This is a genomic window from Streptomyces sp. NPDC003027, assembly GCF_053591435.1.
In genome coordinates, this window is sequence record NZ_JBSFTU010000038.1 from 1 (window position 1) to 49,090 (window position 49,090).

Below are 49,090 nucleotides of genomic sequence, written 5' to 3' on the forward strand. Positions count from 1 at the left end.
AAGAGTAACGAGACACCTATGCAACGTCAACCCGACCTGCGAAAACGAAGAAGCCCCGGCCACCCTCCGCGGGGAGGAAGATGACCGGGGCGGTCGGTTGGCGCTGAACGTCAGGCGGACGGGCCGGGGTAGTCGGGGTCGTCAGCCTCCGTTGGAAGCTCCGTGTATCCCTCCGACCAGTGGTTGACCCATGCGCACGTGGGGCATGCGTAGCGCCCTGAGAGCCCATGGATTTCCGTTCCGCAGCGCGGACAGTCGGCCCGCGTGATCTCAGGAAGCCGATACGCGGGGGCTACGTCGGCCGGCCGCTCGTCGGGGTGACGGGTCATAGCCCGACGATACCCACGCGGGCGGCGGGGTGAAGTTCTGCCAGCCACAGTTTCCACAGGACCACCCTCCATCGCTTCGTTGTTGGGTGCTTGCTCCGCACCGGGGACATCCCATTTCGCCTCCTCGGTTGCTACGAGACTTGCACGGGCGGGGCGAGGAACCGACCTCACCGGACCCCGCTCCCGCCCGCTCTCCGCGCGCCGACTGTGTGACGAGGTAGCCGACACGCGGGCCTGATCCCGCTCTCCCGACCCAGGACCGTCCCCGCCGATGGGGTCGGAGCCGGGAGAGCGGAAGATTTGATCAGTCGTCTCGTACGACGACTGCTACGTCCTCGTACCGCCGGGCGAAAATGCCGTGGCCGGTGTCGCCCGTGTGCGCCATACAGTCCACATCCACGCCCGCTACGTCGGCCCGCGGATGCGCTTCCCAGCCGCATTCGTCGTGAAGGCAGCGTGCGGAAGCGGTGACTTCGGCGTCCGGGTGGCGCGTGATGCGGTGCGTCACGAACCGGAGAACAGTGCTCACGGCTTCACCTCCCGCACGGGAGTGGTGAAGATTTCGACGTCGCGCATTTCCAGGCGCGTCGGAGGCCGCAACTCCTCCGGCGCAACTGACCATTCCTTGCCCCCGCCAGGCGGGCGGAGGTACACGCTTCCTTCGTAGCGATCGACCACGCGACCCACGCGGCCGTCTCGGTCAACTGCGTACCGGCTTAACGTCGGCGTCCAGTCCTCTTCCGGCATGTCTCACCGTCCCCTCGCGTCGTATTCGGGGCGCAGAGGACACGACTGCGAGATCACCCCACGTGTGCGGCTCTGCACTCATAGTGTGTCTGGTAGAGCGTCAGGAATGCAACCACCACGCGAGAATATGCAAAATTGCATATCCCGAGTCTTGGGGGCCCTGCTGTGGAAAGCTGTGACCACGCCGCGCGACGGGGCGTCACATTGAGCGTGAACCGACCAGAGGGGGAGTGCATGGGAGAGCCCACCGTCCGGCGCAGGCGGCTCGGATCCGAACTGCGCCGGCTACGGGAAGCCGCAGGGTTGAAGCTGGACGACGTTCAGGAGCGCGTCCCGTCGATCAACGTGCCGAAGGTCTCGCGCATCGAGACTGCACGCATCGGCGTCAAGGCTGCCGACTTGGACGCACTCTTGGATCTGTACGGCGTCGACGACGTGGCAAAGCGGGCGCTCTTGCACAGCCTGGCCAAAGATGGGGCTCGCCGCGGGTGGTGGCAGACGTACCGGGACATCATCTCGCCGGCCTACGCGGATCTGATCAGCCTGGAGGCAGATGCGGCGTCGATGCGGTCGTATCAGACCGTTCTGATCCCGGGGCTCCTCCAGACGGCTGCCTACGCCCGCGCGACGATCTCAGCCATCAACATGACGTCGACCGCGGAGCACGTGAACGGACTGGTGGAGGTCCGCCAGGCACGTCAGGCCGTTCTCTCCCGCCCCAACCCGCTGGAGGTGTGGGCGATCATCCACGAGGCGGCACTCCGCCCAACGATGAAGGAGGGGCCGGCCGTCATGCGGGGGCAGCTTCAGCGGCTACTCGATTTGATGGAGCTTCCCCACGTCTCAATACAGGTGATCCCGCTCGATGCGTCGCCACACCCTGGACTTTCCGGGCCGTTCACTGTGGTGGGCTTCCCGGAGACAGCAGACCTTGACGTCGTGCTAGTAGAGCACCTGACCAGCGCTCTGTATGTTGAAGACACCGCCGAGGTGTCGATCTACGGCAGCGCCTTCGAGCGTCTACGCGCGCAGGCACTCCCCTTCGATGACTCGGCCGACCTCATTGCGAAACTGAAGGACACCCTATGACCATCATCCCTAACGCCTCCGCGTCCGCACTGACGTGGACGAAGAGCACGTACAGCGACGGAGGGAACAACTGCGTGGAGGTGGCTGCCGGGCAGATGGCTGGCGCCATGCCCGTGCGTGACTCGAAGGTTCCTGCCGGCCCCGCCATCGTCGTGCCTGCGGGCGCGTGGAGCGTCTTCGTCGACAGCCTGAAGGGCTGACGAGGCCCGAAACGCAAAGAGCCCCCTACCCGACGTGGGTAGGGGGCTCGTCATGTGGTCAGTTGTCGACGGAGTGGGTGTCCATGGCGTCAAGGATGGCGCCTACTCCGTCCTCCGTCAGGGTGCGCGTGAGGGTCACCTCCTCGCCCTCGTCGTTGACGTAGGTGACGGTTACTTCAGGGGTCCAGGGGTCGGGCATTGGTTCTCCTCGCCGTAGGAAGGTTCGATCTCTCCGTCGTCGCAGCACTCTGCGGTCTCGTCCTGGACCTCGTCCCCGCAGCCATTGCAGAACCAGTAGACCGGCTCGGGCTCGGGCTCGTGGAGGGTCACGTAGCCGCGTCTCGCGACGATTGTCACGCGCGTACTGGGGTGCTCCGGCCGGATCACTTTTGCGTCCGGGTCACGGGTGGAGGAAATGGTTACGTCGATGCTGTCGTCCCCGTAAGAGTCGACCCTCCGGGCGACCCTGTGCACCGTGAACCGGAGTCCGCCCTCCGTGATGATGTCCCCCTCCTTCAGCTCCCCATAAGTCGAAGGCACGATTTGTTGGGACGCCTCCGCCTCGTCCGCAGCGCGGAGGAGGGCATCAGCGAAGGCCCGTGCGTGCTCTGGCGTCAAGGGCTCCGGCATCCCTGAGGTGACATTAGACCCGACGTACACCGATTCAGCGGTCCATCCGGACTCCCCGGCGAACACCACGAAGGCGTTGTCCTTCCGGCTGCTGTCGACCGATTTATGCATCGCGTTCTCCTCCTCACACGCCGACGGGCTGTCGACGGGACTGCACTGCCTTGCACTCTTTCAGGTCAACCCGCACCGTGGACGGGGTCGGGCCGGGGTACTTCTTCACCTTGCCGTCGTTCGCCCATCCGCGGACCGTGGCCGGCGCCACGTCCAGCGCGCTCGCCACATCGTCGTAGGTTGCCAGGACGGGCGTGTACGGCGCTTCCGTGGGCACGACGGGGGCGAGCTCCGGCGCCTCCTGCGCGGGCTCCTGAGTGGCCTCCTGCGGCTCCGTGGGCGGGAGTTCAGGCGTCTCGTCCCGGCGTCGGTGGACGAGGAGCGTCCCGCCGATGAACGCAATCACCGGCCACCCCGCGACGACGACACGAACCCACGTCGGCGGGTTGGACAAATCCATCACGCCGGCAGTTGCGATGTTGGCGCCGAGTGACGCCGCCATGGCGACGAGGAACCAGAACCATGCAGCCGCTCCCCCGCGGGTGCGCATCATGCGCCAGGCGACGGCGAGGAGAACGTCGACGCTGATCGGGTACGCCCACGCCTTCCATCCTCCCTGGCCGGCCGCCTCTGCTACGTCGTGGATGTGGGCGAAGGAGAGGGCTGCCGCAATGACAGCTTGGATCAGGATCGGGTCGGTGTGGCGCAGTCGTCTCAACGCGGCTCGCATGGCTCCTCGTTCGCGTGCATGGTTCGTGTGTGACTGGTGCAGAGGAGCCCCTGCGTCCGCAATTCGCAGGGGCTCCAGGAGGTAAGACGTCAGGCGACGAACACAGGGCCGAAGTGCCTTTGCGCCGCCACCTTTGCGGAGACCTTGTTGTTCAGCCACGCCTTGATCGGCGCGCCGTCAACGGTGAAGAGCGTCCACGTGCCGTTCTCCTCCCGGCCGATGTACCCAATGTGGGCCCGCGCGTAGTACTCGCCGCGAACGACGTCGGTCAGCGTGCGGGTAGCGGGGTCGTAAGAGGAGCGGACCACGCTCCGGACGCACCGCTCAAAGACCATCTTGACGTTGGTGCGGGTGCCGATGATCTCGTCGATGGTGAGCTCGTTCATTTTTCGACCCTTCGTGAGTGCTTCGCGGTGTCACCACTATGACAGAGATGTGTGGGCCCACACAACATCTATGACCGATGAGTTCCGCCAATCGTTTAGCGGACCTCTTGCAGCGCCACCAGCCGGCCCGTCGGCATGGTCAGAACGTAGCCCCGCGGCACCCTTGTGCGGGACCACCCCCGGGCCCGCGCCTCCCGGATGACGTGCCGGTAGGTCACGACGTCGACGATGCCCCACCGGCCGTCCTCGTGGGTCACGCGGTAGCGCTCCACGTCGCACGCCTCCTCACGACGCGCGTGACGACGATCTCCGCGTTGATGGGGAGGTAGACCACTCCCCCACCCTCGAACTCCACGACGACGGAGAACTGTCCGTGGCGACAGGCGTCGTGGGTGGCCGTACGCTGCCGGCGATGGCGGGTGAAGACGTCGCCCCGACGGATGTTCAGAGCGGTGACGGTGACGTCCTGGACGATGCCGGTGGTGGGGTCCATGGCTACTCCTTCGCGAGTGCTTCGTGTTACTAGCGAACCGTTCGACGCCAGCTCTGGCGCTCACTGCGCTTCCTGGCCCGCCTCATGACGCGCCGAAACTTCCCGGGCGGCTGCCCGCAACAGTGGCAGTCACGTCCGCCGGGGCCGTCGGGGCACGAAGCGCCCACCATGCGGGCCGACGAGGACGTTTCGGGGTCATCTTCGCGCAGCGCCAGGAGGAGTGCGCGGGACAGCTCGTAGTAGGCCGTCGACGTGCCCCGTGTCGGCTCGATGTCCTCGTACACGTCGGCCGCCTCGTCGGCCGTCATGTCGACGACGATCCGCGGGCCGGCGGGGGTGGGTATGACGTTGGCGCGCATGGTGCCTCCATAGGCGTCGGGTTCGAACGCTGCTGGCTAGGGACGTTCAACCCCCACTACCGTGTCGGACGCGAAGTAGAACGGCATGGGCTGACCAGTGGGGTACTTGAACTTCGGCGAGTAGAGCCATACCTCCTCGCCCACCTGGCGAGTGCGGCTGACGGGCACCCGCAGGACGTTCCGCTCGTCGCCCTGGGCGTTCTCCGCCGCGAGTTCCACCGTGTCGCCCTCCTGCACGTCGGACACCGGCAGCATGTAGAAGTTCATTGCGTCCCCCTCAGAACTTCTGGCCGAAGCGACGGGCCGCCAGCGGGTCTTCGACCCGGATTCCCTGTGCCGCAGCGTCGAAGATGATGTCCGTGACTACCTCCTCACACGGGGCGCAGCGCGCCAGGGGGCTGTAAACCATCCTCGGCTTGTCGCACCGGGCGCACTGGTATGGCGGCTTCGGGGCGAGGGGTCGGCCGGGCTTCCCTGCGAAGTGGAGCACGGCCACGGTAACCGCCATGGGGGCGCTCGTGATGCTCGCCAGGACGAGGACGTCAGTCAGGGTCATGGTTCCTCCTCTGTCGTTCCTTGTGTGCCCCGGGCGGCCTACGACGGCCGTACCGCTGAACGGTCCCGGGGCTGGGGGTTAGCGCGGATAGACGGCCTGACACCCGCTGGCGGGGTACCGCACTTCCTCCCGTCCCGCGTAGAAGACCCATGGTTCTCGGTCACCCTTATGGCGAGGGCGGTAGCTAACGGGGGCGCCGTTGTGCAGGATCTTCGCGCCGACGCGCTGGGCTCGGATCAGCTCCTGAGACGTCACTCCTCCCCCTCACGGCGCAGGATGACGGAGAACGATGCACTCATCAGGGTTGCGAGTCGCTTGAACTCCGCAACGGCCTCGTCGACGTCGGTGAAGGTCTGTTCGTTCTCCTCGCCGTTGCTGTGGTCGTACGTCTCGACGGTGAACGTGTGCACACTGCCTCCTCAGTCAGGTTCTTTGCGTGCCCCGGGCGGCCTACGACGGCCGTACCGCTGAACGGTCCCGGGGCTCCTGTCAGTTGTGTCGCCGTGCCTCACGCTCAATACGCGCCAGTGCGCCGCGCTCAGTCCTGTAGCGGCGGACGAACCAGCCGGTTACGTACACGTCCCATCGAGGTTCGTTGACGTACGTGCGGAGCGTCACGTCCGGCGCCGGGTGGGTGTCGACGTAGCTGGGCGGATCCATGTCGGTCAGGTGGACCATGGCGTGTTCCTCCTCGTTGCTTCGAGTGCCCCCGCCGCGGATTCGAACCGCGCGCCCAACGGCACCCGGGAACGAGGTAAGGGGTGCCGGTGATGGGCTTGCCTATGCGGGGCGGGTGGATCAGTAGGGGTATGCCTTCAGCTCCCACACTGCAACGCCGCCCATGATCAGCAGCGGGACAGCGAACGTAGTCAGCACAGCGAGTGCAGACCCAAACCCCACCGTCAGCACCAGGATGGGGAACGGCATCGCGAGCAACGCATACTGCGCTATCCAAACTTGTTTGGTCTTCATCTCTCCTCCTACGGCCTGCCACCTCAGCGCGGGTAGGCCACCTCCCGCGGACGCCCCGGAGGGCGTTTCGGCTAGTTCGGGAAGTAGGCGAGCGGGCTGACGCCGTTTCCCTCGTCGTCGACGTCGATCAGCCACTCGTCGAACAGGTCGTCGCCGAGCCGGCGGTTCAGCTCGTTCATGAGCCATCCGCGGACCATGGCCACTTCCTCAGTGACGGGCTTGCCCTCCGTGCCCATCCACGCCAGGCAAAGTGCCTCGGTGGTGAGCTTGGCTGCCATCAAGGCAACCATCTCTTCGGCCTGCGTCCGCGCCATGGTCTCGCTCATCTCGTCCCCTCCCCTGGGGGCGCCCCTTTCGAGGCGCCCCGTTCCGTCAGTGCTTTGCGGTGCCATCACTATGACATGTTGTGCGGGCCCACACAACCCCGAGAGGTCCGCTGATCGATTGGCGGACCTTCAGTCGCCCTCGCCGGCCAGGAAGCGGGCCATGCGGATGACGTGGTGTTCACGGTCGGAAGCTGTGCTGTTGTCCGTGATGGGACGCACCTCAGTGGCCCAAGTCATGAACTCTCCGCGGGTGTTCATCACCCTGTAGGTGGCCGTGCCGTCGCCGTTGTGGATTTCGCCGACCACCCCAGTACGGTCCTGGCGAACCCTGTGGTTGCTAAAGCCCCACAGGGAAACGATCTCCACCCGGTCGCCGACCTTGATCTCAGCCATCGTCGTCACTCCCCCGCCAGGAAGCGGGCCATGCGGATGATGTCGTCGCCCGTGTGCATGGTGTCGGCCAGGAGCTCCTTCGCGCGGGTGACGTGGCGCTCACGACCGTCCGACGGAGCGTCGATGCGTCGGACCTCCATGACCCAACCCTCTCCGCCCTCGTCGTCAGTGAAGGACAGTAGGTACGGGATGCTGTCAGTGTCGATCTGCGTCACGACTCCAGGGCGACCCACCAACTCGTGGTCGTAGTCCCGGTCCTTCGTGACCTCTACGCGGTCGCCGACCTTGATGTCTGCCATCGTCGTCACTCCCCCGCCAGGAAGCGCGCGTACTGGAGGACAGCACCCGGGTCAGCGTGCGGGCCGGCGAGCTCCTTGGCTCGGATGAGAAGGGACTCACGGTAAGGCTCCGGGGTCTCCTTCGAGACGGCAGCATCCGGCGCCGCAGGCTCGTCGACGAGTTCCACGGCCGTCAGCGGGACGAACCACAGGTAGTCGTCTCCGTCGGCTCGGTACCGAATGTAATCGGCACCCTCACTGTCGTAGTCCACGGCCGCCACGGTGATCACGTCTCCGCTCAGTGCAGGGGCGTACTGCGGGTGGTCTTCCAGGACGCGCACCCTGTCGCCCACCTGCGGGCGTGTGTCATCTCCCCCGTCGGCCTCGTCGGCCAGGGCGAGGAGCCCGCGGGCGAAGGTACGGGCGACGCCGGGCGTCATAGCCGTGGATGCAGAGCCGGCGGTTTCCTCGCTGCTGACGAGCACCCAACGGCCGATCTTGAACGCCCTCGCGACGGAGCTACTTCCGCTGTGCGCGGAGTGGGCGGTGTACTCGTTCACGTTCTCTCCTCTTGTGGTCTTGGAAAGGTCCGCTAATCGATTAGCGGACCTCACTCGCAGTCGAGCGCGCAGCCGAAGGTGTCGGCCTCCTCCAGTGCCTCCACGCCGTAGCGGACGTCATCGCCCCACATGGCGGCCTCCGCGGAGCGAACGCCCTGCACGTCGTAGTCATCGAGTGAAGGAAGTCGGGACATGGTGGGTTCTCCTTAGTGGTCTGTAAGTGATTCATGCAGCAACGTCGTAGCGAGAAAGCAGTCGACGCGCGCTCTCGATACCCGCGTTGCGGAGGCGCCGGAGCGCCCCGGGCTTGACGCCCATCACGTGCGCCGTCTCCGCGTCCTCCTGGCGCATGACGCCGATGCCGTAGAACGAGCGCAGCGCGAATGCCTGACGCTGCGGGATCTCGCGGAGGACGTAACGGGCCAGCTCGCGCCGCTCCGTGGGGTCGGTGAAGTCGGCCGACGTGTCGGGGATGGTGTCGGCGAGAGTGCTGTCAGTCACCGAGCCCCCAAAGTTGGTTGTCTTGGAGTGGTTCTGCGGCATGTCCAGGGACGCCACGCCCTGGAGTGCCTCCACTGTCGAGATGAAGCGGTCGTAGGAGATGTGCCCCTTGCCCTCTCCGGTGGAGATGATCATCCACGCTTCCGCAATGTCGCCTCCGCAGGTCGCGAGTGCCTGGCGCACCCGGATCACAGTGGTCGGGTCGACCGTCGCAGCCGTTGACATCCGGATCCACTCCTCCGCCACGGCGCGACGAATGCCGTGGTGCGTGAACGTCTGGAGCTTCGCGCCACTCGTCTCGGTGTCGTAAGCGCGGATGTACTGGATCAGCACCATGCGCGCTTCCTGAAGGAGATCTTCCGCGTCCTCCTGGCCGGCTGCCGGAGCGACGGACCGAACCGCGTGGCGGATGACGCCCTCGTAGGCACTGACTATCTGCCACAGTGCGTCACTGTCTCCGCCCTGAGCCGCTGCGATCATCGCGTCCGTAACCTGAGAGGGGGCCATGGCGTTCTCCTTGTGTGAGTGCTTCGCGTGCCTTCGTTATGGGGCGCTGGAGGGAGTTTGTTACGCGGAACTTTTGTGACCTGGACCACACATGAATCTGTGAATCTTTGGCCTGTGCTTCAATACGTGCGCAAGATCCGCGCGCATCCGGGGACGACAAAGCCCCCGTCCCGTGCGGGAGCGGGGGCCGTCAGAGGTCCGCTAGTCGATTAGCGGATCAGGTATTGAGTTGCTCGATCGGGAGCCCAAAGGATCGAGCCGCCTGCACGTCGGCCGTCGCGATGGGGCACTTCTCCCAGCCAGGCAGGCAATGGAAGGCTTCGACTTCAGCCCAGTCGACGCCAGGGCTGTGCATGCGGACAGCGCCGTACAGGCCGGCTGCTTCCGCCAGGTCCCCCTCTTCTTCGTCCGTCGTCTGCGGCCCAATGAGAATGATCAAGGCGACACGCCCCCGATGCGTTCGCGGACCTCTCCCTCTCCTTCCCATCGCGAGAGGGCTCGGTCCATGGATGCGATGACGCCACGCACTACTGCTGCTGCGTAAGGCAAGTGCGTAGCGCCGCTGTTGAGTTCTCGCTGAAGCGCTTCACGCTGGTCGTCCAGCGCTATCCGCTCCGTCGGTCGGGAGGGGCCGTGCGTCGCCTGCCGGCCGGTACCGTCCACGTCCACGTCGGGCACCCGGCCCGGCATGGTCACTGCGTCCTCGTAGATGGACACCATCTGACGGAGCTCCGACACGTCGTGTTCGAGCGTGTCTAGGAGCTGGTTCATCCGATGCCCCGCTGCGATCTGGTCAGGACTGTAAGTCACTACGCCTCCCCGGGCAATTGCCATGCGGCTGAGAACTGCCGTCGATGTGTGCTGATTTGAGATGAATCACCGGCACCCGTGCGGGTGACCACACAGAGCGCATGTGCGGGCCATCCCACCCGACCTGCGGATATGTGGGCCCGCACATTGCAGCTCTCAACAAAATGCCGTGACCCAACTGTTACTTGTGATGGCGTGCCCTCGTGTGTGGAGAACCCGTGAAGTCGCGCTGTGTATCCGAAACGTCGCGCTCCGCTTGCTTCTGAGCTGCACAGACCGTCAGCCAATCCGACATGTCCAGATCACTCTTCGCCCGATTGCACTGCTGACAAGAGGGGTTGAGGTTCTCCCAGTCATCACATCCGCCCTTCGCAACCGGACGGATGTGATCCACCTCTGCTACAACCATTTCGCTGAACGAGGCGTCACAGTAGGCGCAGGACCACCATTCGAGCTCCTCCCACCGTTGCAGAACGTCACGGCGAGAGGGCCCTTCCGCCGACGAAACGAGGCGCGGGGGAGCTGTGTTGACGGAGAGACGCAATACCGAGCGGGTCACAGGGAGTCGACTTCCCGCCACGGGTCGGGCAACGCTCCGTGTGTGCTGGACCGTCACTTGCGCCGCTCCTCCGCCGCTCGTGCCTCCTCAGGATGCGCCGCGTACCACGGGTCGTGTTCGATCATCGTGTCCGCCTTCTTCATGTAGAGCGAGCCCCACGAGGCGCCTCCGACGTCCGGATCGGTGTCGAGCGGAATCCCGCGGAGGCTCATCGTCATGGCGTCACCGATCTCCCGCGCTACCTCCTCAGCCTGATTGTCAGTGGCGTCCGCAATGATTTCGTCATGGACCGGAAGCAGCACATGAGGAGTCAGCCCACGCGCGTGGATCTCCAACAGTCCCTGCGCGAAGATGTCCCGCGCGGTGCTCTGGATCTCTCCGTTGAACGACGCGTAGGCGGCGTCCCGGTCGAAGACAAGGCGCCGGCCGGAGGGGGTCCGCAGGGTGTAGCCGTCGCGGATTACCTGGCCCTGAAGGCTCCTGATGTACCGCGCGAGCCGTGGATAAGTGCGCTTGTAACCCCTCACGGCGTCCTGCGCGGCTGCGATGGAGAGGCCCGTCTGAGCCGCGATCGTCTTTGCGCCTCCGCCATAGGCAACGCCCAGCTGCACCACCTTGGCCACCTTCCGCTGTCCCGGCGTGAAGTCGGGCCCATAGACGCTCGCAGCCGTCAGGTTGTGGAGGTCGTCGCCACGGAGGATTGCGGCCGTCATCCGCTCGTCGCCGGACAGTGCCGCCATGACGCGCGGCTCCACCGACGAGTAGTCGACCGAGATCATCCGGTGTCCGTCGTCGGCTATGACTGCGTGCCGCACCTCCCACTTTCCCGAAGGGAGTTGCTGGAAGGGCGGGTCAGAGATCGACATGCGCGCCGTGCGGGCCGCGAGAGCACCGATTTTCGGGTGTACGCGGTCGCTCTCGTCGGCCGTCCGGAGCATCGCCTCCGCGTAGGACGTGCGCCACTTCGACGCCCGCTTGCTGCGCAGGACCGCCATCGCCAGAGGGTTGGGAGTACGGCTCTCGATCGGCTCCCAGTCCTTGTCGACGTCGGCCAGGCGCTTCAAAACCTTGCCGTCGACCTGGACCGCTCCGCCGTCGGTTCGCTCCGGGATGTGCTCCCCCATGCCCAACAGCGCTTCGGAGAGCTGCTTAGTCGAGTTGACATTGGCGACGCCATATTTCTTCGCCTCCTCCGCCCACTTGGCCGACTCCTCCAGCAGCTGCGCGGACAGCCGCGTCGTGTACTCGCGGTTGATGCGCATCCCGCGACGCTCAATGAGCGCGCAGACGAACCCAACCTCATGCTCAAAGGGGATGAGCGCCTGATTTACACCCAGCTCCCGGACCTTCGCCTCCACCTTCGGCAGAAGCCGAGACGTGAGGATGACGTCCCCGCCGGCGTAGCTCAGATACAACGGGTTATCGACGTCGATGTGACGCCAACCGGTGTCCTTCGTATGGCCGATCTTGTGGAACTCGTCGTACAGGCCGGCGGCGGTATCCGGGGCGGATGGGTCGACGTAGTGTGCGCTAGCGTCCTTCAGGCCGTTCCCTACTCCGCCCTGATCTCGCCGACGAGGGTCGGCCAGGTGGCTGAAGATGTAGGTGTCCAGCGTCTTCGGAGCCAGCTCCTCCAGCGTGATGCCGGGCAAGTGCCTATCGGAAGCCAGCATGTCGAAGTTGCGGTTCTGCATGCTGAGCGCCGGCAGCGTCCGCATCGCCCACGACGCCAGGCGCTGAAGATCGTCCCCCTTCTCCACCTGAAGGACCCATGCTTCGTCGGGGGTTCCGAACTGAGCCGTTCGGATGCGGAAGCCAGGGCTGAAGGTGTCGAGCCCTGTTGTCTCGGTGTCGTATGCGACCCGCTCCCCGGCATTGGCGCGGTCGACGATGTACCGCTGAAACTCCCGGAAGTCGTCGACGGTCTGCGGCACCTTCACAGGGACGAGCTGCCCCAGTACTGGGAAGCTGTGCTCAATCATGCGGCGTCCTCCTTCGTCTGCCCGAAGATGTCGGTCGGTCCGGTCTGGTCGTGCGGGTCCTCGCCCACATCCGCCAATCGACTAGCGGTCTCCCGCTCCGCGTCGGTGGCGAGCCGGATACCGTCGAAGCCCCAACGGCCGCTGACACGCCGCTTCGTGAATCCGCGGGACTCCAGCTCAACGCCCAGCGCCCAGCCACTGAGCACTTCCTTACGGCTCAGGCCGGCATCCTCCGCCCACTCCGCGTAAGCGCGACGGACTGCCATCGGGGCGACGCGTGCGCCGTCCTCCTGGACAAGGCGAGCCGCGATGAACTCGGCCAGACGGTCTTCCGATTCGCGGTAGTCCTGCGTGGCACCGCTGACGGAAGCAGGCTCCTGAAGGCCGGAGGCGTACCACTCCATGGCGCCGCGGACAGCCCACGCGAGGATGCCCTCCGCCTCGTCCCGGAGCTTCTGCGGGAGCGTCCGGTCCGCCTTCGCGCCGCGGAACGTGGCTTCAAAGGGGATGAGCTTGACCCTCCTCCAGACGCCCAAATCCTGGCTCAAGATTGCCGGCTTGTAGTTACCAGCCACCATCAAAAGAAATCGGGGGACGTAGGTGAACGGCGCTCCGTACAGCGCGCGGCACGTCACCGGGTCCCCGCCTGTGAGTTGCTTGACGAGCCCCTCCGCAAGGCGGCTGTACTTCTCCGTCTCGCTCGCCGTCACGAGCCGCGCCCCGCGCAGCGCCGCCAGCTCCGGCGACGCCTGGCCGGCGTTCACACGCTGCTCGAAGGTGGAGAACTCGGTGCTCTTCGTGATCCCCTTCAACACGTAGAGGATCGCGTCCAGGAGCGCCGACTTACCGTTCGCTCCTCCGCCGTGCATGAAGATGAAGCACTGTTCGGCCGTCGACCCAGTGATGCCGTAGCCCACGAGCCGGCGCATGTACGCGGGAAGTTCCGGATGGTTCGGAAAGATCTCGCTCAGAAACGCCATGAAGCGCGGCGCCTCTGCCTCAGGCCGGTAAGCGATGTCGAGCCGCTTCGTGATCATGTCCGCCGGGGTGTGCGGGTGGAGCGTCCCCATACGCAGGTTGATCGTCCCGTTGGCAACGGAGAGGAGCTCCGGGCGCGAGTCGAAGTCGTCCGCCTCCGCAGGCACACCGGGGACCGACGGAAGCTCCTTGATCACAGCGTCGATGGACCGGTTGCTGAGCGCCTTCAGCGCCAGCTTGCGGTTCGAGTCGTCTCCGGATGCGATGAGCTCCGCACCCATCAGGTGCAGCGCCTCCCGGACACGTGCCTCGCCCGGGACCCAAATCTTTCCGTCCCAGACGAGGAAACCCAGCCCGCGGGCGTAACGCACTCCCCCACCGTCGCGGTTCATGAAGTCGCGTAGGCGCACGGCGATGCCGACGTCAGTACCGTCAAACATCTGCCGCGCGGACTCCGACATGATGTCCAGTGCGCCGTCAGTAGCGGACATGGCTGCCTCCTTCGTCGGCTCCTCGGGCTTGGGACGATCCGGTTCGACGACTACGGCCACCCGCACGGCAGCGTGAAGCGCCGCCGGGAAGTGCTCCGGATCCCGTGCGCGCCAGTCGGTCAGGTCGTCTCCGTCATTCGGGATCTCCAGACGGCGCACCATGACGCCAGCGCGCACAAGAGCAACCGCGAGGGAGTCAGTGAAGCCAGCTCCAGCGCGGTCCCGGTCGCCAGCGATGACGACGTCCAGGTCCCGCAGACCCTCTGCCAGTTCGGCAACGAGAGCGGCGTTACGGGCCAGTCCGGCGCCGCGAATGGCTACCGAGTCGTACCCCGCACCAACAGCCGTCAGTGCGTCCCCCGGTCCCTCGCAAATCAGGACCGTGTCGAAGCCTGCACCGGACGTGAAGAAGCCGTACTTCGCCCAGGTCTTCCCGTCGACATTCGTCAGGCCGACCCAACGAGCCGGGCACTTGCCGGAAAGGTCTCGACCCTGGAGACCGCGGACCACGCCGTCGAATCCGGCGAGCGGGACCGTGATCCGCGGGTAGCGGGCGAAGCCGCGCGAGAGCCACGGCTGTGGACGTCGACCGGGCGCCGCGTAGCCGACTTCCAGATCCTCCGCCAGCTCCGGCGTAAGCCCGAAGCGGTCCGCCAGGTACTTAAGCGCAGCCTCCGCATCGTCGCCCTGGAGCGCGGCCGACGTCTCGTCAACGAACATCCTCAGTCCGGCGATCTCCCCCGGGCCGATCGACTCTGGCGCCTTCGCGCTGACGGTCTTCACGCCCTGGCCGTCGACGTCGAAGAGGTCGGCCACCGTCAGGTTGAGCTTCGACAGGATGTCGTCCCGGGCGCACCCGGTGCGGCAGACGACGAGGAGCTTCCCGTCCTCCTTCAGCGTCAGCTTCAGCGACGGGTGGTTCCGGTCGCGGTGGGCAGGGCACAGCGCAAGGTAGCCGTCGTGGTCCTCCTCTACTCCGTCGAGCCGCGACAGGATGTCGGTCAGCTTCAAGGCCGCTCTCCTCTCTGGTCTGTGGTGCTACGCCGAAAGCCCCCGGGACCGAAGTCACCGGGGGCTGAAGGGCTGTGCTAGTGGCTAGCGCTACTCGTTCTCGTCGTGCTCCTCGTATGCGATGGCGACCGGGCCGCCCCATGAGGAGTAGCCCGACGCGTGCTTATCCCCGCGAGCGAGCGCGTGCCAGACCCAGCCGCGCGCGTCGTCCATGGACATCGCCTCGCCGTCGTACTCGTCGCCGTCGGGGTAGACGGTCAACTGACCTGTGAACTCAATGACTGCCCGCTTCACGCTGCCTCCCGGATGACGACCACGGCCTCTCCTGGAGCGAGACTCTCCACGAGATCGCCCAACTGCTCCCAGACGCTCACCATGTCGGCGTCGGAGACGGATACGTCAGCCCCGCCCCGCTGAAGCGACCCGGCGTTGACCTCCAGACGACCGACGGCGCGCGCCACCTTCCACGCGTCGAACGTGCTCACGCTGCCTCCCGAAGCTCTTGGTCGATGTCGGACCAGCGGTCGAAGGATTCGTCTTGGAGCGCTTCCTCCATGATCTTCAGCCGGTTCACGAGCCGCACGTCCGTCGCCAGGTCCCGCACGACGTAGCCGTCCGCAACACCCTTCATCCGACGCTTCACCACGGCGCACCCGAACGGCATGCCGGCGTGAATCGCCTCCCGGTTCGCCTGCGCGATGTAGTCGGAGAGAGTGATCGACTTCTCCGCCTTCGCCTCCAAGGCATGGAGGTAGTAGCCGTCGATATCCCCTATATCTTTCGCGCCCATCTGAACGTTGCGCCGGGCGCCGGGGTTGTGGTGCTCGCGGAGGAAGGCGACGATGGCGGACTCCCACGCGGTGCCCTTGGCCTTCGAGGGGTTACTCATCGTCCTCCCCTGCCGGCCGTGATACCCACACCTTGTATCCGTAGTAGTCCTCGTCGACGTCTTCGAGGCTCGTCTCCACGACCTCATGTGCCGTGCCGCCGATCTGAAGGACGTCACCCGGAACGCTGCGGAGCCAGTAGGTACCGACCGAATCCGAAAGATCAGCCCTTGCCTCCAAGCCGTGCCCGACGGGCACCCACCCGCCACCCGGGCGGACCTGCGACCCGACGTTGGTGCGCACCTGCCTGGCCCGTTCGTCGTACTCGCGCTCTACCCGGCGCCGGACGGCCGCCTCCATCTCCGCAACGATGTACGCCTCTCGGTACGCCTTGTCGCGGTAGCGGGAGTAGATGTCCCACACTTCCGGGGAAATCTCGTACTCCTCGCCGTCTTCGACTGTGATCACTCGGCACCGCCCATCAGGCTCCGGTGGAAAGCCTCCGCAATCTGCGGGTAGTGGCTCTCCCCTGTCTCCTCGTCGTGCTCCAGCGCCTTGTGGTGGTCGTAGTCGTGGTGCGCCATGAAGTCCCGGAGGGCCTCCTCCACATCCGCCACGGTGGGCGGCGTGACGCCCACGTGAGCGGGAACGGTGCCGTCCGCCTTCCGGAGGACGAGGACGTTTGAACCGACTTCGCTGCGTCGTTGCGCGCGGTCCCAGTTGGAGCGGGTGACCTCCATCATCGCGCGGCCCGACGGTGCGAGGTAGACAACGCCCAGCTTGAAGAAGCTGGTTGACGAGGCCGCGGACAGTACGTAGTCCCCCTCGTCGATCTCGACTCCGAACGAGTCTTTCACCCCTCTACCCTCCAAGGAAGATCCTCCAGCGGCGTCCCGCGCTCGACGCGGAACAAGAGCTGCCAGCCGTCGGCCGTACGCTCGTAAATCTCTCCGCCCCGGGCGCCGTTGACGTGCCGTCCTAGGTCGGAATCCCAGTACCCGCCGGAGTACGAGACGGCGGACTTCGCCCGTCCCAGGCCGGCGTGATACTTAACCTCAGGCGTACGGGCGGGGATGATCGTGGCGTACGGCGCGGGATTGAGCTTCGCGCGGTAGGGGGCGCATCGATCGGACATGGTGCGGTCCGTCATCAGATCTCCTCCCACACTGTCGTTGCCCGTTCGACGTACTGTCGGACGCTGCGGTGTGTCCCCCAGAGCGATTCACGGCGCTGCCGGGCGAACTGACCACGCGCGGCACCCTCAGTGGTGTAGGGCCCGCGGAACCGTCGCGCCATGACCCACTCGTCCAGGAATTCAGGAACGTCCGGGTTGTCTCGCCAGTGGTGCTCAGGGTTGCGCCGGGGTTGCTCGAACTCCAGGACTGCGCGGAAGGTCTCCGCGGCGTCGCCCATGTGTCGTGCCATCAGGAACCCTCCCGCAGCTTCCGAGCGACGTCCTCCAGGGCTTCGGCCAGGAGGAGGCGGACGTCGGAGGTATCCGAAGCGGTCACCGGACCAAACTCACGCTCAATCTCGGCTCGGGTACGATCCGCCAGGCCCGGTGACGAATAGGACTCGTCATAGGCATTCCACGTCCACACGTCGCCGTCGCTGTCGACCAGCGTTGCAGGGTTAGACACTTGCGATCTCCTCTCTCCTCATCACGTACACGCCTGCGCCCCGCGCCAGCGCCACGCCGGCTGCCTCCCAGAGCTTCGGGAAGTCCTTCCGTGACGTCGCGGCGGGGCGGATGTAAATGTCGTCTCCTGGACCGGCTGCGCGGACGTCGCCCAGTGCCGGGGACATCGCGTCGTCGATGACGAGGGTGGTCACTCGTCCTCCCCGCGGGTCAGGGTCCGGCCCTCGTTCTCGGCCACCCACTTGAAGAACTCGTCCACGGCGTCCTGATCCCGGAACTTCGCCAGAGTGTGGAAGACGGGACCGTTCATGGTGCACAGCCACTTGCCTTTGCGACCGGGCACGGAGCTGACGACGAGCCGGCGACCGGGGAGTCCCTCGCGTCGGTCGGCGCTCACTGTGTGACCTTCGTCAGGGGGCCGAACGCGTCGATTACACGCTTCAGGTTGTAGTGGGTCTCGAAGTCCGCGCGGTTCCGGAATCTGCCGCGGGGAACTTCGTCCTCGTCCAGGTGCGACGGCGAGAACGCCCAGCTATCGCCGTCGCGGTCGGTGTAGGACGCCGTCAGGTCATAGGTGATGCCGCCGTAGTCGTAGGTGTCGGCCTTCGGCGTCGCCGGACGCTGGAGCGCCCGCATGATGCTGACCATCGTCCGCGTACCGTCGGCCTCTTCGACGACCTCCCGCAGCTCGTCCGCCTCGTCCTCCGTGAGCTTCAGGACGACGAGCGTCTCCGCCACCGTGCGCGTCGTGGTCTCGTACTCTGCGGTTGCCATGGGGTCTCCTCCATCGGGCCTGGCTTCTACGCACTCAGCCCCCGGGCCACGTGGGCGCCGGGGGCGGAGGGTGTTACGTCAGACCTTCGTCAACGGGCCGTACTCTCTGACGGCACTCTCCAGGGTGTCGGTCAAAGATGACGGCTGGTGTCCGTTGCAGCCTCCGCGCACGGACGACCCAAACCGCCTGAACGTCCACGGTTCGTTGTCGCGGTCGGTGTACGTCGCGTTCAGGTCGTACACCACGCCGTCATACTCGTAGGTGTCCGCGGCCGGCTCGTCGACGAGCTCGACCTCCGCGACGTAAACGCTGTCACTGTCGTCCAGCTCCACGCGGAAGGGGTGGCAGTCATCGTCTTCAGCACGCCAGTCAAGACCGACGTGGGTGACTCGCCCCAGCTTGCCGTGGGTTCTGCTCGCGTAGGTCGCACGCACGATTCGTACCCGGTCGCCGACCTTGATTTCGCGCATTTCCACCTTGCGGAGACTGTTCTCCGTCGGCGTCATGTGCGTGCCGTTGGGCTGCTCCACGACCCAGATGGGCTCGTCGTGGTACTCCGACTTGAACGGGCCGGCGACGAGCTTCCCGCCTCCGCCGTACTCATAGGCCACCCGGTCGCCGACGGCGAACTTCGGCGCCAGGTCGCTAACCTTGTACGCCCGGTCCTCGTCGCCATCCTGCTTCACTACATAGAGCTTGTACGTGTCGAAAGTGCTGTTCACCGGGCCGTAGGTGATGACGCCGTCGCCCCCGCTGAGGACCCGCACCCGGTCGCCTACCTTGAACTCCGTCACTTGCTCTCCTCCTGCATGCCGATGACGACGACGTGCTCCGCGGACACCTTTTGAACCGCCAATGTCTTGCGTGCAATAAAACCGCTGTCCCGCCCCGTCGGCCGGACCTTCAGCATCGGGACGACGCGCCCGGTGCTCTTGTCGCTCAGCGTCTCCAGGACGACGGCCTCCGAGTTACGGACAACGTTCCCCTGACGCGTCGGGTAGGCGATCAGTGCGCCGGGGCGGATCTCCGCGCCCGTGAAATCGGACAGTCGGGACTTAGCCATCTCAGCTCTCCTCCGTGAATGCTTCGTGGTCCATGAGCCACTTGAATGCGTGGTACGCCTGTTGTGGGACCACGCCGTTACCGATGCGGCCCAACTGCTCTTTGTGCGTCAGCCCCGGCACGTCGGTGACCCAGCCGGGCTCCAGCCCCATCAGCCATTCCGCAAACTTCGGCGCGAGCTTCAGCCCACCTCGCGGGCCGCGGACGATCGGCACTGGTGCGGCCGTTCCGCGGATGCATTCCCATCGATAGACGGCCGGAGCGAACTCGCCCCACCACTCGGCCGGCGAGTGCGGACCGTCGTCGGGAAGCTCGTCGTCCGGGTCGACGTTCAGAAGGAAGCAGACCTCGTCCTCCAGCGTCGGCCCATGGCCGCCAGCCTTGCGCTTGTCGGGGTGCTGCGCCGATCCGTTGTTGGCCAAGTTCGCCGTCGGTGTCTTGAAGAGCTTCTCTGCCTTCTCCCGCGGGAAGAGGCGACATACGGCCGTTACGAGGTCGTCACCGCCCGACCCCTTGCGCTCACGCTTCGCGTAGTCCGGTCCGCGGTAGGCGTCAGCTACCGTCGGTGTCGGAAGGTGTGGCAACGCAGAACCAGCGGTCGCGATGATGCGGAGCCCCGATGTCGGAAGCTCGTAGAGTCGTCCACCGCGCGTCATACCCGATGTCGTGAAGCGATGTGAGCACTGCGCCTTGTCCCCGATTTCGGAGTGCTCCGACGTTCTCCAGGAAGACGTGTCGCGGTCGAAGAACCCGTATGGCGTCGGCGATGTTGAACCAGATTCCGGAGCGCTCACCCTTGATTCCCTCCCGCTTCCCTGCGTTGCTGATGTCCTGGCAGGGGAATCCCGCCGTGATTGTGTCGATGCCCTCTTTCAGGAGCGCGCCCCACGTCTGGTACCGAACGTCGCCGATATTGGGGGCATCCGGGAATCGGTGCGCCATGACTGTGCACGCCGCTCCGTGAACTTCGGCCACCACGGTGACCTTGTCGCCCGTCAGGGCTTCAACCGCAAGTCCCAGTCCGCCGTATCCGGCGCAGAGCTCCAGAATCGGCATGGAGTCACCCCGCGTTGAAAGACTTGAGGACGACACGGTCCGTGCCGCTGTCGGCCACCCGCTCAACCGTCAGGTTTGAGCCGTCCCGCTCGAAGCCCCGGAAGTCCGGCTCCCAAAAGAATTCATCAGGCTCGTCGCCGTAGCGGTCCTCTTCACCGTTCGTCGCGATCTTCAGGGCCGTCGCTTCGTCGCCCGCGCGGACAACAATCGCGTCGTACTCGTCGTAGTTGGTGCGGTCCATACGGGACACCAGGAACAGCGCCATGTGCTCTCTCCTCGTCTGTGTGCGTAGACTCGTAAGTGACGCCCGCCCCTCCCGACCGCAATTCGGGAGGAGCGGGCGCGTGCACTACGTGGGTCAGGCAGCGTCGGCGAGCGGCTGCGCCGCCTCGTAGGCTCCGAGAACCTTTATGACCGGCTTGTTGTACGAGACGTCGCGGCCGGCCTTCGTGGTGTACGAGACGTTCTCGATCGCCAGTGTTGCGCGGACCGGACCGTCGTACTGGTCGACGTCCTCCAGGACCGTGTGGAGCACCTTCACGAGCTCCCACGAGCCACTGTTGAAGCGGAAGAGGCCGAGCTCCGGCGCCTCCGCCAGCTTGAACACGACGTCGATGCTGGGCTTCGGGCCGCGACCGGCCTTCGCCTTGTCCTTCCGCTCCTGGAGGAGCGCAGGGCAGCCGCACCGCTCTCCCTTGTCCTCCTCAGGGGAGAGGAATTCGACGCCGTCGCAGTGGTGGACGAGGCCCGACATACCGAAGAGCTTCATGGAGGCATCGATCTTGTCGGACGACTCGATGATGATCTCCACCGCCGGGGCGTCGGTGAGCACCTCAAGGTTGTCTTCCTTGTCGGTGTCCCACTCCTCAGCCTCACCGCCCATCAGGCGGGTGATCTCCTCGGCCACCACGGGATCACCCGTGGTGACGCGCCAGGCGTTGAGGCTCTCCGGCTGCTTCCCGACGAGCCGGCCGGACCGGAAGCGGCCTACGAAGTCCTCCGAGAACTTCCGCTCCCGCGGCTTGCTGTCAGGGTCGGTGTCCCAGATGCGCGAGATGTTGTTCGCCATGTGCGTGAGTGCCTCTCGTTTGTGTGTCGGACGATCGCGTCGTCCTGTGCTGCCTTAGTTATGGGGCGCTGGAGGGAGTTTGTTACGCGGGACTTTCAGCTCGTCTCGTGAGACAGGCGCCACACGGTCCCGCCCTCGCCGTCAGGGCCCGTCTCCTGAAGGCGAGGTCCGCTAATCGATTGGCGGATCTCCTGGAGCTCACGGGCATGCGCCTGACGCAGGTAGTCCAGCGCCTCCATGCCGAGGTTCGCTTCGTCCGCGGCACGCCGGCGAGCGGAGAGCCAGGCGGAGCGGTAACGGTCGCGCTGCGCCGTCGTGGCGTTCAGTCGGTGCCCGTTGAACGTGGCCCACTCCTCGAAGTAGGTGCTGTCTGCCTGCGCTTCCTCCGCACGATGCTCCCAGTAGCCGACCAGCGACGTCAGCCGCTCGACTTCCGCCTGGGCCTCCGCCACATCGGCGTGCATGCCGGTACAGAGACCGTCCTTCTCCTCCCCTAGCTCGTCCTCCAACTCGACGAGGCGTTCCGCCAGGTCTCGCGCGCTCCAGCCCTGGTAGTACGTCTCGATGCGCTCGTCCCGGTTGTACTCGTCGGAGCTGTCATAGACCACGCCACATCGATCACTCATTCGCCAGCCTCCACAGGTCCCGGTCCGTCGATGACACACGCTTTTGGTGCAGCAGCTTCCATAGATCCCCCGGTGTGACGTCGCCCGGAAGCCGGCCGTCGTCGAAGAGGTGCACGCCCGCGCGGAGGTAGACCTCGTCGACGAGCTGGGAACAGATCATGTGCCCCGTGTCCGCCACGAAGTCCCGCACCCACCGCGGACGGATCCGGTAGTGAGCGAGCGCAATGGAGGCGTAGTCCAGAAAGCTGTACGGAGTGCCGACGAGGTCTGTCGCTGCCTCCATTACCGACTGCCGCTCGTCGATGGTCAGCGGGATCTTCCCCGTCGACCACGCAACGGGGTCGCTCGCGTCTTCCAGCGGAATCATCTCCGCCCCGCCGGGCATGGCCTGAACGATGTAGCCGCCTCCGACGTACACGAACGCATGTTGCACCGGCGCAGCGTCGCCCACGAGCGCCTGACCGGCGGCGACGAACTCGCCTGTGATGCCGCCGATTTTGGTCAGGGCGAAGTCGCCCGGGAGTGGCTCGGTCATGAGCTCTCCTCGTCCGTGTGTGTCTCGTGGAGCGCCTGCGAGAGGATCCGACCCCACATCCTTCGGTACTGCTCTCGTCGGGCGCCGTGCGGCGCCATGGCGGCGCTGAACGCTTCCTCGGACGTGACCGTCGAACGGAAGATGCGCTCCAGCCGGAGCCGTTGGGCATACCGCTGGTACATCCGCAGCTTCTCCCGCGCTTGGACGAGCTCCCACTCTCGTCGCTCGTCATATTCGACGTGCCACAGCGACCGACCAGTCGGACCGGGAAACGTCTCGCAGCGTTTACAAGACGCCGCTCGTCCGTGCCACGGCGTCTCGCGGAACTCCTCGCGAGGCTTCCGGCGCCGGCACAGACCGACACACAGGAGGTGCGTGCGATCGTCCTCGCGGTATGACGCCAGGTAGGTGCCGAAGGTGGTCAACGTCGGACGCCCTTCGGGTCGTGGTCTCCGGTGTAGTCATGAGCGCTCTTGCGAATCGGGCGTGCCGCCTCTTCCTGTCGCCAGAGCTCCACAGCGCGAATACACGCCGCGACGATCGCGTCCAATCCACTGGGGAAGCCCGACGGATAGACAACGGTGCGCCCCAGCTCTTCCGAACCGACGAATCTGTTACGCCGTCGGACACTGACGAAGAGCCCTTCGGTGATGTACGACGGGCGCACCCTGTAGAACATTCCGTCCGGCAGCTCCGGGGCGCCGGCTGCGACAAGCTCAGCCATGCTCATTCGCCAGCCCTCCTAACGAATCGGACGAGCTGACCAAGGATGTAGAACGGCGCCACAAACGGACCCATGAGTACCGTCACGCACGCCAGCGCGTTTGGCGCCTCGTACTCGTCGAAGTCGGTCGGCCCCCACCGCGCGTAGGCGACGCCCACAGCCAGGTAGGTAACGACTGCCAGGATTCCGAGCGTCACGGCTGCACCTCCGTCAGGTCTACGCGCAGCTCGTCGGCCGCGTCCCAGTCGTTGAGCTCGCCGAAGTCCCGTACGAGCCCCAGCGCGCGGCGGACGAGCTCCAGCTCCGCGCGGGTGAACTCCACGGTGACGGTGCTCGGGGTCTTAATCTTGGCCATCAGTCCTCCATCTCCAGCGCCTCGCGCAACTGACTCGACTTCCGCTCCAGGACGGACCGCAGCTCCGACCGGATGTCCTCAGCCACACCGGAGTGCTCGTAGGGCGTGTACACCTCGTCCGCGAGCTCCGTCAGGACGATGGCCAGTTCGGCGCGGATTGCCTTCGACGTGACGAGGTCGCAGTAGGGGTTCACCTCAGTCAGTCGGTCGTAGTAGTCGAACTCCCACGAAGGCTTTGTGTCGCCGGCGTGCACAGCGTCCCGCCCACGTACACAGCGGTAGGTGTCCCGGCCAACGCGCTCCCAGACCACGCCGTCGGCGTCGCGGTAGTGCTTCTCCATCAGTCCTCGTCCTCCAGCTCCAGGAACCTCGCCACTTGCAGAACGTCGTAGACGCTGAACTTCTCGCCCCACTCCAGGCCCCTCACGAGCGCGTGTGCTGCGCGAAAGAGGTCGGACCGAGTGAGAAGGTGCTCGTTCACCTCCGCACCCTCTGAAAGGGCTCCAGGGTCGATGGTGGCCATCACTCCTCCCCCCGGTCGAGCTCGTACGTCAGCGTGATCTCTTCGCCTGGCTCCCAACGGCTGAGCGCGCGGAGCAACCAGTCCAGGAGCCGTCCCTCGTCAGCGATGTCTGCGCCGCTCCGCAACACGGAGGCGCCAACACCCGCGCGCGGAGGCAGTAGCCCGCCCATGTGAAGTGCCCGGACCCTCATGTCGTCACCTCCGGGTCGATCAGGTTGGCGGAGCCCCTCGCGGCGCCGCGCTCCAGCGGCATAAGCGTCCGTGCTCCGCGCTCCCAATCGCGGATCCTCTCCGCGGCTTCGTGCTCCACGGCCGCGCGGTACTCGTTGAGCGCGTCGTAGAGATCGCCGTCGTCGTTGTCTTCGGAGCGAGCCACGTCGAAGACCGTCAGCCACGCCGCCTCCGTCTTGCCAATGGCGCGCACCACGCCGGCGCCGTAGCCGGGGCAGTCGGCCGGCGCGTGACCGGACCGCATCGTCTTGCAGCGCTCCGGCGGATGCTGCATGCACGCGGGGTCCACAGCGTCACGGTCGACCATGCCGCACGGCGCCAGTGGGCACGGGCAGGAGGCTTCGAGGTGTCCCCCGCCGTCCCAGGAGCGGCTGATGTGGTGGCCCATTAGTCCTCCTCGTCGTCGGGGTCGTACTCAACGTCCGGATCGATCATGAAAGAGGCGTCGAGGATGCCGTCCCCGTAGCCGCCGAGCTCGCACTCCGGGTGACTGCGGATCTTCTGTGCCAAACGTCGTGCATGCTCCGTCTGAATCTCTACGAGAGCGGCGCTGCAAAGCTCCAGATGCTCGTCAGATCCGTTGGCATTGACGAGCTGTGCCCACGCGCTCATGCGGCAACCTCCGGAGCCTTGTAGCGGTACGGATTGGTTCGCACCCAGATACCTCCGTGCCCGACAGCCTCGAAGCACACGCGGTCGTTGACCCGGTGCGTTGCGTCGGGGCGCGTCAGCCACGTGCGTAGTCCCGCCATGTCTCGCTGGTAGATGTCGACGATGTGCTGCCGGTCCGGGATGATCCGGATCGTCGCTTCGCGGATGGCCTCTTCGACGAGCCGCTCCGCCTCCGCCCAGTGGGTTTCAGGGCGGCCCTGCCGATTGGCGGACATCAGGCTCGCAAGCGTTGTAATGAGTGCGCCACGGGCGTTCACTTCGTCACCTCCGGGTCAATGAGGTCGGCCGCCTGTCCCTGGCCCGTGCCGACGTAGTACGGGTCACCGAAGTCGGCGGCTCGGATCCGCTCCGCCAGCTCGTGAGCGTGCTCCCGAAGAAGCGCGTCGATAAGCTCGATCGCCTCCTCCGCGTCGCTCTCGGCGCAAGTGCACTGGCCGCAGCGCTCATTACAGATGGAGTAGTTCAGGCCGGCGATGTAGACAGCCAGGTCGTCTCGCGCGTTCACGCCGCCTCCTGCCCGTCGCGGTAGCCGTCCTGGTACGCCTCGTCGAAAGCGTCACTCTCGGCGTACTCAGCCATCTCGTCGAAGAGCGCGTCCAGGTCGTCTTGGTTCATGACGACGGTGGAGATCGTCTCCCCGCGGGCGTTCTTCGTCTCAAGGTCGTACTCGATGCCGCGCCGGCGGATGGTGACGCTGGAGCCGTCGGCCGTGTGGATGGTGCTGTGCGAGCGCTTCATGCTTCTGTCTCCTCGTTCTCCGCCGCCAGGCGGGCTGTCTCCTCGATGAACTCGATTGCTTCCGCGGCGCTGACCTTCGCCTCCCGCGCGCCGGCCCACGGAGGGCCGAGGGACGTCCAGTAGGAAGCGCGAGCCGCGGACGTAGCGCTGATCTTGAGAATCCGGTAGTCGCTGTACGTCGGCGCGGCCCACCACGCGGCGGGGATGTTGCCGGGTGTGCGACGGATGACGTCGACAGCAGGCGCGAACACCCCGCGGGCGGTCTGCCTCCAGCCGTGCTCCTTCAGCGCGTCGACAACGTCCGCCAGCGCGGGACCCTTCGGCTTCGCCATGAGCTCTCCTCTCTCCTACGCCGAAAGCCCCCGGCGCCGAAGCAACCGGGGGCTAGGTAGTGCGTTTATGGCTGGAGGTCCGCTAATCGATTAGCGGTCGTAGGGGCACGAAGACTGGCGGTAGATATCCAGCTCCTCGATGAAGCTGGGGAAGTCGGCCCAAGAGCCGTACTTAAAGGTCACCACACCGGCCGCCGTCCTGATCTTGGCCTCCATGACGAAGTCATCGTCACGAGTCCAGCTCGACCAGCAACCGCACTCCCACCCGGCGTCCGCAGTCTCCACAGACAGCAGCGACGCAGGGCCGTGCACCTCCACGTCAAAGGAAGTGTTGTCGCTGCGCTCCGCCCACCACTCCCACTGGCTCCGCTCTAGCCATTGGCTGATCAGCCATGAATTGACGAGCTCATTTACGTCGATGGTGCTCATGAGTTCTCCTCCTCAGTGCGGCTGCGGACAGGCGGAACGGTGGCAGCCGTGCGTCCAGCACCAGTCGGGAGAGCGCTGCGGATCGTCGGTCATCGCTTGCCCACCTTCGTCGGAGCCTTGAACGCAGGGGCCTTCGGCGTAGACGGCTTCTTCGGCTTCGCCTTCGGAGCGTCGATATCGATCTCGACACCCGTCGGCTGCGCCGCCTCATCCCCCACACAGCCAGCTACGAGGAACAGGGCCGCAACAAGCGCGGTCATCAGGAAGAGGAACGTAAAGAACTTCATGCTGCGGCCTCCCACTTCCCTGCGTCGTTGGCGTCGAGCGTGACCTTGAAGACGGAGCGGGTCTGCGTGTGATAGACGCAGATGCCTTCGGGGTTCATGAAGCCGGGGGCAGCGACGGATCCGCAGTCCTTCAGGTGGAGGAGAGCGTTCTCGATGGCCGACTCACTGAACGTGCCCTCGTACAGCACCGGAACGGCGCCGATCTGATCGGCGAGCGGCGACAGGCCGGCACGCGTCGACATTGAGTCAAGCCCGTCGTCCCCCGTCTTGAACCAGCGTTCCGTGTTGAAGACGCTGAACCTCTTCATCTCCAGCCCGTAGCGCCGCTGAATCCCCTGCCCCCACCACTCGCCGAAGTGGAGGCCCTCGCCCAGGATCCGGACGAGCTCCTCAGCGTTGTCGTAGACCCAACGGGCAAAGCCGTAGTTGTCGCTTTCCGGGGTGATGATGCGCTTCCGGGACTGTGCGCTGACGACGTAACGGATGCCGTCGACGACCATCGACGTCCAGTGCCCCGGCCATACGGTGATCACGCCAGGCTCGTCGTCGGGCACGGCCGTGATGTGGATCCCGGCGTTCGTACCGTCGAGCTTCTCCGTGATGACGATGTCCCGGAACAGGCGCGCGGTCTTCGGCCAGGGCGTGAACTCGTGGTGCATGCTCTCTCCTCTGTACGTCGAAGCGGGGCGCCCGTAGACGCCCCGCTCACGTCTGTGCTTCGCGTTACTTGCTGCGGCGGAAGCGGCCAGCCCACCAGCCAGCCAGGTCGACGCCGAGAAGGAACAGGAGCGCCGTCCCGTACCCGACGGCCGCCACAGGGGCGAACACACCGTGGATGGCGCCAAGTACGAGCATGAGAAGCCACGCCTCCAGAGGCGAGAACACGACGAAAATGACTGCCCATCCGCCGGCTTCCATCAGTGCGCGCCTCTGCTGTGCCTTCTCGGCTTCCTTCGCGCGGGCGGCTCGGTACTCCGTGGCAGTCTTGAATGGTTCGGTCATGCGCTCTCCCCCTTCAGTCGCGCGATCTCCCGCGCCTGGCTGATGATGACTGCCTCCAACTCGTCGACGTCGCCGTCCCCGGCACTCCCAGACAACGCCTCCACCTGATAGCGGAGGTATTCGACGTGTCGCTTCAACTCGTCGCGCTCCGCTTCCGCGATCCGCAGATCACGACGGATAGGCGCTGTGTTGTCCTGTCGTTCGGCGAGTGACTTCCAGAGCGTGGCCTGTGCGCGGGCCTCGGTGCACTCACGCTCCAGCTCCCGCGCCCGCTCCGTGGTCATCGCAGCCGCCAGGGAGTCGTAGTCGGCACGCGTCATTCCGACGATCACGCAGTCAAGCGCGTCTTCCGAGCCGCCACCGGACGCACCCAGGAGCGTGACTCCGTCTAGCGCCAGATCAACCGTCCCGTTGCCTTCGTGCCTGATCTCGAACCTCACGCCGCCCTCCGCTGCGTCCCCGTCTGGAACTCCCCGCCGCTCGCGATCGGCTTGCCGACCACGCGCTTCTTCCCCTCCGCCTCCCAGTCGAAGACGCCTCGAAGATGCAGGAATGTCTCATACACCTCGCGGTCGCACTTGATCGGATGGAACGCCCAGCCCTCCGGGCGGACATGGAGAACGGCGCCGCCGGCCATCTCAGGTACAGGGATAGACTCGCCCGTCTGCGCCAGGATGATGCGGTCCGCGTAGCGGTAGGCACTGAGCTGAAGCGCTACCGAGTCGTACACGGCCTTCGACGTCTTCCAGTCAATAACAACCGTTTCACCGTCGACGACGGCGATGGCATCGAAGCTGCCGGCGTAGCTGTGGGTGTCGCTCCAAACGGTCTCCTCCAGGTGAAGAAACTGCGGCTGAACCTCCTGGAGGAACTCCTCGAACCAGCGCACATGCGGCTTGATGTCGCTGTGCACGTGCCTCGGATTGATCCGCTCTCCGCGGGCCAGGCGCTCGAAGAGGTCATGCGCTGCCGAGCCCAGATCGGACGCAGCCGTCGTCTTCCGTCGATGCGCGCTCTTCAGGTAGTCGATGGCGCCCTTCGGGTCCCGCTTGCACAGCTCGGAGACGATGTCCCAGTTGTTGACGGCCGCCTCTGCGGCTTCCTTCGCTGCCCAGAACGTCAAAAAATCCTTCGGTAGCATGCCGCCCACGGACGTCACGCCCGGCACCTTGATGTGCGCGTCGTCCGGGTCTATGTAGAAGCGGCTCCCGCCGCGCTTGATCGTACTCACTCCGGCCATGTGGCCTCCGCCTCGTCGTCGCTTCCTGTGTACGACTTAGTTATGGGGCGCTGGAGGGAGTTTGTTACGCGGGACTTCCAAGATTTTTTCCGGCAGCCTCGTCCGTCCTACAGGTGCCGAAACTGCAAACTAACCCCCTTTTTCCAAAACCCTTAACACATGTCAAGGAAGTTATGAAAAAAGGGGGCTAGTTTGACGGTTTGCACACTGGGAGGAGGCGGCCGGCTGACGTCAGGCGGCGCCGATCATGCCTTTGAGCTGCGCTTACGGGTGTGCCGGCGCAGACGACGAAGGGTCTCCTGCATCGCTGCGAGCTCCTCGTCCAGTTTGGCGCGCTGCCCGTCGGTCATGTGCTCGTCGATGATCTCCGGGCGCAGCCCGTTCAGGATGCTGGCAGATGTGGACGCCAACCGCAGATGGTCGGCTGTGGCCTTGATCGCCTTTGCCGGTACTAGCTCACCGGTGGAGCCGTCGCCTAGGTTGACTACCTCCGCCGCGCTGGTCGCCAGCTTTGCGGCCTTGATGATCTTAGCGTCGACAGCGCGGCTGTCCTGCATGCGCTCCAGCGGCGTAGTGGTCAGCAGGCCGAGCTTTTCCAACTCGCGAGTCGTCAAGGTTCGGCGCAGAAGGTTCCCAATGTGGTACCTGACTGCGTTCTGAACCTCCTTCCTTACACCTGCGTTTGCGTAGATGTCACGCATGATCACGCGGTACTCGTAACTCTGTCCCTTCGGATCATCTAGCTTGATCCTCAAGGCCACCGCCACGGCTGCGATGTTCTTCAGCAGCGTCGTGGGATGGTCTTCGATGCGTACGTACTCTCGGGCGTACGCAGTAGCGCGTGCGACGAGCTGCGCCTCAGACTCCTGCGTCAGCTCTTCCACGTCCAGCGCCGGAAGCGTGCCCGGGTCGACGGAGATCACCTTTCCGTCGCGGAGCGTGCCTACGTCGCGTCCCATGGGGATGCCTCTCAGTACGTGGGGGGTGGCCAGGGTAGGCTACCGCAAGTTATTTGCTCTCGGTAGAGCCTACCCTGACCGGCAAGTGCGCTACTCGGCGGTGAACTCGGCTTTACAGACCCCACACACAATGGGTCCGCACGCTGCCTGTCGTTGGCTGATCCGGAAGGTTCGCGGACGCGGCCTGCACTTGCACCTCAGCGACAGCCGGTGATCCGGCCTGGAAGTGGCCTCTGGGACGGCGAGGTGCCGCAGCTCCAGGGGAATCACGTCGGAAAGATTGGCCAGGTTGACGGCGTACCGGGCCCGAATCTCGTCTGTGAGCTGAAGGTCTGCGTATCCGCGGCTCGCGGAGCGCTTTGCACCCTCTGGCCACGTCAGCCCTAGGTCTGTGGCTGCTTTGGCGTACCGCTGGTTGTGGTAGGCCCCGTGCATCGTCGTGTCCTTGACGTTCCTCCTCCAATTGATCACGTGCGCAGCTTCGTGCAATAGATGCGTCAGCACGGCTTCAGCCCCCTCGTCTAGGGTGGCCGTACTGACTATCAGTCCGGACACAACTTTGGTGGTGTCCTCCGTCCACCGTTCTGGACCGTGGTCAGCGGCCGGCGTGGAAGATGTGACTGCTATGCGCACGTCCGGCAGATCCGGGGTCGTGTGCTGAATACGGGCCCACAAGGCGTCCAGTGCGTGGACTAGTGGGCCGCCGGGTGAGGTCGGCATGGCGAAACCCTACCGCCGGGACGCTGCATCTACGACGGTCCGCTAGTCGCTTGACGGACCTCCCGTGCAGGCAAAAGTCGCTGCACCGCTGGTCACGGCACGTGCCGTAGTCGCCCACGCGGTGCACAACTTTGCCCTTAGCTAAGGCTCCCTTAACTTGCGTCAGGGGTGTGTTCTGTGTTTGGGGCTGTCGGTACGGGGCGTACTCATCAGTAACAAACGAAAAAAGCCCCCTGCCTCGGATGAGACAGGGGGCTCAGGGTCAGTCGACGTCGAACCACGCAAGGCAGGCTTCCAGGTCGACGCCACGGGCTGCGAGGGCGTCGCGCAGGAACTCCCACGGGTCGCTGTTGCTCTTGCTCAGGTTGCACTCGGCACACGCGGGGACGAGGTTGAAGACAGCGTGTGGTCCCGGCGCCTCCTCTTCGTCGGCCGGCCTCAGCGGGTAGAAGTGGTCGACGTGGAGGTCCGTCAGCGGGCCACCGCAGAAGAAGCAACCCCACAGGTCGTGCTCCTCCCAGTCGGCGCGGAGGTCGGCAGGGGTGAAGGGCTCGATGGTGGCGGCTGCCTTACGGGCACGACGTCTACGATTGTGTTCTTGGTACTGGTCCGGCTTCGTCTTCCTTGCCAGCGCCACTCGGCAGTTGCTGGAGCACGTACGGGCATGCTGACGTGATCGGATGGGCATTGGCCTGCCGCACACTATGCATGGTCTGCACTGCGGACGCCGCCTTCTCGACTGTGCACATCGTGTACACACCCCAGCACGTCTACCGGACTTGGGGTATAGCTCACGGTGCGGCGTGTACGCATTGCACACCCTGCACATCTCAGTTTCGTTGATGGTCATCTCTCCTCCTACGCCAAAAGCCCCCTGGCTCCGAAGAACCAGGGGGCTTGGGTGCTACTCGCTGACCGGCGTGACGCGCTTCCTCGTCGACTCCCCCACGAGAAGCGGGAGGGCGACGACGGCCACACCGATGACGCTGTCTGTGATCTCTGCGTCCGCCACAGCGGGGAAGAGGACGGCCACAGCTGCCACGAGTGACAGTAGTGCTGCGCGCAGCCTGACCGGCTCCTGCGCGGCGAAGACCTGAAGCGCGACGTAGATGCGGATACAGGCGTTGCGGAAGAAGTTCTGCATGGGGCCTCTCAGTAGATGCGGGCGTGATGACGACGGGACTCGAAGCGCTCCACCTTTACGGAGAAGTGCTCCACCTCCCTCAGGAAGTGGGCGCGGTCCCCGTCGTTGTGGATCAGGTAATCCGCGTCCTCAGCCGTCAGCGCTCCCTCCGACTCGTGGTCGAGCTGCGGCACGCCAGGGCGGTCGATGTAGACGAGATGGAAGCCAGCGCGACGCAGGGACTCCGCCTCGTTGGGATAGCGGACGTCAGTGATGACAGCCGGGACGCCGGCCTCGTTCGCCTCCTGGACCTTTGCCAGCGCCGCACGAAGCCAGAACTCCGGGTCGATGGCGCGGATGGCGGCGCCGAGCTCCTGGAGGATGCGGCGGACTTCGGGAACGTCGTCCTTCGCAGCCTCCCAACGGGAGTATTCCCCGACGACGTCAGACAGGCGGTAGTCGTCGGTACCTGCGCCGTCTTGCCGCACGACGGGATGCACGATCGGGTCCAGCTTCAGCGCCGCTTCCTTCAACGGGTCCGCGAACCCGATCCTGCGGTACCCGCGGTTATCCACGAGCCACGCGCCGGCCGTGTCCTTACCGACCCTGGCGCGTCCGATGATGCCGACGTTCCCCATGTGTCCTCCTCGATGTGTACGAGTGAGTTATGGGGCGCTGGAGCGAGAATGTTACGCGGACCCTGCTTGATCTTTTACAGCGGCAGGAGCGGCGCCAGGGCCCGCACCATCCACCGGGCGAGCTGCTCGTGCCCGACGTCGGTTGGGTGGACGCCGTCGCCACCGATGGCGGTTGCGACGTTGGCGGACGTGATGAACGGAGACTGCGTGCTGATGACAGCCCCGGCGCCGTTCCGCGTCTCACCCGTGATCAACGAGACGTATGGCAGCCCAGCCGTCTGCGCTTCCGTCTTCAACGTGTTGTCCGTGTTGACGAGGGACGCAGCTGACGATGCCGTTGGAGCAAGTGGGCCGACTACGACGATCTGCGTCGTCGGGAGCGCGGTCTTTGCTGCGGAGTAGAGCGACGCGGCAGCTGCCTGGATCGATGGCTGTGAACCACTGGCGTCGTTGTATCCGCCCTTGATGATCAGGACATCAGGGCTGTACGCGACGACGTCAGCCGTCAGTCGGTCGCCGAAGGTGGCGTACGAGCCCGGCGTGATGTATCCGGTGCCGCCTCGTGCCTGATCCCAGACGTCCGTGATCCCGAGCATCCGAGCTGCGCGGTAGAGCCACGTACCCACACCCTGGCCGCTATTCTGCGAGCTTCCGTCGGTGATGGAGTCACCCAGCGCCATGAAGCGTCCGCCTGCGGTCACGGGGCGCCAAAGCTGGTAGCTCGGACCGATGTAGATCCCGCCGAAGGGGACGCTGAAGAGGTCGATGCGGATGCGTCGCGTGGCAGCGCTGCTGAAGGCGACCTTCAGCATGTGCCCGGACCCCGCCGTCGTCCCTCCGACGCTCACCGGGTAGTTCGTGTTCGGTCGGCCGTCCACCGTCAGCTTGTACGTGGACGCGGCGCTGATGTACTTGAAGCGCATTTCGAAGACGTCAGCCGTGGTCACGAACTCGAAGGCCCACGCCGACTGCCCCGACGCGTAGGTGTGCGGAATCTTCGACGTCGGCAGTGCATAGTTCGTGTCCGGCGACGAGGCGCCGATCTGGAAGTCTGTGGCGCCGAGGAAGAGGAAGTCTCCGCGGACGTCGGATCCTGCAAGCGTCACGAGCGGCGGCGCATACTTCACGGCGCTGGTGATGCTGCTTGTCGTCGTCTGCGTCGTCGTGATCGTCGGCGCGCTACCGGAGTAGAGCGGATCGGCGAGCGCCAGGTCCGCTATGTCACCCCGGCGGACGGCGTGGCGCTGACGGGTCGCGAGCGCCGTCTCAGCGGTAGTCACTCGGCCTTCGAGGGTGCTCAGTCCCGACGCAGTGGCGGCGCCAATGGCTGCGGGAGTGACCTCGTCCACACCACCAGTCGCGTGCGCGGAGGCGTGTGCGCTCGGGTTGCGGTCGTCAGTCAGGCGCGGGTCTGTCGTTGCGACGTAGGCAGCGGTGGCGCGGGTGACCTCGTCGGTGATCTTGCCGTCCGTGTACGCCTGCGCAGCCGACTGTGCGGCAGCCGCCGATCCGGAAGCGTCGGCACCGACGTCTGCGGCGTTCAGTACGACGGCGCCCGTCTTGGTGTTGACCGAGGAGACTGCGCCGCCTCCTCCGCCGGCCAGTGCCGTGCCGGAGCCCCACGCGCCCGCAGCCTTGGGGCCGAAGATGAACCACGTCGACGTGTTGATGTAGAAGTCGCCGTTGTCCCCCGTGCCGGCCGCCGGGTCCGACGTTCCGGAGAGAATTGTCCGCCCGTCCGCACCCGCAGGGCCGGTAATGAGGACGTACTCTCCGTCGTCCGGGTTGGCCGGCGCAATGTCCGCCAGGTCTACGACGGGTGTCGCCTGCGGGAGCATGATGGCGTAGGAGCGCGGGGAGAACCCCTGCATCGTCTCAACGACGTTGTACGCCCAACCAGTCGGCGACATTGCGGTGTTGTCCGTGGCCACGAGCGTGACCGTGAAGGAGCCGCTTGCGTTCAGGGTCACCGTTACGGAGCCGTTCACAAGGGAATCGGCTCCGGACAGCGTGATCAGGGTTGGCGCTGCGATGCGTACTGTCCCCTGGAGCGGCGTTCCGTCGGGGTGGATGTAGCGGCCGGTCAGGGTGACGGTCGCGATTCCAGGTGGCATAGGCATTTACGCGTCTCCTCCAGAATGGGGGCGAGTGATCAAGAGGTGCTCTGCGTCGTGGCCCGCTTGCCACTCGCGGACGCGCGCGACCGACTCGCGGACGTCGTCGATGTCGTCGCGGACGTCGTCGATGCGCGCGTCGAAGCGAGCGGTTACGGCGTCTACGACGTCGGTCACGGCAGCCGTGACCGCATCCCGGGTCGTTACGCCCTCCGCCTCTACGGCCTCGCGCTGACGACGGATAAGAGGGATGTACGAGGCCAGGACCACAGCAGCGGCGCCGATAAGCGCGACGAGGATCTCTGCCACACCATCACGCCTTCACCGAGAAGCCGCGCTTGGCGCCCAGCTTCGTCAGGGACGCGAGACCCGGGATGCCGTCAGCCGCTTGACCTGGCTGACGTCCGCGGTACCCGCAGCGCTCCTGCCACGCGCTCATTGCGTTCTTCGTGAGCGTGCCGTAAGAGCCGTCGGCCGCATACGCCGCCGGAAGGAGGCCCTCTGCCTTCAGCGCCGCTTCCACGATGCGGACGTCCGCCGGGTGCGTCGTCCCGCCCTGCTTTAGGCCGGGGTCCCGACGAGCCGCAGCGATCAAGTTCGAGAGATCGACGACAGGCTTCGTCACTGGCTTGGCCGGCGTAGACGGCTTCGGTGCCGGGGCAGGTGCGGGCGTGTTCTTGGGCGCTGCGCGGAAGATTGCTGCCTTGTCGATGTTGCCCGGGTCCCAGTGATCGTTACCCGGAATGTTGCAGTGTCCGTAATGCCCGCCCTTCATCGCCCAGGTGCTTCGGGGACGGGGCGAGTTGGAGCTGTACGACGTCGCGAGGGCGCCGGCGGGCCAGGTGTCTGGGATGCCCCATGAGCGGATTGCGCGCATGAGCGCCCGGAAGTTCGGGCCGGGCTTCCAGTAGCCCGTGAACGGCTTACCGGCCTTTGCCAGGACTTCGATCTGTATGCAGACGCGCCCAGTTCGGTTCGTCCGCGTCCCACCATCGTTGCGCAAGGCACGTGCGGACTCATTCAGCGGCCCGTACTGACCGAGCCGATCGGTCGTCGGGTCGTAGAGGATGTGTGGCTCGCTGGCGTGGTCGATCAGGTACCTTGCGACGGCGTTGAACGATGTGTTCCCCGCACCGCTCTCCGTCGTGTGCCAGACAGCGCGGCCTGGCGCGGAGGGCGAGTCCATGGGGCCGCCGATGTCGCCGTCCCCCAGCCGCTCCGCTTCCTTGATCCAGATTTCACCCATGGGTGATCGCCTCCAGGGCATAGAAAAAGCCCCGACAGGCGGGGCGAATGGTCTGTGGTGCGTCGACGTCAGGCGACTTCGTACGTGAACTGGACGCGCATTGCGGAGCCGGCTACCCACGTCAGCGGCACAATGCCGGGGTTGATGAGTTCGTTGTCGTTCGTGCGCAGCGCGAAAATCTGCGCCGTCGAAGCGCCCTTCTCCACGATGGCGACGAGGGGGGCCCAAGCGGTTCCGTTGTTGGGCTTGAACACGCCTACCCCCTGCCACCCCGTGCCTTGAGCGCTGATGTTTGCCGCTGGCGCAGGGAGTGACAGGTTGATGGCGCCCGTTCCCAGGCTTGCGCTGGCGCCTGCCGTTAGCACTGCGGTTACTTCCCAGCACTTTCCGAGCTTGAACACTCGCCCCGACGAAACACCATTGGTGTTGTTGGAAAGTCCGGTCCACGTTGGCGTGTACGTTGCCCATGTTGGGACGATTGATACGACGTTCCAGACGCCCCCGTAAAAGATTTCCTTACGCCCCTCAGCAATGAGGAACGTCTCCATCCCCTCAACGGGCTGAGTGACTACTGTTGCGCGTGCGTTGGCGTTGTCGAACACCATGTTGGAGAGCGGAACGGTTTCGTTGACCAGCGCCGAAATCGCCGTCTCAATGTTGGGCGTGTCTGAGAGCTTGGGATATGGAACCTTCTGCTCGAAGGCGTCGTATCCAGGCATGCGGAACCTACCCTTTCCGGGTCAGTAGTTGGCTTCGGTCAGGCAAAGGCCAGTACGCCGATCACAAGCCAATTACCGTCAGGGCTCGTGACGACTGCGACGACGTCGTTCACTGCCGGCGCCGAATAGGAGGCAAGGCGTCGTACACGCTCCACCGCTCCGCGGGCCGTGCTCAGGTCGACTGTGCCGTCCGCGTGCGTGGCGGTTACGGAGGCTAGGAGCCAGCCGGATGCGAGCTGCGTGACGGCGCGCTCTGCGGCTCGCTGCACGGCGTCTACCAGGCGGTTTGTGGCAGTCATATCGCGTCCTCCTTGCCGCTGCGCAGCGTTACGTTGAAGTTTCCGTCTGCCGACAGCGGGATCGTCGCGGCCTGAAGGAGGAAGCGCTCTGGTCGGCCGGAATGGCTGGCGCGGAGTACGTCATTTCCTTCAAGCGCGGGATTCGGAACGCTTTCTACGGACGCCGTGACGTTCGGAGCCACAGCGTCAAAGAGCGCGAATTCAGCGGCCGACTGACATACAGGACTCGTCGTCCACAGCGGGGAAGAAATGAACTTAGTCACCTTCCCGAACGGGCCGCCCCAGCGGGTGGGGCTCAGCGGATCAGTGTCGCGCGCGACGCCGCTTACGGGCGCGTTCCCGGAGGCCGTATTTTCACCGCTGGCCACAACGGCGTTAAACACCGCTGTACGCGACATCGTTCGTGAGGCGGCGATGAGCGTTCCGCCCTCTCCCTCCGCGATGTCCCACGCAACGGGGTCGGTCAGGACATTCGGTAGGTCACGAATTACGAATCGGTTCAGGGCATCGACGTAGATTTCTGCCTGCATGGCGCGTGCTATCTGTACAACGGCTTCCCAACGGTCCGCACCTGCGTCCCAAACTGCGACGGCGCATGTTGGGTTCCTGGCGTCGGCCGTTTGGTTGACGACTGACGCCGTTGGGATCGTTGCGTGGATTAGACCGGTGATCGCGTCGACGCAGCCACCGTATCCCCGCGTCGATGTCGGCTCCTGAAAGGTGTCGTCGATGATGGCAGCTTCTAGGCTCTTCCCTGTCACCGTCACAGGACCGTAAAGAGTGTCTCCGGACGGTTCTTCAACGCGGAATGTTCCCAGCGGGACCATCTCAGTTGTCCCGTCCGTGTATCGAATCCCCCGGGACACGACGAGTTCCTGTCCGTAAACCGCCAGCGGATCCGTGGGGCTCCAAGGCAGTAGCTTGGGATCCGCCACGACGAGGGACAGGTTTCGACGCGTTTTACTTCCGCGGTCGACGGTGACGGATCCGTCCACGATGGGGAGGTCCGGAACCGTCAGTGCCCCGTCGTAGTAGGCGTCGACCCTGACGACGATCCGGTGTGACGTACGGAGAGCTTCGAGGAAGCGCGCACTCACGGGATACATCAGCCGCCCTCCACTCCGGTGTAGACGTCGAGCCAGGAACGTGCGCCGGCCATGACGCTCAGCCAGTCCGTGTGTGCCTCGCGCACGTCGTCCCATGTCCGGTCGGTGCTTCCGGTAGTGCCGCCGACGGGGCGGTCCACCTCGATGAGAGGCACTGACCATGTGCGGTCGGTGTAACGGGCGTGCTGCACGATGTGCGCCTCGGTGACCTCGCCCACCTGGACGTAGACGTCGCGCTCAGCCCACGATGATGGCCACTGGATCAGCAGCGTGGCTCCTGTCTCCAGGAGCCACCACATTTCGCTGAGCTCTTCGGGAGTCTCGGTGACCAGCGTCAAAGTGCCAGTGCGCGAGGTGCGAACGTCGCTGATCACGATAGGCCGAGCTCGGCCGCGGACTGCGTTCACGCCCTGGCGAGCCGATCTCGTCCAGTCCGGCATCGACGCTACGACGGCCGTCGTCTGGCGCGCCGGGACGCCCGGATCCTTCAGGACGACAACGGTTTCTGCCAGCTCGGGCAGGCGGACCGGCTCAGACGTGAAGGACTCGTATGCTCCGTCGTCCATCGTCCAGAGCTTCAGGTAGTAGCGCACGTCGACGCCTAGCTGTGACTCGTAGTCCTCCGCCACTGCCACGTCACCCGTGATCAACTCCTTCGTCATGTCGCCATTGGAGCCACGCACTGGTGTGAGCCGCCCATCCGGGCCCATGCGCCAGAGTCCCCAGTAGGTGTGTCCGCCCGTCGTGAGGCCCTGAAGACTGATCCGGGCGGCGTATCCGCCGGGAATGACCTCCGCTGCCGCCCCCATCCCTCCAGGAGCTACGAGGACGTGGTCCAGATAGAAAACCGAACCTGGCTCTGGGTCGACAACCCGCACCCCGACCGTCATTGACACTGCGTCGGGGGGCGCTACAGCGCTACCACGCGGTGCGTACCACCCGGCCGGCTCCGCCATGGACCACCGGTAGTACGTCGACGACACGACCGCACCATCAGCGGCTCGCCAGGTGAACAGCATGTCCACCATGACAGGCGCGTCGCCGGCTGCGCGGTACACAAGCGGAGCAATCTGGTACGCCTGGCGCGGAGTGACGGGCACACTCCGGGTCATCGAGACCACTGCGTCCGCGCCACCAGATGCGGTGACTTGCAGAGACGCGATGCCCTCGTAGGCCACGGTGGTGGACCTCGCGACTGTGCATCCGCTTACAGCTGTCCAGTCCTGCGCTCCGACCTCGATGCTTTGGGCTGCATAGCCGATCAGCGAGTCAGGCAGCGTCGGCGCTACACGGAGGAGCACCTCGTCGAAGACCCACGGTTGCCCCGCTGCCGTCGCCACGACTTCCAGGACCACGCGAGCGTGTGTTGCCCCGGGCGGAGCCGTTGCCACGACTCCGCATCGAGTCCAGTCAGGGGTGAGTGACGTCCAGGTCTGGGAGCTCGTGCTCAGCAGCGCTCCCGTGGAATCCTGCCACCGAATCTGGATCCGGGCCTCAGTACCGCCCGCCGGGGCGAGTACCTGCGCGCAGCCGAAGTATTCGGTACCTGCCCTGACGGCGAAAGCGTCGACGGTTATGCACCGTGCCAGCCCCGCCTCAGTGGCGGTGAGCTGAAGCGCCCACCAGCCTTCGAAGGAAATCGTACTGGTACGGTCCGTCGTGGCGTTCCAGTTGGCTTGCCACCCCGTGGCGTCCCCCTCGCATCCCTGGACGCTGTAGGGGAGTAGGTTGCCCTCCAGGAGAGCGGGTGGGCCGAAGGTGACGAGGTCCACAACGGCACTGGTGCCCGCCGCCACTCCGTGCACAGTCACCGTGACCGATGCCCATGCAGCGCCGCCTGGTGCCTTCGTGACAAGGATCGGCGGCGGAGTCTTCCACCCCGTTGAAGGAAGCGCTACCTGACCACTCGTTTCAGACCCAAGCGCCATCCCGTTGCCACCCTGTATCGCCGAAAACCAGCGCACAGTTACCGACGCGGTTCGCCCCGCAGCCGTCGCAGCGTTCGCAAAGTAGGCGTACAGCGTGTAGGGACTTCCGCTGGTCACCGAGACCATGGTGACGATGGACGCGGACACCGTGCCGGTGCTGGTGGCTGTCATTCGGAGCGACGCAGCGCCGGCATACGCGTGGGTCGTCGTCCGGGCAACGGTCGTGTTCGATCCGGCGGACCACCCGCTTGCGTCCGTCTCCATGCTGGATACGGACGCTGGTAGCAGATTCGTGCTTACGCTCATGCCGCACCCCAGGCGGTCGGCTCGCCGCGCCGTGGCAGAGTCCGCCCGTTAGGAAGCGGCTCCACCGGCGGCGCGGTGTACACGGGCGGATCGCCGCCCTGTTCAGGGGTGGGGTCTGGATCGACCGTCGTCGGTGTGCTCTCGTCGGCCGTCATCGTCAGACCCACCTTCCTGTTTCGAGCGCCATGGCAGCTTGCGTGTCGCGCACCTCGATTCGGGTGTCGACGATGTCCGTGATCTCGCGATCACCGACGTAGACGTGAACGTCGGCGTGGATCTCTGTCGGGCCCGAGCCTCGTCCCGCGGACGCGCGGAGGGTGTCCCACTGCGCGGAGGTGAACACGGGCTCCGGCTTCCCGGTTCCGTTGGCTACGAGGGAGAGCCCCTGCGGGAGGTAGCCGCCGTCGTCGTACCAGCGGGGCGATCGGGACAGCCACTTCGCGTATGCGGCGGCGGGAGATCCGTAGTCGGGACGATCCTTGATGTACTGAAGTCCCCACTTGATCTGCGTCGTAGGGTTCGTCCGCCAGTCGGAGCCGGCAGCCGCCATCTTCGACGCCGGGAGCGCCTGCGGGATTCCGTAGGCGCCGCTGGACGGGTTCGTCGCGTTCCAGCGCCAGTTGGACTCGCCCTCCCATAGCTTCTTCAGCGGGCCGAACTGATCCGGGCCCCAGCCGAAGCGGGAGAGCATGTTGCGGGCGTAGACCTGAGCCGCTCCAGCAGCTTGAGCGCTGAATCCGGCGCCTGCGCCGCCTCCCCCGTTCAGGTATTGCATAGGGTCGACGGACGCGCCGTTGCGCCGCGCCTCCAGGTGGAGGTGAGGCCCAGTGGTGTTGCCCGTCGCGCCGACACGGCCGATCGTCTCGCCCTGGCCCACGGTCTTACCGACCGACGTCAGGATCTGCGACATGTGCGCGTACAGCGACGACAGGCCACCACCGTGGTTGATCTGCACGTGGTTGCCGTACGGGCCACCGCCCTGCGCCAGGCTGACTCGTCCGCCAGCCACGGCTCGGATGATGGTTCCAACGGCTGCGGGGAAGTCCAGTCCGGTGTGTCGGCCGGACGACCACATGGAGCCGCGCTGCCCGTATGGGGTGCCGTAAGGAGCGTCGACGGGCTTGACCCAGGCTCCCAGACCGCTTCCTCCACCGAAGCCAAGGACGTCCATGGCCTTGTTCTTCAGGGAGTCGAGCATCTTCCCCGGGAGCTTGGCCATTTCGCGGGCCCATGGATTTGTGAGGATCGACTGCATCTGATCCGTCATGATGTTCTTCGCGCTGCGGAAGACATCGAGCGGGTTACTGAAGAAGTCGGCGGTGTCGCGCGCCTTGTCCTTCAGCCATCCGACGATGCCACCCTCCGCGAAGCCCTGGAACGAGCTCAGCGAACGCCCGGCCATCGCAGCCTTATTCACGGCGTAGAGTCGCGCACGCTCGTACGGATTACGCATCGCCTCGGCGACGTAAACGCCTTCGCCACGTCGCATGGGGACGAGCTGATCGTCCCCATCCCTCCACGAGGAGGAGCCCGGGAGGACGCCACCACGGGCGAACCCTCGAAGGTCGAGAGCCTTCAGCTTCTTCACGCCCGTGATGTCGGCGACGCGATTCCACAGAGGGACAATTCCACCGTTGTAGACGTGCTCCATGATGAAGCGAACAGGCTTCTTCGCGATGTCCTGAACCTGATCCCACGCCTTCTTAATGGCTGACTTGCCATCCTCGAAGGACTTGCTGACCAGCTCGATTCCGCGGCGGATGTTGTCGAACGCAGGCTTGATGGCCTTCTCGTACAACCACTTCGCCTTGTCCCCGATGAAGCCGAAGACCGGGCGAAGCACGACTTCCCACAGCCACTTACCTGCGGCTGCCAGAGCGTCGAACTTCTTCTTTATATCCTCGAAGGCCGGCTTGACGGCGTTCCGCCATAGCCACATAGCCAGCGCGCCAATGTCGGCGAAGGCTGGCGCCAGTACCGTGCGCCAGAGCCACACAGCGACGGCGCCGATGAACCGGAATGCTGGACCGATCGCCTTCTCCCACAGCCACATCCCGATCACGCCCAGTGCCTTGAAAGCCAGCCACGCGGGGAGGAGAAAGAGGGTTACAAGGCCGGTGAACAGGTACTTCGCAGCCGTCCCGATGAAGCTGAACGTCGGACCCAACGCATTGTCCCAAAGCCATACGGCGATCTCGCCGACCTTCTTCATCAGCCACCAAATGCCGTTGAAGACCGGCTTCAGGATGGTGTTCCACATGAACGAGATGGCCTTACCGATGGCATCGGCCACGAAGTCGACCGTGTTCCTGAACCAGTCCCAGTTGTTGTAGGCGTAGATCACTGCCGCAACGAGGAGACCGATTACGAGCACAATGGCTCGGATTATCGGCACGATGCCCGTTGCGTTAAGCGCTACTGCCCAGCCTGCCGTGGCAATCGTCGCAATAATCATGACGCTCTGGTACAGAACCATGGCTGCCGCGAAGGCTGCCATTCCGAGCGCCACCGCTTTCTGAGCGGCCCAAAGGGCCCACAGTGTGATGACGAGTTCCGGCATGTTCGTGGCGAGCCACGACACTGCCTCAAAGACGGGCGTCAGGACTGCCATCAGCACTTCGGAGACAGGAGCCATAGCCTGCGAGACGTCGAGTGCCGCCGTAAGGACTTCACGGAGGAAATCCCCAAGCCCCGGAGCTGTGTCCTTCACGTACTGGAGGAATCGCTCAAAGTCGGGGCTGCCCTTGAGGCTCGTCCCCCACTTCGCGAACCGCGCCGTAATGGAGTCCGAGCGGCTGGCAATTCCATCCATATGCGGAAGAAATGCGTCGATGACTCCGGCAATGCCCTTGATCACATTCCCGAAGGCGACGCCGAAACCGACTACCGCCGGCTCCACGGACTCCTTCAAGTCCGCCTTGAAGCTCACCCAGAACGGAGTCTTGAGCTGCGCTGATGCCTTGTCCATCAGCGTGCCGATTCCTGCGGCTGCGCCGATGACCAAGGGCGTCAGACCGGGCAGGGAAGCCTTTGCCCCGTCGACAGACCGTGTGAAGATCGGGAGGGTGTGTGGTTGAAGGCTCTTCTGCCATGCGTCGAAGGCGCTCTTGATGCCCTTGGGGCCTGCGATCGAGTCGAAAAGGTCGCGCTGCGCGGGCGTCAGTTTGGCAAGCGCCCGCTCGTACTCCTGCTGCTTCGTGAGCGCCTTCGACGTTGCGGAAACGCCGGAGAGACGCGCAGCAGCTACAGCCCGCTCCGCGGACGCGATCGACTCCGCTGCGGCCGTCTGCGCGCTCGCTGCGTTCTCCGTGGCGTCAGCAACCCGCCGCTGAGCGTCGGCGACCTCTTGTGCCGCCTGAACCTGCGCACGTGCGGAGGCGCGCTGAGCGTCGGCTACCGACTCGGTCTCGTTGCGCACCTTCTGCTGTGCGTCAGCCAGGCGTTCGGCAGCGTCCCGGACAGCGTCGCTACCGTCGACACCGGCCTTACGCTGGCGCTCCGCCTCCTTCTTCAGGTCGGCGAAGTCTCGCTTCTGCTGAGCGGCGTGGAGCTTCGCCTCGTCGGCCGCTAGCTGAGCGCGCTGGCGCTGGAGTTCAGTCGCCTTCGGATCGGACATGACGCGCTGGAGTTCCAGTTGAGCTTCATGGACCCGGAGGGCCGCGTCCCGCTGGTCTAGCGCGCCCTCTTCGAGCCTGGCGTTAAGGTCTCGCAGCTGGCTGGCGGCGTCCTCGCGTGCCTGTGACAGATCCTCTTCCGCCCGCAGCGCCTCACGCTTGGCGTCGACAAGGGATCGCTCCGCACGCTCAACCGCCTCAGCCGCTTGACGTCGCTGGTCGGCAGCACGGAGCGTGGCCTGTGCGACGGCGCGTTCCGCGTCCTCCACGGCCCGGTTCGCTTGCGCGACGGAGCGTGCGGCGTTTCGGTGAGCGCTCGCGAGCGACGCCTGAGCGCCGGCGAGCTGCACCGCGCGAGAAGCACCCTGCGCAGCCGCCGCGGATCCGCGACTAGCTGCGTTCGTGGCGTCCTCCTGCGCGGCCGTCTGCGCCTTCATGGCGTCGGTCACGCCCTTGATGGCGGGGACTGAGGCGAGCGCAAACGCGCCGATCCCTGCGCCGGCGGCCGTCGCCATGGAAACGATGCTTCCGAGCCCAGCCGCAATGACGGGGCCCATGGGAATCGCCGTCAGGGCGAGCATCTGGATACCGAGCGAGATCAGTGCGGAGCGAGCGCCTGCGGTATCGATGTCGACATCGAGGTCCACGTCCGTCGCATCGACGGCCGCAATCTCCGCACGGAGCTCCGCAAGTGCCGCACGAGCCGTCGCCGTGTCAGCCCTAACCGCGATGTTGGGGTGCGTGGCGCCGAGACGCTGAAGCTCGGCATCGATACGCCGGACTTCCGCTTCTGCGGCTGCCACGTCGACGTCAACGCCGATGCGCTTGTTGGACAACGTCTCCATGCGAGCGCGCAGGCGAGCAAGCTGGGCGTCCACTCCCGTATCAGAGAGCCGCACGTCCAGTTTCGGCATGGCCTTGAAGGCGGCTTCCAGCTTCGTTCGCAGCGAGCGCGCGAAGGCACCACCCGTTTCCGAACCCTGTCGGGTTGCGGCCCGCTGTGCGGCCTGGCCACCCTGCACGATCGCCTGCGGAATCGCCACGACAATGTTGTTGGAGATCGCCTCCCCCATGCGCTCGCCAGCCTCGCGGCCGACGCGGTCTGCAATGGGAAGGACGATCGCCTTCAGCTTGTTGTGAAAGTTCGGTGCGATCGGTACGACGTCGACGGCTGCACCACCGACGATGTCCAGGTCTGGCATCACGCCTCCTGCGGCTGGGTCCTCAGCCGCGGGTCTAGCGCGCGGCGCTGCTCGGTGGAGAGCCGCTTACGGCCCCCGCTAGATGTGGGTGGGATCCCCGGTCGCGGGGTCGGCTTGAAGTCGGGCGGCTTACCGCCTGCGGCTGCAATGGCCACTAGCCGTAGCTTCGTCACCTCGTCCTTCACGGACGCGAGCAACATCTCCACGCCGCTCCACTGGCCTTGATCCGGGCGGTACTCCCCCGTCACCGCTTCCAGCTCCCTGGGATCTATCGCGTTCCTAATGGCCGTCTTCGTCGCCGACTCCGGCGGTAGATGGTCGATCAGGATGCGCAGCCGGCGAATCGACATGCCTCCGCGGTAGACCTCCAGGAGGTCGATACCGCGGACCGCGAGATCGGCCTCTAGCGCTTCCGCGTGCTCCGTCGCGATGTGGAGCGTGCGCCAGACTTTCCCGGGGTCTCTCCGACTGCCTCCATGGCGGAAGCGGTGAAGGCGTTGATCTCGTCGAAGGTGGCGTCCAGCTCTACGAAGGTCTCGTAGTCATCCTCGTGCAGGACGCCGGCCGCCCACGTGTCGTAGTCGCCCTCTCGCAGTGCGCGGAGGTACGACGGGCGCCACCGGTTGACGGGCTTTACACGGAGGTCGACGTCGACGAGCTTCGCAACGCCATAGGTCTCCGTCGCCTCGTTCTCCTGCGCCTCAGCGGGGGTCATTTCAGTCATGCGCGCGGGTCTCCTTCATCTACATGTAGGTCTGGTGCGCGGGTCGTTGTAGTTCTGTTTTTGTGGATGAGCGGAGCCCCGGACCCGCGCGGTACAGGGCTCCGCTGGTCATTACGGCGCCGCTGGGAAGAAGCCGGAGACGTCAACGCTGCCGTAGTCGATGGACCGGGTAACCGCAGGCAGGGTCAGACCCTTGTAGAAGGTGAAGGTCATCTGCACGGCCCACACGTCCGTGGTCTGCGGCTGCTCTTCGCCACGAGCCGTCACCTTGCCGTTGGGCATGAACAAACGATTGCGCTTGTCCCCGTCGACCGTGTCGAAGACGAATCCGTACCTCAGGTCAGCCGGCTTATCCGGCATGCCGTACGAGACGACGCCGTCAGTGGGCTCCAGAGAGGCAACCGGAACGTTGTCGTACAGGGCACGCACCAGAGGGTTGATGGCCTCCTGGAACGTGACCTGCATCGTCTTCGTCGACCGAGTCATCAGCGTACGAATCGGCTCCAGCGAGCCGGCCGCCTGGACGTCCGTGGATTCGTCCTCGATGCCGAACGTACCGCCGTCCGTCGTCACCCAGCCCATGCACTGCCAGGGCGCCGCAGGGTCAGCAAAGCCGGTCGGCGACGCAGTGTTCAGCGGGGCGACGTAGACAAGAAAGTCAGATGCGCCGAAAGTCAGATCGGCATTGCGGGTGTCCGCCATGAGCCCTCCAGGGCATGCGAAAGACCCGCACGCCGTTCGACGTCGGGTCGGGGATTCAGGGGGTTACGCGGGCCGGAGGCTCACGGTGTACGTGGCGCCGCGACGGTGTACGGATTCGTTCGCCCACGGCTGGCGCGAGGGACCGGCGTCACAGCGGATGCCGCTGATAACTGCACCGTTCACCGGGCCGCGGAGAAAGAGGAGCGCGTCCCGAATCGCGTTGGACAGAGTCCGCGCCTCGTCGGCCGTGGCTGCGAAGACGTCGACGGCCACGCGCGGGTGACCACGGAATCGGGCGTCGCCGCCGCCGATGCGCTCCACGCGCACGACGGGTAGCCGCTCTTCCAGGTCGGCGGGCGTCTCAGCGCAGCCGAAGACACCTGGAAAGGTTGCCTCCACCCACGGGGCCAATACAGCCTCTACGTCAGCCAAGGTGCGCCCCCTTCATGGCGTCGATCGCCTTCTGAAGTGGTGCGTAGCGCGGGACTCGTCCGTCGCCCTTTTCCACGCGCCAGGCGTGGAGAGCCGTGTTGACTAGCCGGGCGCCGGGGCGCATTCGGGGCTTCCCGCGGAAGGGAACGTTCTTGAAGATCGGGACTACGTCGAACGACGCCTTGTACAGGCCCGGGTGCCGGTCCTCTTCCGGATCTCCGACGGGGGACGCGGCCTCTGCCAGTGCCTTCATCTTCACAGCCGCATCGCGGCAAGGCTTCTGAAGCCACGGGCGTTGAAGCATGGCGCCGATACCGGAGTACCGGCCGTGGTACTTCGAGCGATATGTAGCCATCAGCCGGTCACCTCCTTGAGCTGCGCCTCGATGTGTGCGAGGGACGTCAGCGGAAACTCCAGAGGCCAACCAACGACCTCGTACCGTCGTCCCCGGTGCAGAACTCTGTCTGCGGGACGAACATCAGTGCCGATCGGCGCGTTGAGGATGCGCCGCGTCGTGACGGTCTCGCTGGCGTTGTGCTCTTCCGATGATGAGCCCACGGCCACGCCGTAGGGGCTCATGACCGTGGCGTTCTGCACCGTGAAAGTGACCTTTGGGCCTGGGACATACGTTCCGGTGGAGTCGCGTACGGGCGCCCCGTCCCGCTCGATGACCAAGCTGTCGGCCAGAAGCGACGCGATCAGACTCATGCGGGCCGCCACACGGTCACGGGCGCTTCGACGCTCTCACCTGCGATACTGAGCATTCCGGCGCCGGACGCCATGCCGACGGCCTTGCGCAGCCGGCGCCGCTCGTCGTCAGAGAGGACGACGCCTGTCTCGGAATCGGCGTATGACTGGAGCATTCCGCCAGCTTGCTCGCTGCGAACACCACTCGGGTTGGTCAGAATCCGTGCGGCAACGAGGAGCGCTACGGACTTCACGCCTCGCTGTGGGGGATCTGCAAGCCGGTCCCCCACCTCGATGTAAAAAGCCCCCTCCGTCAGGTCATGCGCCAGTGCGCATTCATCGTCCGTCAGCGGCCGCTTCAGGAGCGTGCGGAGCTCAGTCGCCGTGAACAGGGTCATCCGCAGCCGCCTTCCGTCGCGCTGGCGTGCGCTTAGCGGCAACCTTCTTCACAGGTGCGGTTACCGGAGCGGGGTCCGCCAATCGATTAGCGGACGGCGGCGCCTCCGCCCACGCCTTTGGGTTTGTGATCTTCGACGCGGCCCACGCTGGGACCTCGTCGGCGGGGCCGAACACGTGGCTCGCACCCTTGTCGTCCGTCACGTGGACGAACGTAGCCAGCTTGGCCATGCGTCAATGCCTCGCGTTTCTGATCAGAGGACGTCGGCGACGAAGGTCAGGTCCGGGGCCGCTACAACGGGAAGGGCGATGGCAGTCGCGCGGGTCCACACAGTCTGTGGGTCCTCGCTCTTGTAGGCGCCTACAGCGATACCCGCCTCGTCGCCAGCCAGGCCGTAACGCGGGTCGTCGGCTTCGACCGGCACACCCCACAGCGTCTTGCCCGCAGCGTCGCCCTGTTCGGGAAGGAAGAGGATCTTGTCCTCCGGAGTAACCCGCGTTGCAACACCAGCCACAGACACCTTCGCGTCGTAGATCACGACGGGCGGGATGTCGAAGTCGCCCAGAACCGCGTTCAGCGCGTCGCGCGTTAGAACGGTCGGAGACGTCGACGCACCGGAGAACGCCAGCTCTCGAAGCTGCTTGTTCCGGCGCAGGAAGTTGTAGATCTTCCGCGACATCAGCGTGTACGACGGCAGGGTGCCGTTCGTGTCGGTGTAGACGTCGAGCCACGCCTGAAGATCGGTGTAGACGGTCGCGGTCTCGGTGCTGCTCCACAGCGTTCCAGCCGTGACGCTGTGCGCCGACTTGCGGCCGAAGTCCACGCCGGCCTGGACGTTGTTCTCGTTCAGGTTCACGGACGCGTTGAAAAGCGCCTCGCCCCGGGCAAGCTCGATTCGGGCCGCGATCATGCGGGTTAGGCGGATGGAGTCCGCGAGCATAGCGTCCCGGATCTCCTCCTTCTGCGAGTCGACGTTCCGGCGGACGATTCGCTCGTATTCACCGACCGGCATCTTTCGCGAGATGGGCGGCAGTTCGCCGCTCACACGGGCGCCGCCTGGCCGCGCGCCGATGTCCGACTCAGCGTCGTACGCCCGGAAGACGGCCGCCTCAGT

Annotated in this window: 84 protein-coding genes and 1 other RNA gene (1 of these 85 cut by a window edge); 2 read left to right on the forward strand and 83 right to left on the reverse strand. The window is 65.4% G+C overall.

Features of this window, described 5'->3' with window-relative positions; translation table 11 throughout:
• Window positions 1–633: 633 nt before the first annotated feature.
• Complete coding sequence (locus tag ACWDX6_RS23800; RefSeq protein ID WP_451486907.1) at window positions 634–858, reverse strand: DUF7848 domain-containing protein; 225 nt, start codon at window positions 856–858, stop codon at window positions 634–636.
• Window positions 855–1,076, reverse strand: a complete 222-nt coding sequence (locus tag ACWDX6_RS23805) for a hypothetical protein (RefSeq protein ID WP_451486908.1) — start codon at window positions 1,074–1,076, stop codon at window positions 855–857. Before ACWDX6_RS23805 ends, ACWDX6_RS23800 begins: the two co-directional genes overlap by 4 nt.
• A gap of 234 nt (window positions 1,077–1,310) precedes the next feature.
• On the opposite strand from ACWDX6_RS23805, the gene ACWDX6_RS23810 reads away from it, so the two are divergent.
• Window positions 1,311–2,165: a helix-turn-helix domain-containing protein gene (locus ACWDX6_RS23810; protein WP_451486909.1), complete on the forward strand. Its 855-nt coding sequence runs from the start codon at window positions 1,311–1,313 to the stop codon at window positions 2,163–2,165.
• Complete coding sequence (locus ACWDX6_RS23815) at window positions 2,162–2,365, forward strand: DUF397 domain-containing protein (RefSeq protein WP_451486910.1); 204 nt, start codon at window positions 2,162–2,164, stop codon at window positions 2,363–2,365. The genes ACWDX6_RS23810 and ACWDX6_RS23815 overlap by 4 nt, the downstream gene beginning before the upstream one ends.
• 58 nt (window positions 2,366–2,423) lie before the next feature.
• On the opposite strand, the gene ACWDX6_RS23820 is transcribed toward ACWDX6_RS23815, so the two are convergent.
• The 81 genes from ACWDX6_RS23820 to ACWDX6_RS24220 form a co-directional block, all read right to left on the reverse strand.
• Window positions 2,424–2,564 (reverse strand): hypothetical protein, encoded by a 141-nt coding sequence (locus tag ACWDX6_RS23820; RefSeq protein ID WP_451486911.1) that lies wholly within the window; start codon window positions 2,562–2,564, stop codon window positions 2,424–2,426.
• Entirely contained in the window at window positions 2,537–3,106 is a 570-nt protein-coding gene (locus ACWDX6_RS23825; protein ID WP_451486912.1) for a hypothetical protein, read from the reverse strand. Before ACWDX6_RS23825 ends, ACWDX6_RS23820 begins: the two co-directional genes overlap by 28 nt.
• A gap of 13 nt (window positions 3,107–3,119) precedes the next feature.
• Window positions 3,120–3,776 carry a DUF2637 domain-containing protein gene (locus ACWDX6_RS23830; RefSeq protein ID WP_451486913.1) on the reverse strand — a complete coding sequence of 219 codons (657 nt, stop codon included), beginning with the start codon at window positions 3,774–3,776 and terminating at the stop codon, window positions 3,120–3,122.
• 89 nt (window positions 3,777–3,865) lie between these two features.
• Window positions 3,866–4,162 carry a hypothetical protein gene (locus tag ACWDX6_RS23835; RefSeq protein WP_451486914.1) on the reverse strand — a complete coding sequence of 99 codons (297 nt, stop codon included), beginning with the start codon at window positions 4,160–4,162 and terminating at the stop codon, window positions 3,866–3,868.
• Window positions 4,163–4,257: 95 nt separating this feature from the next.
• The gene (locus ACWDX6_RS23840; RefSeq protein ID WP_451486915.1) at window positions 4,258–4,434 is read right to left on the reverse strand and encodes a hypothetical protein; all 177 of its coding nucleotides are present in this window, start codon (window positions 4,432–4,434) and stop codon (window positions 4,258–4,260) included.
• The gene (locus ACWDX6_RS23845) at window positions 4,416–4,655 is read right to left on the reverse strand and encodes a hypothetical protein (protein ID WP_451486916.1); all 240 of its coding nucleotides are present in this window, start codon (window positions 4,653–4,655) and stop codon (window positions 4,416–4,418) included. Before ACWDX6_RS23845 ends, ACWDX6_RS23840 begins: the two co-directional genes overlap by 19 nt.
• Window positions 4,656–4,684: 29 nt before the next feature.
• A complete protein-coding gene (locus ACWDX6_RS23850; RefSeq protein WP_451486917.1) occupies window positions 4,685–5,014 on the reverse strand; it encodes a hypothetical protein in 330 nt (109 codons plus the stop codon).
• Window positions 5,015–5,050: 36 nt separating this feature from the next.
• Window positions 5,051–5,281 carry a hypothetical protein gene (locus tag ACWDX6_RS23855; protein ID WP_451486918.1) on the reverse strand — a complete coding sequence of 77 codons (231 nt, stop codon included), beginning with the start codon at window positions 5,279–5,281 and terminating at the stop codon, window positions 5,051–5,053.
• Between the two features lie 10 nt (window positions 5,282–5,291).
• Complete coding sequence (locus ACWDX6_RS23860) at window positions 5,292–5,570, reverse strand: hypothetical protein (protein WP_451486919.1); 279 nt, start codon at window positions 5,568–5,570, stop codon at window positions 5,292–5,294.
• A gap of 251 nt (window positions 5,571–5,821) precedes the next feature.
• Window positions 5,822–5,980, reverse strand: coding sequence for a hypothetical protein (locus tag ACWDX6_RS23865; protein WP_451486920.1), 159 nt, complete (start codon window positions 5,978–5,980; stop codon window positions 5,822–5,824).
• A 79-nt stretch (window positions 5,981–6,059) separates the two neighbouring features.
• Entirely contained in the window at window positions 6,060–6,248 is a 189-nt protein-coding gene (locus ACWDX6_RS23870; RefSeq protein WP_451486921.1) for a hypothetical protein, read from the reverse strand.
• A gap of 120 nt (window positions 6,249–6,368) precedes the next feature.
• Complete coding sequence (locus ACWDX6_RS23875; protein ID WP_451486922.1) at window positions 6,369–6,542, reverse strand: hypothetical protein; 174 nt, start codon at window positions 6,540–6,542, stop codon at window positions 6,369–6,371.
• A gap of 9 nt (window positions 6,543–6,551) precedes the next feature.
• Window positions 6,552–6,615, reverse strand: an RNA gene (locus ACWDX6_RS23880) — hammerhead ribozyme type II.
• Window positions 6,614–6,868 (reverse strand): hypothetical protein, encoded by a 255-nt coding sequence (locus ACWDX6_RS23885; RefSeq protein WP_451486923.1) that lies wholly within the window; start codon window positions 6,866–6,868, stop codon window positions 6,614–6,616. Before ACWDX6_RS23885 ends, ACWDX6_RS23880 begins: the two co-directional genes overlap by 2 nt.
• A 129-nt stretch (window positions 6,869–6,997) precedes the next feature.
• On the reverse strand, window positions 6,998–7,261 hold the full coding sequence (locus ACWDX6_RS23890) for a hypothetical protein (RefSeq protein ID WP_451486924.1): 264 nt from the start codon (window positions 7,259–7,261) through the stop codon (window positions 6,998–7,000).
• Between the two features lie 5 nt (window positions 7,262–7,266).
• Window positions 7,267–7,560 carry a hypothetical protein gene (locus ACWDX6_RS23895; protein ID WP_451486925.1) on the reverse strand — a complete coding sequence of 98 codons (294 nt, stop codon included), beginning with the start codon at window positions 7,558–7,560 and terminating at the stop codon, window positions 7,267–7,269.
• A 5-nt stretch (window positions 7,561–7,565) separates the two neighbouring features.
• Window positions 7,566–8,099, reverse strand: coding sequence for a hypothetical protein (locus ACWDX6_RS23900; protein ID WP_451486926.1), 534 nt, complete (start codon window positions 8,097–8,099; stop codon window positions 7,566–7,568).
• Window positions 8,100–8,149: 50 nt separating this feature from the next.
• Window positions 8,150–8,293 carry a hypothetical protein gene (locus ACWDX6_RS23905; protein WP_451486927.1) on the reverse strand — a complete coding sequence of 48 codons (144 nt, stop codon included), beginning with the start codon at window positions 8,291–8,293 and terminating at the stop codon, window positions 8,150–8,152.
• A gap of 31 nt (window positions 8,294–8,324) precedes the next feature.
• Entirely contained in the window at window positions 8,325–9,107 is a 783-nt protein-coding gene (locus ACWDX6_RS23910; RefSeq protein ID WP_451486928.1) for an RNA polymerase sigma factor, read from the reverse strand.
• Window positions 9,108–9,324: 217 nt separating this feature from the next.
• Window positions 9,325–9,546 (reverse strand): hypothetical protein, encoded by a 222-nt coding sequence (locus ACWDX6_RS23915; RefSeq protein ID WP_451486929.1) that lies wholly within the window; start codon window positions 9,544–9,546, stop codon window positions 9,325–9,327.
• The gene (locus tag ACWDX6_RS23920) at window positions 9,543–9,878 is read right to left on the reverse strand and encodes a DUF7169 domain-containing protein (protein ID WP_451486930.1); all 336 of its coding nucleotides are present in this window, start codon (window positions 9,876–9,878) and stop codon (window positions 9,543–9,545) included. The genes ACWDX6_RS23915 and ACWDX6_RS23920 overlap by 4 nt, the downstream gene beginning before the upstream one ends.
• Before the next feature lie 220 nt (window positions 9,879–10,098).
• The gene (locus ACWDX6_RS23925) at window positions 10,099–10,533 is read right to left on the reverse strand and encodes an HNH endonuclease (protein WP_451486931.1); all 435 of its coding nucleotides are present in this window, start codon (window positions 10,531–10,533) and stop codon (window positions 10,099–10,101) included.
• The gene (locus ACWDX6_RS23930) at window positions 10,530–12,458 is read right to left on the reverse strand and encodes a DNA polymerase (protein ID WP_451486932.1); all 1,929 of its coding nucleotides are present in this window, start codon (window positions 12,456–12,458) and stop codon (window positions 10,530–10,532) included. Before ACWDX6_RS23930 ends, ACWDX6_RS23925 begins: the two co-directional genes overlap by 4 nt.
• Window positions 12,455–14,938: a phage/plasmid primase, P4 family gene (locus ACWDX6_RS23935; protein WP_451486933.1), complete on the reverse strand. Its 2,484-nt coding sequence runs from the start codon at window positions 14,936–14,938 to the stop codon at window positions 12,455–12,457. Before ACWDX6_RS23935 ends, ACWDX6_RS23930 begins: the two co-directional genes overlap by 4 nt.
• 90 nt (window positions 14,939–15,028) lie before the next feature.
• Window positions 15,029–15,199 (reverse strand): hypothetical protein, encoded by a 171-nt coding sequence (locus ACWDX6_RS23940; RefSeq protein WP_451486934.1) that lies wholly within the window; start codon window positions 15,197–15,199, stop codon window positions 15,029–15,031.
• Window positions 15,200–15,228: 29 nt separating this feature from the next.
• Window positions 15,229–15,423, reverse strand: a complete 195-nt coding sequence (locus ACWDX6_RS23945; protein ID WP_451486935.1) for a hypothetical protein — start codon at window positions 15,421–15,423, stop codon at window positions 15,229–15,231.
• Window positions 15,420–15,827 carry a hypothetical protein gene (locus ACWDX6_RS23950; protein WP_451486936.1) on the reverse strand — a complete coding sequence of 136 codons (408 nt, stop codon included), beginning with the start codon at window positions 15,825–15,827 and terminating at the stop codon, window positions 15,420–15,422. The genes ACWDX6_RS23945 and ACWDX6_RS23950 overlap by 4 nt, the downstream gene beginning before the upstream one ends.
• Window positions 15,820–16,233, reverse strand: a complete 414-nt coding sequence (locus tag ACWDX6_RS23955) for a hypothetical protein (protein ID WP_451486937.1) — start codon at window positions 16,231–16,233, stop codon at window positions 15,820–15,822. Before ACWDX6_RS23955 ends, ACWDX6_RS23950 begins: the two co-directional genes overlap by 8 nt.
• A complete protein-coding gene (locus ACWDX6_RS23960; protein WP_451486938.1) occupies window positions 16,230–16,622 on the reverse strand; it encodes a hypothetical protein in 393 nt (130 codons plus the stop codon). Before ACWDX6_RS23960 ends, ACWDX6_RS23955 begins: the two co-directional genes overlap by 4 nt.
• Window positions 16,619–16,915 (reverse strand): hypothetical protein, encoded by a 297-nt coding sequence (locus tag ACWDX6_RS23965; protein ID WP_451486939.1) that lies wholly within the window; start codon window positions 16,913–16,915, stop codon window positions 16,619–16,621. The genes ACWDX6_RS23960 and ACWDX6_RS23965 overlap by 4 nt, the downstream gene beginning before the upstream one ends.
• Window positions 16,915–17,190 carry a hypothetical protein gene (locus ACWDX6_RS23970; protein WP_451486940.1) on the reverse strand — a complete coding sequence of 92 codons (276 nt, stop codon included), beginning with the start codon at window positions 17,188–17,190 and terminating at the stop codon, window positions 16,915–16,917. Before ACWDX6_RS23970 ends, ACWDX6_RS23965 begins: the two co-directional genes overlap by 1 nt.
• Window positions 17,190–17,405: a hypothetical protein gene (locus ACWDX6_RS23975; RefSeq protein ID WP_451486941.1), complete on the reverse strand. Its 216-nt coding sequence runs from the start codon at window positions 17,403–17,405 to the stop codon at window positions 17,190–17,192. The genes ACWDX6_RS23970 and ACWDX6_RS23975 overlap by 1 nt, the downstream gene beginning before the upstream one ends.
• The gene (locus tag ACWDX6_RS23980; protein WP_451486942.1) at window positions 17,398–17,598 is read right to left on the reverse strand and encodes a hypothetical protein; all 201 of its coding nucleotides are present in this window, start codon (window positions 17,596–17,598) and stop codon (window positions 17,398–17,400) included. Before ACWDX6_RS23980 ends, ACWDX6_RS23975 begins: the two co-directional genes overlap by 8 nt.
• Window positions 17,595–17,801, reverse strand: a complete 207-nt coding sequence (locus ACWDX6_RS23985) for a hypothetical protein (RefSeq protein ID WP_451486943.1) — start codon at window positions 17,799–17,801, stop codon at window positions 17,595–17,597. The genes ACWDX6_RS23980 and ACWDX6_RS23985 overlap by 4 nt, the downstream gene beginning before the upstream one ends.
• On the reverse strand, window positions 17,798–18,178 hold the full coding sequence (locus tag ACWDX6_RS23990; RefSeq protein WP_451486944.1) for a phiSA1p31-related protein: 381 nt from the start codon (window positions 18,176–18,178) through the stop codon (window positions 17,798–17,800). The genes ACWDX6_RS23985 and ACWDX6_RS23990 overlap by 4 nt, the downstream gene beginning before the upstream one ends.
• Window positions 18,179–18,256: 78 nt before the next feature.
• A complete protein-coding gene (locus ACWDX6_RS23995) occupies window positions 18,257–18,973 on the reverse strand; it encodes a phiSA1p31-related protein (RefSeq protein WP_451486945.1) in 717 nt (238 codons plus the stop codon).
• The gene (locus ACWDX6_RS24000) at window positions 18,970–19,242 is read right to left on the reverse strand and encodes a hypothetical protein (protein ID WP_451486946.1); all 273 of its coding nucleotides are present in this window, start codon (window positions 19,240–19,242) and stop codon (window positions 18,970–18,972) included. Before ACWDX6_RS24000 ends, ACWDX6_RS23995 begins: the two co-directional genes overlap by 4 nt.
• 1 nt (window position 19,243) lies before the next feature.
• Window positions 19,244–19,663, reverse strand: coding sequence for a DNA (cytosine-5-)-methyltransferase (locus ACWDX6_RS24005; protein ID WP_451486947.1), 420 nt, complete (start codon window positions 19,661–19,663; stop codon window positions 19,244–19,246).
• Window positions 19,664–19,793: 130 nt separating this feature from the next.
• Entirely contained in the window at window positions 19,794–20,297 is a 504-nt protein-coding gene (locus ACWDX6_RS24010; RefSeq protein WP_451486948.1) for a DNA cytosine methyltransferase, read from the reverse strand.
• A 4-nt stretch (window positions 20,298–20,301) separates the two neighbouring features.
• Window positions 20,302–20,562: a hypothetical protein gene (locus ACWDX6_RS24015; protein WP_451486949.1), complete on the reverse strand. Its 261-nt coding sequence runs from the start codon at window positions 20,560–20,562 to the stop codon at window positions 20,302–20,304.
• A gap of 93 nt (window positions 20,563–20,655) precedes the next feature.
• Complete coding sequence (locus ACWDX6_RS24020; protein ID WP_451486950.1) at window positions 20,656–21,366, reverse strand: recombination directionality factor; 711 nt, start codon at window positions 21,364–21,366, stop codon at window positions 20,656–20,658.
• Window positions 21,367–21,461: 95 nt separating this feature from the next.
• Complete coding sequence (locus tag ACWDX6_RS24025) at window positions 21,462–21,974, reverse strand: hypothetical protein (protein ID WP_451486951.1); 513 nt, start codon at window positions 21,972–21,974, stop codon at window positions 21,462–21,464.
• A gap of 10 nt (window positions 21,975–21,984) precedes the next feature.
• On the reverse strand, window positions 21,985–22,527 hold the full coding sequence (locus ACWDX6_RS24030) for a hypothetical protein (RefSeq protein ID WP_451486952.1): 543 nt from the start codon (window positions 22,525–22,527) through the stop codon (window positions 21,985–21,987).
• A complete protein-coding gene (locus tag ACWDX6_RS24035) occupies window positions 22,524–22,952 on the reverse strand; it encodes a hypothetical protein (RefSeq protein WP_451486953.1) in 429 nt (142 codons plus the stop codon). The genes ACWDX6_RS24030 and ACWDX6_RS24035 overlap by 4 nt, the downstream gene beginning before the upstream one ends.
• Entirely contained in the window at window positions 22,949–23,257 is a 309-nt protein-coding gene (locus ACWDX6_RS24040) for a hypothetical protein (RefSeq protein ID WP_451486954.1), read from the reverse strand. The genes ACWDX6_RS24035 and ACWDX6_RS24040 overlap by 4 nt, the downstream gene beginning before the upstream one ends.
• Window positions 23,254–23,448 carry a hypothetical protein gene (locus tag ACWDX6_RS24045; protein WP_451486955.1) on the reverse strand — a complete coding sequence of 65 codons (195 nt, stop codon included), beginning with the start codon at window positions 23,446–23,448 and terminating at the stop codon, window positions 23,254–23,256. Before ACWDX6_RS24045 ends, ACWDX6_RS24040 begins: the two co-directional genes overlap by 4 nt.
• Window positions 23,445–23,606, reverse strand: coding sequence for a hypothetical protein (locus tag ACWDX6_RS24050; RefSeq protein ID WP_451486956.1), 162 nt, complete (start codon window positions 23,604–23,606; stop codon window positions 23,445–23,447). The genes ACWDX6_RS24045 and ACWDX6_RS24050 overlap by 4 nt, the downstream gene beginning before the upstream one ends.
• Window positions 23,606–23,947 (reverse strand): hypothetical protein, encoded by a 342-nt coding sequence (locus ACWDX6_RS24055; protein ID WP_451486957.1) that lies wholly within the window; start codon window positions 23,945–23,947, stop codon window positions 23,606–23,608. The genes ACWDX6_RS24050 and ACWDX6_RS24055 overlap by 1 nt, the downstream gene beginning before the upstream one ends.
• Window positions 23,947–24,129, reverse strand: coding sequence for a hypothetical protein (locus tag ACWDX6_RS24060; RefSeq protein ID WP_451486958.1), 183 nt, complete (start codon window positions 24,127–24,129; stop codon window positions 23,947–23,949). Before ACWDX6_RS24060 ends, ACWDX6_RS24055 begins: the two co-directional genes overlap by 1 nt.
• 187 nt (window positions 24,130–24,316) lie before the next feature.
• On the reverse strand, window positions 24,317–24,748 hold the full coding sequence (locus ACWDX6_RS24065) for a hypothetical protein (RefSeq protein WP_451486959.1): 432 nt from the start codon (window positions 24,746–24,748) through the stop codon (window positions 24,317–24,319).
• Complete coding sequence (locus ACWDX6_RS24070; protein WP_451486960.1) at window positions 24,748–24,972, reverse strand: hypothetical protein; 225 nt, start codon at window positions 24,970–24,972, stop codon at window positions 24,748–24,750. The genes ACWDX6_RS24065 and ACWDX6_RS24070 overlap by 1 nt, the downstream gene beginning before the upstream one ends.
• Window positions 24,969–25,289, reverse strand: coding sequence for a hypothetical protein (locus ACWDX6_RS24075; RefSeq protein ID WP_451486961.1), 321 nt, complete (start codon window positions 25,287–25,289; stop codon window positions 24,969–24,971). Before ACWDX6_RS24075 ends, ACWDX6_RS24070 begins: the two co-directional genes overlap by 4 nt.
• Entirely contained in the window at window positions 25,286–25,537 is a 252-nt protein-coding gene (locus tag ACWDX6_RS24080; RefSeq protein ID WP_451486962.1) for a hypothetical protein, read from the reverse strand. Before ACWDX6_RS24080 ends, ACWDX6_RS24075 begins: the two co-directional genes overlap by 4 nt.
• On the reverse strand, window positions 25,534–25,770 hold the full coding sequence (locus ACWDX6_RS24085) for a hypothetical protein (protein ID WP_451486963.1): 237 nt from the start codon (window positions 25,768–25,770) through the stop codon (window positions 25,534–25,536). The genes ACWDX6_RS24080 and ACWDX6_RS24085 overlap by 4 nt, the downstream gene beginning before the upstream one ends.
• A complete protein-coding gene (locus ACWDX6_RS24090) occupies window positions 25,767–26,102 on the reverse strand; it encodes a hypothetical protein (protein WP_451486964.1) in 336 nt (111 codons plus the stop codon). Before ACWDX6_RS24090 ends, ACWDX6_RS24085 begins: the two co-directional genes overlap by 4 nt.
• A gap of 90 nt (window positions 26,103–26,192) precedes the next feature.
• Complete coding sequence (locus ACWDX6_RS24095) at window positions 26,193–26,531, reverse strand: hypothetical protein (protein ID WP_451486965.1); 339 nt, start codon at window positions 26,529–26,531, stop codon at window positions 26,193–26,195.
• A gap of 89 nt (window positions 26,532–26,620) precedes the next feature.
• Complete coding sequence (locus tag ACWDX6_RS24100) at window positions 26,621–26,818, reverse strand: hypothetical protein (RefSeq protein WP_451486966.1); 198 nt, start codon at window positions 26,816–26,818, stop codon at window positions 26,621–26,623.
• Entirely contained in the window at window positions 26,815–27,477 is a 663-nt protein-coding gene (locus ACWDX6_RS24105) for an RNA ligase family protein (protein WP_451486967.1), read from the reverse strand. Before ACWDX6_RS24105 ends, ACWDX6_RS24100 begins: the two co-directional genes overlap by 4 nt.
• A gap of 64 nt (window positions 27,478–27,541) precedes the next feature.
• Window positions 27,542–27,820 (reverse strand): hypothetical protein, encoded by a 279-nt coding sequence (locus ACWDX6_RS24110; protein ID WP_451486968.1) that lies wholly within the window; start codon window positions 27,818–27,820, stop codon window positions 27,542–27,544.
• A complete protein-coding gene (locus ACWDX6_RS24115) occupies window positions 27,817–28,260 on the reverse strand; it encodes a hypothetical protein (protein ID WP_451486969.1) in 444 nt (147 codons plus the stop codon). Before ACWDX6_RS24115 ends, ACWDX6_RS24110 begins: the two co-directional genes overlap by 4 nt.
• Complete coding sequence (locus tag ACWDX6_RS24120) at window positions 28,257–29,060, reverse strand: hypothetical protein (RefSeq protein ID WP_451486970.1); 804 nt, start codon at window positions 29,058–29,060, stop codon at window positions 28,257–28,259. The genes ACWDX6_RS24115 and ACWDX6_RS24120 overlap by 4 nt, the downstream gene beginning before the upstream one ends.
• 245 nt (window positions 29,061–29,305) lie before the next feature.
• Complete coding sequence (locus tag ACWDX6_RS24125; protein ID WP_451486971.1) at window positions 29,306–30,019, reverse strand: hypothetical protein; 714 nt, start codon at window positions 30,017–30,019, stop codon at window positions 29,306–29,308.
• A 982-nt stretch (window positions 30,020–31,001) separates the two neighbouring features.
• Window positions 31,002–31,376 carry an HNH endonuclease gene (locus ACWDX6_RS24130; protein ID WP_451486972.1) on the reverse strand — a complete coding sequence of 125 codons (375 nt, stop codon included), beginning with the start codon at window positions 31,374–31,376 and terminating at the stop codon, window positions 31,002–31,004.
• A gap of 267 nt (window positions 31,377–31,643) precedes the next feature.
• The gene (locus tag ACWDX6_RS24135; protein WP_451486973.1) at window positions 31,644–31,883 is read right to left on the reverse strand and encodes a hypothetical protein; all 240 of its coding nucleotides are present in this window, start codon (window positions 31,881–31,883) and stop codon (window positions 31,644–31,646) included.
• Between the two features lie 8 nt (window positions 31,884–31,891).
• Window positions 31,892–32,500 carry a deoxynucleotide monophosphate kinase family protein gene (locus ACWDX6_RS24140; RefSeq protein WP_451486974.1) on the reverse strand — a complete coding sequence of 203 codons (609 nt, stop codon included), beginning with the start codon at window positions 32,498–32,500 and terminating at the stop codon, window positions 31,892–31,894.
• A gap of 74 nt (window positions 32,501–32,574) precedes the next feature.
• Complete coding sequence (locus ACWDX6_RS24145) at window positions 32,575–34,614, reverse strand: SGNH/GDSL hydrolase family protein (RefSeq protein WP_451486975.1); 2,040 nt, start codon at window positions 34,612–34,614, stop codon at window positions 32,575–32,577.
• A gap of 6 nt (window positions 34,615–34,620) precedes the next feature.
• Entirely contained in the window at window positions 34,621–34,923 is a 303-nt protein-coding gene (locus ACWDX6_RS24150) for a hypothetical protein (protein ID WP_451486976.1), read from the reverse strand.
• Between the two features lie 4 nt (window positions 34,924–34,927).
• On the reverse strand, window positions 34,928–35,860 hold the full coding sequence (locus tag ACWDX6_RS24155; RefSeq protein ID WP_451486977.1) for a peptidoglycan-binding domain-containing protein: 933 nt from the start codon (window positions 35,858–35,860) through the stop codon (window positions 34,928–34,930).
• 68 nt (window positions 35,861–35,928) lie between these two features.
• Window positions 35,929–36,579 carry a hypothetical protein gene (locus ACWDX6_RS24160; protein ID WP_451486978.1) on the reverse strand — a complete coding sequence of 217 codons (651 nt, stop codon included), beginning with the start codon at window positions 36,577–36,579 and terminating at the stop codon, window positions 35,929–35,931.
• 38 nt (window positions 36,580–36,617) lie between these two features.
• On the reverse strand, window positions 36,618–36,878 hold the full coding sequence (locus ACWDX6_RS24165) for a hypothetical protein (RefSeq protein ID WP_451486979.1): 261 nt from the start codon (window positions 36,876–36,878) through the stop codon (window positions 36,618–36,620).
• Window positions 36,875–37,984, reverse strand: a complete 1,110-nt coding sequence (locus tag ACWDX6_RS24170; RefSeq protein WP_451486980.1) for a DUF5047 domain-containing protein — start codon at window positions 37,982–37,984, stop codon at window positions 36,875–36,877. The genes ACWDX6_RS24165 and ACWDX6_RS24170 overlap by 4 nt, the downstream gene beginning before the upstream one ends.
• Window positions 37,984–40,176: a hypothetical protein gene (locus ACWDX6_RS24175; protein WP_451486981.1), complete on the reverse strand. Its 2,193-nt coding sequence runs from the start codon at window positions 40,174–40,176 to the stop codon at window positions 37,984–37,986. The genes ACWDX6_RS24170 and ACWDX6_RS24175 overlap by 1 nt, the downstream gene beginning before the upstream one ends.
• A 199-nt stretch (window positions 40,177–40,375) precedes the next feature.
• Window positions 40,376–45,034 carry an aggregation-promoting factor C-terminal-like domain-containing protein gene (locus tag ACWDX6_RS24180; protein ID WP_451486982.1) on the reverse strand — a complete coding sequence of 1,553 codons (4,659 nt, stop codon included), beginning with the start codon at window positions 45,032–45,034 and terminating at the stop codon, window positions 40,376–40,378.
• Window positions 45,034–45,384 (reverse strand): hypothetical protein, encoded by a 351-nt coding sequence (locus tag ACWDX6_RS24185; RefSeq protein ID WP_451486983.1) that lies wholly within the window; start codon window positions 45,382–45,384, stop codon window positions 45,034–45,036. The genes ACWDX6_RS24180 and ACWDX6_RS24185 overlap by 1 nt, the downstream gene beginning before the upstream one ends.
• A 53-nt stretch (window positions 45,385–45,437) precedes the next feature.
• The gene (locus ACWDX6_RS24190; protein ID WP_451486984.1) at window positions 45,438–45,758 is read right to left on the reverse strand and encodes a hypothetical protein; all 321 of its coding nucleotides are present in this window, start codon (window positions 45,756–45,758) and stop codon (window positions 45,438–45,440) included.
• Window positions 45,759–45,869: 111 nt separating this feature from the next.
• Window positions 45,870–46,460, reverse strand: coding sequence for a phage tail tube protein (locus tag ACWDX6_RS24195; RefSeq protein WP_451486985.1), 591 nt, complete (start codon window positions 46,458–46,460; stop codon window positions 45,870–45,872).
• 63 nt (window positions 46,461–46,523) lie between these two features.
• Window positions 46,524–46,892, reverse strand: coding sequence for a hypothetical protein (locus ACWDX6_RS24200; RefSeq protein WP_451486986.1), 369 nt, complete (start codon window positions 46,890–46,892; stop codon window positions 46,524–46,526).
• Complete coding sequence (locus tag ACWDX6_RS24205; protein ID WP_451486987.1) at window positions 46,885–47,247, reverse strand: hypothetical protein; 363 nt, start codon at window positions 47,245–47,247, stop codon at window positions 46,885–46,887. Before ACWDX6_RS24205 ends, ACWDX6_RS24200 begins: the two co-directional genes overlap by 8 nt.
• Entirely contained in the window at window positions 47,247–47,600 is a 354-nt protein-coding gene (locus ACWDX6_RS24210) for a hypothetical protein (protein ID WP_451486988.1), read from the reverse strand. The genes ACWDX6_RS24205 and ACWDX6_RS24210 overlap by 1 nt, the downstream gene beginning before the upstream one ends.
• Window positions 47,597–47,977 (reverse strand): hypothetical protein, encoded by a 381-nt coding sequence (locus ACWDX6_RS24215; protein WP_451486989.1) that lies wholly within the window; start codon window positions 47,975–47,977, stop codon window positions 47,597–47,599. Before ACWDX6_RS24215 ends, ACWDX6_RS24210 begins: the two co-directional genes overlap by 4 nt.
• 252 nt (window positions 47,978–48,229) lie before the next feature.
• Window positions 48,230–49,090: the 3' portion of a major capsid protein gene (locus ACWDX6_RS24220; protein ID WP_451486990.1), read on the reverse strand. The gene runs 162 nt beyond the window's last position; 861 of the gene's 1,023 nt are visible here — the last part of the coding sequence; its start codon lies off the right edge, out of view — the gene reads right to left on this strand; it ends in the stop codon at window positions 48,230–48,232.

Excerpts from the sequence above, each read along its gene's own strand:
- ACWDX6_RS23805 (WP_451486908.1), bottom strand. The coding sequence starts at position 1,076 with ATGCCGGAAGAGGACTGGACGCCGACGTTAAGCCGGTACGCAGTTGAC.
- ACWDX6_RS23810 (WP_451486909.1), top strand. The coding sequence starts at position 1,311 with ATGGGAGAGCCCACCGTCCGGCGCAGGCGGCTCGGATCCGAACTGCGC.
- ACWDX6_RS23815 (WP_451486910.1), top strand. The coding sequence starts at position 2,162 with ATGACCATCATCCCTAACGCCTCCGCGTCCGCACTGACGTGGACGAAG.
- ACWDX6_RS23820 (WP_451486911.1), bottom strand. The coding sequence starts at position 2,564 with ATGCCCGACCCCTGGACCCCTGAAGTAACCGTCACCTACGTCAACGAC.
- ACWDX6_RS23825 (WP_451486912.1), bottom strand. The coding sequence starts at position 3,106 with ATGCATAAATCGGTCGACAGCAGCCGGAAGGACAACGCCTTCGTGGTG.
- ACWDX6_RS23830 (WP_451486913.1), bottom strand. The coding sequence starts at position 3,776 with ATGCGAGCCGCGTTGAGACGACTGCGCCACACCGACCCGATCCTGATC.
- ACWDX6_RS23835 (WP_451486914.1), bottom strand. The coding sequence starts at position 4,162 with ATGAACGAGCTCACCATCGACGAGATCATCGGCACCCGCACCAACGTC.
- ACWDX6_RS23845 (WP_451486916.1), bottom strand. The coding sequence starts at position 4,655 with ATGGACCCCACCACCGGCATCGTCCAGGACGTCACCGTCACCGCTCTG.
- ACWDX6_RS23850 (WP_451486917.1), bottom strand. The coding sequence starts at position 5,014 with ATGCGCGCCAACGTCATACCCACCCCCGCCGGCCCGCGGATCGTCGTC.
- ACWDX6_RS23855 (WP_451486918.1), bottom strand. The coding sequence starts at position 5,281 with ATGAACTTCTACATGCTGCCGGTGTCCGACGTGCAGGAGGGCGACACG.
- ACWDX6_RS23860 (WP_451486919.1), bottom strand. The coding sequence starts at position 5,570 with ATGACCCTGACTGACGTCCTCGTCCTGGCGAGCATCACGAGCGCCCCC.
- ACWDX6_RS23870 (WP_451486921.1), bottom strand. The coding sequence starts at position 6,248 with ATGGTCCACCTGACCGACATGGATCCGCCCAGCTACGTCGACACCCAC.
- ACWDX6_RS23875 (WP_451486922.1), bottom strand. The coding sequence starts at position 6,542 with ATGAAGACCAAACAAGTTTGGATAGCGCAGTATGCGTTGCTCGCGATG.
- ACWDX6_RS23885 (WP_451486923.1), bottom strand. The coding sequence starts at position 6,868 with ATGAGCGAGACCATGGCGCGGACGCAGGCCGAAGAGATGGTTGCCTTG.
- ACWDX6_RS23890 (WP_451486924.1), bottom strand. The coding sequence starts at position 7,261 with ATGGCTGAGATCAAGGTCGGCGACCGGGTGGAGATCGTTTCCCTGTGG.
- ACWDX6_RS23895 (WP_451486925.1), bottom strand. The coding sequence starts at position 7,560 with ATGGCAGACATCAAGGTCGGCGACCGCGTAGAGGTCACGAAGGACCGG.
- ACWDX6_RS23905 (WP_451486927.1), bottom strand. The coding sequence starts at position 8,293 with ATGTCCCGACTTCCTTCACTCGATGACTACGACGTGCAGGGCGTTCGC.
- ACWDX6_RS23910 (WP_451486928.1), bottom strand. The coding sequence starts at position 9,107 with ATGGCCCCCTCTCAGGTTACGGACGCGATGATCGCAGCGGCTCAGGGC.
- ACWDX6_RS23920 (WP_451486930.1), bottom strand. The coding sequence starts at position 9,878 with ATGAACCAGCTCCTAGACACGCTCGAACACGACGTGTCGGAGCTCCGT.
- ACWDX6_RS23930 (WP_451486932.1), bottom strand. The coding sequence starts at position 12,458 with ATGATTGAGCACAGCTTCCCAGTACTGGGGCAGCTCGTCCCTGTGAAG.
- ACWDX6_RS23950 (WP_451486936.1), bottom strand. The coding sequence starts at position 15,827 with ATGAGTAACCCCTCGAAGGCCAAGGGCACCGCGTGGGAGTCCGCCATC.
- ACWDX6_RS23965 (WP_451486939.1), bottom strand. The coding sequence starts at position 16,915 with ATGACGGACCGCACCATGTCCGATCGATGCGCCCCCTACCGCGCGAAG.
- ACWDX6_RS23970 (WP_451486940.1), bottom strand. The coding sequence starts at position 17,190 with ATGGCACGACACATGGGCGACGCCGCGGAGACCTTCCGCGCAGTCCTG.
- ACWDX6_RS23990 (WP_451486944.1), bottom strand. The coding sequence starts at position 18,178 with ATGGCAACCGCAGAGTACGAGACCACGACGCGCACGGTGGCGGAGACG.
- ACWDX6_RS24000 (WP_451486946.1), bottom strand. The coding sequence starts at position 19,242 with ATGGCTAAGTCCCGACTGTCCGATTTCACGGGCGCGGAGATCCGCCCC.
- ACWDX6_RS24010 (WP_451486948.1), bottom strand. The coding sequence starts at position 20,297 with ATGCCGATTCTGGAGCTCTGCGCCGGATACGGCGGACTGGGACTTGCG.
- ACWDX6_RS24015 (WP_451486949.1), bottom strand. The coding sequence starts at position 20,562 with ATGGCGCTGTTCCTGGTGTCCCGTATGGACCGCACCAACTACGACGAG.
- ACWDX6_RS24020 (WP_451486950.1), bottom strand. The coding sequence starts at position 21,366 with ATGGCGAACAACATCTCGCGCATCTGGGACACCGACCCTGACAGCAAG.
- ACWDX6_RS24030 (WP_451486952.1), bottom strand. The coding sequence starts at position 22,527 with ATGACCGAGCCACTCCCGGGCGACTTCGCCCTGACCAAAATCGGCGGC.
- ACWDX6_RS24040 (WP_451486954.1), bottom strand. The coding sequence starts at position 23,257 with ATGAGCATGGCTGAGCTTGTCGCAGCCGGCGCCCCGGAGCTGCCGGAC.
- ACWDX6_RS24050 (WP_451486956.1), bottom strand. The coding sequence starts at position 23,606 with ATGGCCAAGATTAAGACCCCGAGCACCGTCACCGTGGAGTTCACCCGC.
- ACWDX6_RS24055 (WP_451486957.1), bottom strand. The coding sequence starts at position 23,947 with ATGGAGAAGCACTACCGCGACGCCGACGGCGTGGTCTGGGAGCGCGTT.
- ACWDX6_RS24060 (WP_451486958.1), bottom strand. The coding sequence starts at position 24,129 with ATGGCCACCATCGACCCTGGAGCCCTTTCAGAGGGTGCGGAGGTGAAC.
- ACWDX6_RS24065 (WP_451486959.1), bottom strand. The coding sequence starts at position 24,748 with ATGGGCCACCACATCAGCCGCTCCTGGGACGGCGGGGGACACCTCGAA.
- ACWDX6_RS24070 (WP_451486960.1), bottom strand. The coding sequence starts at position 24,972 with ATGAGCGCGTGGGCACAGCTCGTCAATGCCAACGGATCTGACGAGCAT.
- ACWDX6_RS24085 (WP_451486963.1), bottom strand. The coding sequence starts at position 25,770 with ATGAAGCGCTCGCACAGCACCATCCACACGGCCGACGGCTCCAGCGTC.
- ACWDX6_RS24090 (WP_451486964.1), bottom strand. The coding sequence starts at position 26,102 with ATGGCGAAGCCGAAGGGTCCCGCGCTGGCGGACGTTGTCGACGCGCTG.
- ACWDX6_RS24095 (WP_451486965.1), bottom strand. The coding sequence starts at position 26,531 with ATGAGCACCATCGACGTAAATGAGCTCGTCAATTCATGGCTGATCAGC.
- ACWDX6_RS24100 (WP_451486966.1), bottom strand. The coding sequence starts at position 26,818 with ATGAAGTTCTTTACGTTCCTCTTCCTGATGACCGCGCTTGTTGCGGCC.
- ACWDX6_RS24105 (WP_451486967.1), bottom strand. The coding sequence starts at position 27,477 with ATGCACCACGAGTTCACGCCCTGGCCGAAGACCGCGCGCCTGTTCCGG.
- ACWDX6_RS24110 (WP_451486968.1), bottom strand. The coding sequence starts at position 27,820 with ATGACCGAACCATTCAAGACTGCCACGGAGTACCGAGCCGCCCGCGCG.
- ACWDX6_RS24120 (WP_451486970.1), bottom strand. The coding sequence starts at position 29,060 with ATGGCCGGAGTGAGTACGATCAAGCGCGGCGGGAGCCGCTTCTACATA.
- ACWDX6_RS24125 (WP_451486971.1), bottom strand. The coding sequence starts at position 30,019 with ATGGGACGCGACGTAGGCACGCTCCGCGACGGAAAGGTGATCTCCGTC.
- ACWDX6_RS24135 (WP_451486973.1), bottom strand. The coding sequence starts at position 31,883 with ATGCAGAACTTCTTCCGCAACGCCTGTATCCGCATCTACGTCGCGCTT.
- ACWDX6_RS24140 (WP_451486974.1), bottom strand. The coding sequence starts at position 32,500 with ATGGGGAACGTCGGCATCATCGGACGCGCCAGGGTCGGTAAGGACACG.
- ACWDX6_RS24145 (WP_451486975.1), bottom strand. The coding sequence starts at position 34,614 with ATGCCACCTGGAATCGCGACCGTCACCCTGACCGGCCGCTACATCCAC.
- ACWDX6_RS24155 (WP_451486977.1), bottom strand. The coding sequence starts at position 35,860 with ATGGGTGAAATCTGGATCAAGGAAGCGGAGCGGCTGGGGGACGGCGAC.
- ACWDX6_RS24160 (WP_451486978.1), bottom strand. The coding sequence starts at position 36,579 with ATGCCTGGATACGACGCCTTCGAGCAGAAGGTTCCATATCCCAAGCTC.
- ACWDX6_RS24165 (WP_451486979.1), bottom strand. The coding sequence starts at position 36,878 with ATGACTGCCACAAACCGCCTGGTAGACGCCGTGCAGCGAGCCGCAGAG.
- ACWDX6_RS24170 (WP_451486980.1), bottom strand. The coding sequence starts at position 37,984 with ATGTATCCCGTGAGTGCGCGCTTCCTCGAAGCTCTCCGTACGTCACAC.
- ACWDX6_RS24175 (WP_451486981.1), bottom strand. The coding sequence starts at position 40,176 with ATGGAGACGGACGCAAGCGGGTGGTCCGCCGGATCGAACACGACCGTT.
- ACWDX6_RS24180 (WP_451486982.1), bottom strand. The coding sequence starts at position 45,034 with ATGCCAGACCTGGACATCGTCGGTGGTGCAGCCGTCGACGTCGTACCG.
- ACWDX6_RS24185 (WP_451486983.1), bottom strand. The coding sequence starts at position 45,384 with ATGTCGATTCGCCGGCTGCGCATCCTGATCGACCATCTACCGCCGGAG.
- ACWDX6_RS24190 (WP_451486984.1), bottom strand. The coding sequence starts at position 45,758 with ATGACTGAAATGACCCCCGCTGAGGCGCAGGAGAACGAGGCGACGGAG.
- ACWDX6_RS24195 (WP_451486985.1), bottom strand. The coding sequence starts at position 46,460 with ATGGCGGACACCCGCAATGCCGATCTGACTTTCGGCGCATCTGACTTT.
- ACWDX6_RS24205 (WP_451486987.1), bottom strand. The coding sequence starts at position 47,247 with ATGGCTACATATCGCTCGAAGTACCACGGCCGGTACTCCGGTATCGGC.
- ACWDX6_RS24210 (WP_451486988.1), bottom strand. The coding sequence starts at position 47,600 with ATGAGTCTGATCGCGTCGCTTCTGGCCGACAGCTTGGTCATCGAGCGG.
- ACWDX6_RS24215 (WP_451486989.1), bottom strand. The coding sequence starts at position 47,977 with ATGACCCTGTTCACGGCGACTGAGCTCCGCACGCTCCTGAAGCGGCCG.